This window comes from Mesorhizobium sp. B2-5-3 (genome assembly GCF_006441005.1).
Taxonomy (GTDB): domain Bacteria; phylum Pseudomonadota; class Alphaproteobacteria; order Rhizobiales; family Rhizobiaceae; genus Mesorhizobium.
In genome coordinates this window covers 1-55,566 of record NZ_VFUS01000011.1, presented here as the reverse complement: position 1 = coordinate 55,566, position 55,566 = coordinate 1, and the positions used below count along the sequence as shown (strand labels likewise).

Genomic DNA, 55,566 nt, shown 5'->3' with positions numbered 1-55,566 from the left:
GCAATGACGACGATGCGGTTTCAGCGGTGTCGATCCCGGTCATGGGTCGCATCGCAGCGGGTGTGCCGATCGACGCCATCCAGCATCAGACGCATTCCATTTCAGTGCCGCCTGACATGATCATGGGCGGCGAACACTATGCGCTGGAGGTCAAGGGCGATTCGATGATCGAGGCCGGCATTTTCGACGGCGACACGGTCATCATCCGCAATGCCGACACCGCAAGTCCCGGCGAGATCATCGTGGCCCTGGTGGACGAGGAGGAAGCAACGCTGAAGCGCTTCCGCCGAAAGGGTGCTTCGATTGCGCTCGAGGCTGCCAATCCGGCCTATGAAACACGTATTTTCGGACCGGACAGGGTCAAGGTGCAAGGCAAGCTGGTCGGCCTGATCAGGCGCTACTGAGCGGGGTCGGCGGTGGGCTTTTCGGGTTTACGGTAAGGCGGCAGTCCCCTTGCCTCGCGTGAGAATTTCCGCTGTTCGTGCCAAGGCCGATATGGCCTGTCGACGGCAAAGCTGACCCGTGCCGGTGCCGTCGCCGATTGCTGGTCGAAGAAGACGGCGGCACTTCCCTTACGAGCGAGCTGCCGCTTGGTGATGACGAGAACCAGCGGATTGTGGCAGGGATCGTAGCCTGCGGGGTCGTTGATGACGATCAGATCCGCATAGGAGCAGGCCCTCCAGGCGTCCTTGCGATCCTCCACCTGCGCGATGATCGCCCCCGAGGTATGCCGGGCCATGCACAGGCCCGTGAAGCAATAGAAAGGCGCTCCCGCCGGAAGTTGCGCGGGATCGAAGATGTCGAACTGTCGGTCTCCGCTGTCGAACAGTTCCGGCGCAACGATGGTTTCGGACTTCAGCGCGCGTTTCCAATTATCGACGGTGAATTCGTTCGGGCGCGCCCGGTTGATCGCGAGCTCGCCGCCGCCGATCGGCAACGCCACCAGGCGGGCATCCTCCGAAATCAGCACGTCCGGCGTGCGCGTGTCCGAGACGGTCAACAGGCCGGCGAGCGCGAAGGGAAGTGCCGCCAGCCGCAGCCATGTCGTGGCCATCGTCGCGATGACCAGGGCGATCGCCACCAGAAGGACGGATTGCTGCGAAATCAACCCGACCGCGTCGACCGGCGAGCGTTGCGAGATCCATCCTGATATGGCGATCATCGCGGTCAGTCCCTTCCCCATCAGATAAAGGGATGGTCCATCGAACCCGAACGGCATCAGCAGCGCGCTGGCAACCGCAAGGAACATCACGACCGAAACGATCGGCATGACGGCAAGATTGGCGAACAGGCTGAGCGGCGACACGCGCTGGAAATGCCAGATGGCGAAAAGCGCCGTGGCGCTTCCCGCGATAATCGAGGTCATCGCGAGCCCACCTGTCGCCAGCAGCAATTTTCGCGTCAGGAGGCCGGGCAAGGTCCGTTGCGGCGGCGGGGTCCGCGCTTTGTCGGCTTTGCGATCCGACCAGCCGGCATAGGCGCCCACCAGGGCCGCGGTGGCGGCGAACGACATCTGGAAGCTCGGCCCTACCACCTCGTGCGGCGACACCACGATGACGGCGATCGCCGAAATAGCCAGATTGCGCATGGTGAGTGCCGCCCGATCGAACAGAACGGCGATCAGCATCACCGCCAGCATGATGAAGCTGCGTTCGGCGGCGACAACGACGCCCGAAATGACGAGATAGGCGGCGATCGAGAAAAGTGCCGCCGCGGCCGCGTATTTCTTGACCGGCCGGCGGGAGGAAAAATTCGGAAACAGCGCGAAGCCGCCACGCAGCAGACCCATGACGGTGCCGGCGACCAGCGCCATGTGCAGCCCGGAAATTGAGATGATGTGGTAGATGCCGGTGCGTCGCATCGCTTCGTTGATCTCGTCGGGAATCCCGGCGCGCACACCCACGATCAGCGCCGCGGCGATCTCGCCCTCGGCACCGCCGATGCTGCCCCTGATATGGTCGGCAATGCTTTCGCGAGCACTCTCGATGGCGGCTGAAAGGGCGGCCCACAGCGGCCTGTCATCGGCTGAGACGATTTTGGGGTTGCCGAGAAAGAAGCCGCTGGCGCCTATGCCGGCGAAGTAGCTGTCGAAGGAAAAGTCGTAGCTGTCCGGCCGCACCGGTCCGGTCGGCGGCAACAGCCTGGCATAGCCGGTCACGAGCGAACCGGCCGTCACTTCAGCCGGCACCTTGCGTGCCGAAAGGCGAACGCGCTCGGGCGCGTAGCGTAGTTTCGGCCGCGCGGTCGATGTCACATCGATGGTCAGCCGGATGCGGCCGGTCTCCATCTGGTCGACCGAAACGACGCGGCCGGTGATTTGCGTGGAGATCTCCGAGCCCAGCATCCGCGTTCCCGCCCGCCACGTCTCGACTTTGCCGGCGAGCATGCCGAGCGCGCACAACAGCGCCGCCATGAAGCACAGATGCGTTTTCGGCCATGAGCGTGAAACGAGCGCGCACAGCGACATCAGGATCGCGACCGCGACAGGCTTGGCAAAGCCCGGCTCCGCCGCCAACGAAAAATACGCAATCGATCCGCATGCCAGGAACACCGGGACGAGCAGGAAGCCTATGCCCCGATCGAGTTCGAGCTCGGACGCTCTGGCCACGCCGTTGCGCAGACGAGGCCATGAAGCACGGCCGAACTCACGGCGCAGACGCACGGCCGCGCCGGCTGCGGGAATGCCGGGCGGCGTGGAAACATCCGCCGGCGGCGACTTGCCCGGCTGCTGTAGGGGCGGCAACGCCAGCGGCAATGAGGCGGGCGCGGGCATGGCAAAAAGAGAGCGTTCGCTGACGCCGGCAACGACGTCCTCGCCTTCCTCCGCGCCCCGGCCCGCTCCAGCCATCGGGTCTGCCCCTTGCGCCCTCGACACCCTATGCTACATGAACGCGCGACGCGCGAAAGTGCGTGTGATCCGCACCCCGCTCCAGACGTTTCCCGAGAGTTGTATGTCCGACAAGGTTGTCACCCGTTTTGCCCCCTCGCCCACCGGCTACCTGCACATCGGCGGCGCGCGTACGGCGCTCTTCAACTGGCTCTACGCCAAGCACACCGGCGGTACGATGCTGCTGCGCATCGAGGACACCGACCGCGAGCGCTCCACCGATGCGGCGACAGCAGCCATTCTCGAAGGACTGACTTGGCTCGGCCTCACCTGGGACGGCGACGCCGTCTCGCAGTTCGAGCGCGCGCCGCGCCATCGCGAGGTGGCCGAGGAGCTGGTGCGCATGGGCAAGGCTTACTACAGCTACGAGACCCCTGCCGAGCTTGAGGCAATGCGCGACGCGGCGCGGGTCAAGGGCCTGCCGCCGCGCTATGACGGAAGCTGGCGTGACCGCGACCCTTCGCAGGCGCCTCCTGGCGTCAAGGGCGCGATCCGCATCAAGGCGCCGACCAAAGGCGAGACGGTGGTGCATGACCGTGTCCAGGGCGACGTGCGCTTTCCCAACAAGGATCTGGACGACTTCATCATCCTGCGCTCGGACGGCAATCCGACCTACATGCATGCCGTCGTCGTTGACGACCACGACATGGGCGTCACCCACATCATCCGTGGCGACGACCACCTGACCAATGCCGCCCGCCAGACCGTGATCTACAACGCCATGGGCTGGGATGTGCCTTCAATGTCGCACATACCGCTGATCCACGGCGCCGACGGCGCCAAGCTGTCGAAGCGGCACGGCGCGCTGGGCGTGGAGGCCTACCGCGCCATGGGCTACCTGCCCGAAGCGCTGTTGAACTATCTGGCTCGGCTCGGCTGGAGCCACGGCGACGACGAGATCATGTCGATCCAGGACATGATCGCCTGGTTCGATATCGGCGATGTGAACAAGGGCGCCGCCCGCTTCGATTTCGCCAAGCTGGAGGCGCTAAACGGCGTCCACATGCGCCGCATGGGCGATGCCGAGCTGTTCGACATCTTCATCGCCACCTTGCCCTATCTCGAGGGCGGCCCGGCAATGGCCGCACGCCTCGACGACCGGAACAGGGCACAGTTGCTGGCAGCGTTGCCGGGGCTGAAGGAGCGCGCCAAGACGCTGGTCGAGCTTGTCGATGGCGCCGCCTTCCTGTTTGCCGCGCGGCCACTGCCGATCGACGAGAAGGCAGCCCTGCTGCTCAATGACGATGCGCGCAAGGTCCTGCGTGGCGCTCACGACGCCCTCGAGGCGGTTTCAGGCGACTGGACGGCGGCCTCGACTGAAGCCGCGATCCGCGACTATGCGACGGCCGGCGGCTACAAGCTCGGCGCCGTCGCCCAGCCCTTGCGCGCCGCCTTGACCGGCAAGAGCACCTCGCCCGGCGTCTTCGACGTTCTAGCCGTGCTTGGTCGCGAGGAGAGCCTGGCGCGCATCGCGGATCAAATCGATTAGGAGCAATCTGGCCCAAGAAGATTGGCATTGAAAGGCGCGTTTCGCAGTGCAACATTGAGCCTTGGCCCAATCTGGCACGCACTTCCTAAAATGCGGTCGCGAATACGCGCATTCGGTGACTTCGACGTGTCGCTTTGCAGAATTTGCCTTTGCCGGCATGAGGAAACAAGAAGGAGTTTGCAATGACCGAAGCTGCGACAAGACGGGAACTGGGCGGCAAGACCCAGGAAGCCACGGCAAAGCTGGAATTCGCCGGCAAGACGCACGAATTCAAGGTGCGAAGTGGTTCGGTCGGGCCTGACGTCATCGACATCGCCACGCTGTACAGCACCACCGGCGCCTTTACCTACGATCCCGGCTTCACTTCGACGGCAAGCTGCGAGTCCGAGATCACGTTCATCGATGGCGACGCCGGCATTCTCCTGCATCGCGGATATCCGATCGATCAGTTGGCCGAACATGGCGACTTCCTCGAAGTCTGCTATCTCCTGCTCTACGGCGAACTGCCGACCAAGGCGCAGAAGGACGATTTCGACTACCGCGTGACGCGCCACACCATGGTGCATGAGCAGATGTCGCGCTTCTTCACCGGCTTCCGCCGCGACGCGCATCCGATGGCGGTGATGTGCGGCGTGGTCGGCGCGCTGTCGGCCTTCTATCACGACTCCACCGACATCTCGGATCCTTACCAGCGCATGGTGGCGTCGATGCGGTTGATCGCCAAGATGCCGACGATCGCGGCCATGGCCTACAAATACCATATCGGCCAGCCCTTCATTTACCCGAAGAACGAACTGAATTTCGCCGCCAACTTCCTACACATGTGCTTTGCCGTGCCGTGCGAGGAATACAAAATCAATCCGGTCCTGGCGCGCGCCATGGAGCGCATCTTCATCCTGCACGCCGACCACGAGCAGAACGCTTCGACCTCTACCGTGCGGCTCGCCGGCTCGTCTGGCGCCAATCCGTTCGCCTGCATCGCCGCCGGCATCGCCTGCCTGTGGGGCCCGGCGCATGGCGGCGCCAACGAAGCGGCGCTGAACATGCTGGGCGAGATCGGCCATGTCGATCACATTCCGGAATTCATCGCCCGCGCCAAGGACAAGGACGATCCGTTCCGGCTGATGGGCTTTGGCCACCGCGTCTACAAGAACTACGATCCGCGCGCCAAGATCATGCAGAAGACCGCGCATGAGGTGCTGGGCGAACTCGGCATCAAGGACGATCCGCTGCTCGACATCGCCATGGAACTGGAGAAGATCGCACTCACCGATCCCTATTTCATCGAGAAGAAGCTCTACCCCAATGTCGACTTCTATTCCGGCATCACGCTGAAGGCGCTGGGCTTCCCCACCACCATGTTCACCGTGCTGTTCGCCGTCGCCCGCACCGTCGGCTGGATCGCGCAGTGGAAGGAGATGATTGAGGATCCGCGCCAGAAGATCGGCCGCCCCCGCCAGCTCTACACCGGCGCGCCGGAGCGAGACTATGTGCCGATCGCGAAGCGGTAAAAAGGAAGAAGTGAATAAGTGAGTAGTCAGTAGTCAGTAGGGAAAGAGCGGTAATCCTACTCACTACTCACTACTCACTACTCACTACTCACTCTCTTGATATACCCCATCACCACCTGCGCGGCGATGTCGCCTGACGGCTTGGCGGTTGTCATGCGCCGCGCGATCTCGGCGAACCCGTCCTTCTGCCATCTGCGCATGCCTGTGTCGGCGAACAGCGCTTCGAGTTGGCGGGCCAGATTGTTCGGCTTGACATACTCGTTGTAGAATTCCGGGATCAGCGCCCGATCCGATATCAGATTGGGTAGCAGCGCCGACCAGACCGAAACGAGATATGGCGCCACGATGCGCGCAACAGGGTCAAGCCGGTAGCAGGAGATCATCGGCACATCGGACAGCGCCAGTTCAAGCGAAACCGTGCCGGACGCGATCAGCGCCGCGTCAGCCTTGCCGAAGGCCTGCCACTTTCGCTCAGGGTCGAGGATGATCTCGGGCTTCTCGTCCCAGCGAGCGACCGCCGAGCGCACGACATCGGCGACATGCGGCACGGTCGGCAACATCAGCCGCAGGCGATGCCCGCGTGCCCGCAGCATCGACACGGTCTCCCCAAACGGCTCGAGCAGCCGCCGCACTTCGCTGCGTCGCGAGCCGGGCAGGACGAGCAGCGTCTTCAGGCGATCCGGCGAAAGATCCCGCGGTTGGGCCTGCGTCCTGGCTGCCGAGAGCACGCCCGCGTCATGGGTGAGGCGATGTCCGACATAGGTCCCTGGCGGTCCGCCGAGCCTGCCGAGCTCCTTCACCTCGAACGGCAGGATGCAGAGGATGTGGTCGACATAGGGCTTCATCGCCACCGCCCTGCCCGGCCGCCATGCCCAGACGCTGGGACAGACATAGTGGATGATCGGGATGGTGGGGTTGGCCGCGCGCACTTTCCTGGCCACGCGCAGCGAAAAGTCGGGGCTGTCGATGGTGATGAGGCAGTCGGGTTTCTCATCCGCGACCATCCTGGCCAGTTGGCCGATCCGCCGCATCAGCCGCGGCAGGTCTCGCAGAATGGCGCTGAAGCCCATGAGCGCGATCTCGCCGGCGTCGAACGGCGAGACCAGCCCGAGCGCCTGCAGATGGCGGCCGCCGAGACCGACGAGCTGCACCTCGCGGCCCGTCGACTGCTTGATCGAACGCACGATGTCGGCGCCAAGCAGGTCGCCGGATTCCTCGCCGGCCACGATTGCGATCTTCAGCGCCTTGTCAGCCATGCGCCGGCTCCCCTGCTGGCAGGCCGACGATGAACAGGCCGAGCGCATTCGCCCGCGACAGCGTCGCCGGCCCCTCCAGGATGAGAGAGCGCCCCGCCTCGACGGCAATTCCGGCAAGCCCCGCCGCATGCGCTGCTTCCACCGTCTGCGGCCCTATCGACGGCAGGTCGGCCCGCAGCTCCTGGCCGGGTTTGGCGCATTTGACCAGCACTCCGCGGGTCTTTCCGGCAAGCCTGCCATGGCCGCGCAGCGCGCGCGCTCTTTCGAGCAGGCCGCTCGTGCCTTCGATGCCTTCCAGCGCGATGGCCCGGCCTCCGATCGCAATCGCCGCCTGCCCGATATCAAGCGCGCCGATGGCCTTGGCGGCCAGCCTGGCCGCCTCGATGTCGCGCCAGTCCGATTGCTTTGGTTTCGCCGCGGTCAGCGTGCCTTCGCCGGCGGCCAGTTCGGGAACGACCTCATGCGCGCCGACCACTTTGATGCCCCGCTTCTCCAGGCCGCGTGTCACCACCTTCAAAAGTCCATCATCGCCGCGCGCCAGCGCCATGATCACCGATGGCACGATCGCCAGCAAGCCAAGGCTCAGGCGGATGTCGGTCAGCCGGGGCCGGCGTCTGATTTCGCCGGCAAGGATCACATGAGTGATGCCGTGGCGCTTCAGCGTCGCCACCAGTGAACCGATCTGCTCGAGGGCAAGGCTGCCGTGCTCGTATCGCAGCAACTCCTGCCGGCGATCGGCCTCGCCTTCCATCAAGAGGATAAAGGGCGGGTAGCCATGCGCGGCCAGGCCTTGAGCGACTTCCACCGGCAGGCTGCCGCCACCGGCGACGATGCCGACCCTGGCCCCCGGCGAGAGAACGAAATCCGCTGCCGCCGCCTCAGTCTTCGTCATCGCCGTCATCGCCATCGCTCCCCTTGAGCGATGGCACAGCATAGTGCCGCTTGCCGCGACTGGAGATGAAATCGATGATCTTCATGGCGGTCGGTGACGTGGCGAATTCCGCCTTGGCGAATTCGATGTTCTCGCCAACGGTGCGCGAGCGGTCGAATATTGTCTTATAGACCCTGCGCAGCAGATAGATCTCGGATCTTGGCAGACCGGAGCGCTTGAGCCCGATGATGTTGAGGCCGCGCAGGCTGGCCCGATTTCCCGCCGCCATGGCATAGGGAATGACATCACCCACAAAAGCCGAGCACCCGCCAAGAAAAGCGTTGTCGCCTACCCGCACGAATTGATGAACGGCGCTGAGACCGCCGATATAGACGTTGTCGCCGATTTCGCAGTGTCCGCCCAGCGTCGCGCCGTTGGCGAAGGTGGCGTTCTTGCCGACGACGCAGTCATGGGCGATGTGGGCGTAGGCGAGAAAATTCCCATTGTCGCCGACCGTCGTTTCGCCGCGGCTGGTATCGGTGCCGACATGCATGGTGACGCCTTCGCGGATCGTGCAGTTCTCGCCGATGACGAGCGTGGTGCGGCCGCCCTTGTGCTTGGTGTTCTGCGGCGGCCCGCCCAGTATCGCCATCGGATAGACCTTGGTCGACGCGCCGATCGTCGTCGCGCCTATCACCGAGACATGGCTGACCAGTTCAACGCCGTCGCCAATCACGGCATCTGCGCCGACATAACAGAGCGGTCCTATGCGGACGCCTTGGCCGATTTGAGCGCCTTCCTCCACGACGGAGGAAGGATGGATGGATGTCTTGATTTTCATAAGCATTCGATTGTCAGTCGCCGGTGACCATCATGGCTGAGATCTCAGCCTCGGCGGCCTTGTTGCCGTCGACCAGGGCTTCACAGGCGAATTTGAGCAGGTTGCCGCGTTTCTTGATTTTCTTGACATGGATCTTCAACTGATCGCCGGGAACGACCGGTTTGCGGAACTTGGCGTTGTCGATGGTCAGGAAATAGACCAGCGACGGCTTTTCAGTGCGAAGACTGCGGATGCAGATGGCCCCGGCAGTCTGTGCCATCGCCTCGACGATGAGCACGCCCGGCATGACCGGCTGCTCGGGGAAGTGACCCTGAAAATGCGGCTCGTTTATGGTCACGTTCTTGATGCCGGTGGCGGATTCGTCGCCATCAATGTCGACGATGCGGTCGATCATCAGGAACGGATAGCGATGCGGCAGGAGCTTCATCAGCCCCAATATGTCGACTGCTTCCAGCGTCGTCCCGGTGATGTCAGCCATTGCTCCCCTCGCCCTGTTTGCGGGTCCTGGCGAGCTTGCGCAGCATGGCTATCTCGCGCATGGCTTCCGCCATCGGCTGTGCCGGATAGCCGCCCCAGATCTCGCCCGCGGGCACATTGCTCATGAATCCGCTTCTCGCGGCAAGCTTCGCGCCCGACCCTATGGTCAGGTGATCCGCAAGCCCGACGCCGCCGCCCATGGTGACATTGTCGCCCACGACGACGGAACCGGAGATACCCGAAAGTCCGGCCACGATGCAGTTGCGGCCGATGCGGACGTTATGCGCGATCTGCACGAGATTGTCGATCTTGGTGCCCTGGCCGATGATCGTATCGGACATGGCGCCGCGGTCGACCGTGGAATTGGAACCGATCTCGACGTCGTCCTGGATGATGACGCGGCCGATCTGCGGAACACGTTCCGGCCCCTTGGCGCCGGCAACGAAGCCAAAGCCGTCCTGGCCGATCCGGGCGCCGCCATGGATGATGACGCGGTTGCCGATCAAGGCATATTGGACGCTGGCGCCCGGGCCGATATAGCCGTCACGCCCGATCTGGCAGGAACGGCCGACGACGGCGTGAGGCGCGATGACGGTGCCGGCGCCTATGGACACCGCAGGACCGATCACCGCGCCGGCTTCGACGACGGCACCTTCCTCGACATGTGCGCTCGGATCGATATGGGCATGCGGCGAGATACCGGTTTCACCGGTCATTGGCCCCGGGGTCGCCGCCGTCGGAAACAGCAGTCGTCCGACCAGCGCGAATGCCTGTTGCGGACGGGGATGTACAAGGACGGCGATGGCGGCAGGCGCCTTGCCGGCGAACTCCGCCGGGCACAGCACAGCGGCAGCCCGCAGCGACGGCATCAGCACGGAATTGCGTTTGCCATCGACGAAAACGAGCGCATTCTCGCCGCCTTCGTTGGCAGGCGCCAGCGCGTCGATGAAAACGCCGGACTGGCCGGAATCGACAAGCACCGAGCCGGTCAGATTCGCGACTTCGCCCGCCGTATACCGGCGTGATGGCGCGAAGAACACCGGATCGGTCATTCCAGAAGCTATATCCAGCTAGATCGGAACATTTTCTCCCGGACCTCAACGACCCGGGAGCATCGTCATCCGCCGGTCAGAAGCGGGTCGATATGCCGAAGTTGAATTCCTGCACGTCGTCCCTCGCTTCCTTCTTGACCGGGATCGCATAGTCGATACGGATCGGACCGAACGGCGAAGCCCACATCAGGCCGACACCGACCGAGGCGCGCCATTTCATGCCCACGGATGATTGGTCAACCAAATCATTGGCAACCTTGCTGCCATAGAGTGTTGCCGCGTCTGCAAAGACCGCGCCGCGCAGACCGAAGCTTTCTGGAACGACCGGCAGCGGGAATTGAGCCTCTGCCGACGCGTTGAAATAAGTGGTGCCGCCAAGGTGGTCACCCGCACCGTCGCTGTCGACTGGGCCGATGCCGCCATAAGCGAAACCGCGGATCATGCGATCGGTGCTCTGGAAGTGATCGAAGATGCGCAGATCGCCGTCGCCGCCGTAGCCTTCGACATGGCCGGCGCCGCCCGAAATGAGGCCGACAAGATCGAACTGCTCGGACAGCGTCTGATAGACGCTGCCGCGTCCGGTGACCTTCACGAACTTGGCGTCGCCACCGAGGCCGGCCACTTCAACCGTGGAGGTGGCATAGATACCCTCATGCGGGTTCTTCATGTCGTCGATGGTGTTATAAACCAGTCCCAGACTGACCGACGACTTGATCCAAGGGCTTTGCTCGATGCCATCCAACACGGCTCTGGAAATGTCGCAGGTGCCGCTGGGATCTACATCGGTGGCATCGCAACCGTCGTCTACCTCATACTTCTCCCGGGAGATATTGTAGGCCAGCTGGGTCGAGATGCTGTCTGTGATCGGCAGGCCGAAGCGCACCGTCGCGCCCACAGTATCGCTGTCGTAGTCGTCGTATTCCCTGGTCCGCTTGTAGATGTCGAAGCCGGCGGCGATACGGCGCCCGAGGAAATAGGGCTCGGTGAACGAAAGGCTGTAATCGCGCGAGTTCTTGCCGCCACCCGCCGACACCTTGATGAACTGGCCGCGGCCGAGGAAGTTGCGCTCGGTGATCGATCCTTCGACGGACGGACCGGCGGTATCGCCACCGGTCGAATAGCCGGCGCCGACCGAGAACTCACCGGTCGACTTTTCGACCACGTCGACCACCAGCACGACCTGGTCCGGCGCCGACCCGGGGACCGTCGAAACCTCGACTTTGTCAAAGTAATTGAGATCTTCCAGCCGCTTCTTCGCGCGTTGGATCAGCACCTGGTTGAACGCGTCGCCTTCGCTGACGTCGAACTCGCGGCGGATGACATAGTCGCGCGTGCGGTCATTGCCGCGGATCTCGATGCGCTCGACATAGGCCTTGGTGCCCTGGTCGATGGTGTAGACCACCGAAATCGTATGATTCTCGAAATTGCGGTCGCCACGCGGCGTGACCTGCGCGAAGGCGTAGCCGGAGCCGGCCACCTTCTCGGTCAGGGCAATGATGGTGTCCTCGACGTTCTTGGCGTTGTAGACGTCGCCCTTGTGGGTCTCGACCACCGATTCCAGCGCCTTCGAGTCGACTTCCGGAATCGTGCTTTCGACGCTGATGTCGCCGAACGTATAACGCTCGCCTTCCTGGACGGTTATGGTGACCGTGTACTTGTTGGTCGCGTTGTCGAGTTCGCCGACAGCGGACACGACCTGGAAGTCGGCATAGCCGTGATTGTAGTAGAAGCGCCGCAGCAGCTCCTGGTCGGCGCGCAGCTTGTCGTCGTCATAGACGTCGTCGCGCAGGATGAACGAAACCCAGGACGAGCGCTTGGTCGTGATCACATCTGACAGGCGGCGGCTCGAATAAGCGCTGTTGCCGACGAAATTGATCGCCGCGATCTGCGTGCGATCACCTTCATTGACATGGAAGACCACGTTCACGCGGTTGTCGCCGAGCTGCATGACCTCGGTGGTCACGGCGGCATCGTCACGGCCGATACGTCTGTAGGCGGCCTTGACCGACTCTACATCGGCGTCGAGCGCCGCCTGCGAGAACGTGCCGCGCGGCTTCAACTGCACGGCAGCCGCAAGCGCGTTGTCCTTGAGCTTCTTGTTGCCCTGGAACAGCACCTGGTTGACGACCTGGTACTCGGAAACCTTGACCACCAACGTCGAACCGACCTGATTGATCTGCACATCCGAGAACAACCCGGTTCCGAACAGCGCCTTGACCGCGCTGTCGATGTCGGAGCTTGAGAAGGATTTGCCCGGCTTGATGGTGATGTAGTTGCGGATGGTATCGGCGTCGACACGTTGGTTGCCGCTCACCTCCACCCTGCTGACGACAGCGGCTTCGGCCGCCGATGTGGCAACGAACTGCACTGCGAGCGCACCTGGCACGACTAAAGCCGCGGACAGGGCTGCCGCGGAAGCGGCGCTCAAAAACTTGGATGCTGCCTTCATCGGGCTTAATAACCTTTTCTCGTAGTCCCCACGGCGAGAAAACCGGACGTGCGGTAATTTCTCGTACCGTATTAACCGGATTTTCCCTACACGCAAGGCTTCTGGTTAATTTGTATTTACTTAACCCTGGTGCGTGGCTTTCGCGTCACTCATATCCCCGTGCATGGTAAACGGCGTCTCAACATCGACCATGCCGAAGCCAAATTTCTTCATGATTTCAGCATCCAAACAGATCGTTCCAGAATACGAAACCCATGAAGCCCAAAACCAGAAGCAGACCGGCCCGATAGGCCATTTCCATCATCCGTTCCGACACCGGCCGGCGGATGACGGCCTCCACGCCGTAGAACAGGAGATGGCCGCCGTCGAGGGGGGGAATCGGCAAAAGATTGAGGATGCCGATGCCCACGGACAGCAGCGCAACGAGCTGCACGAGCCATTCGAAGCCGAGCTTCGCCGCCTTGCCGGCCATGTCCGCGATCTTCACCGGGCCGCCGAGCTGGCACTTGTCCTCGCGCCCGACGACGAAACGCTGCAGGAACTGGCCGGTGCGCTGGATGACGTGCCCGGTTTCCTCCACCGCCGCGGTCAACGCGCCGGCGGGGCTGTAGGTGATCAGCCTGGGCTGGCCGAGTTCCTGGTTGTTGACGACGCCGATCACGGCCACCTTGACCTTGTTGCCAAGCGCGTCCTGCTGCTCCATCAGCTGCGGCGTGGCGGTCACGGTCACTTCCTTGCCGTCGCGCAGCATGACGAAGGTGATGCTGTCGCCGGCCCGGCCCGAAACCAGGCGTTGGACGTCACCGAAGGTTTCGATCTTGCTGCCGTCGACGCTGACGAATCGGTCGCCGGGCAGGATGCCGGCTTTCGCCGCCGGGCTGCCGGCGGTCACCTCGGCCACCATGGGTTCCGCGACATAGCGGCCATAGGCTGAAAACAGCACCGAAAAGACGACGATCGTCAGCAGGAAATTGAACAGCGGCCCGGCCACGACCGTCGCCGCCCGCTTCCAGATCGGCTGGGTGTGAAAGGCGACCTTGCGTTCCTCGTCGGTCAGCGTTTCGATCTCTTCCGTCGACGGCTGGCTGGAGGTGGCGTTCATGTCGCCGACGAATTTGACATAGCCGCCAAGCGGTATGGCGCAGAGCTTCCAGCGCGTGCCGTGCCTGTCGTTGAAGCCGAAGAGTTCCGGGCCGAAACCGATCGAAAAGGCCCTGACGCCGATGCCGCACCAGCGGCCAACGAGATAGTGGCCCATCTCGTGGACGAACACGACCACGGTCAGCACGAACAGGAAGGGCACGAGCGTGCCGAGAAGGAAGCCTTCCATGCCGAAGATCGCGTGAAGAATCTCGTTCAACTCAAATCCTCAGTTCTTCCGCGACACCGTTGCGCCGCGACTGTGACATCAATCCAGGCGAATCCAAGGCGCGCCCGCATCGATCGTGGAACGATGCCGTTCAAATGGGAAACAGCCCCTGTGCCGGCTGATCGGCGCCCGCCGAAATCCAGCCGATGACGTATAGGGCGAAAGCCGCCGCGACAAGCCCGTCGACACGGTCCATGACGCCGCCATGGCCCGGAATGAGCGTGCCCGAATCCTTGCGGCCGTGGCGGCGCTTGACCCAGGATTCCAGGAGGTCGCCAGCCTGGGAGACGATTGAAAGCGCGAGCGCGACGAGACCGAGCATTGGCAGGTTGCCCGCACCGGCGGCGACGGCCAGGATGAGCCCCGCAACGACCCCGCCCACGGCGCCGCCGAGCGCGCCACTTCGCGTCTTGCCGGGAGAGATGGACGGCGCCAGCCTCGGGCCACCGACGGCCCGGCCGACGAAATAGGCAAAGATGTCGGTCGCCCAGACCACCGCGAACAGGAACAGGATGGCGACGAGGCCGGAATGGTCGCCGTCACGCAGAAGCGCAAGGGAAAGACCCGAGACGGCTGCATAGGCAAGGCCGGAGGCATCCCACTGCCCGGCCCCGCGCAGTTGGGCGGCGATGGCCGTGACGGCGACCAGTGCAGCCACCAGAAGCAGCAGCCACAAGGCAGGCAGGCCGGCGATCAGGGCGCCGAGAAACACCAGCAGCAGCGCTTCCGGCAAAAAACCGAGCCCGGTCGTCCCGGAAGGGCGAGACATGCGCGTCCATTCGTAGAAGATCACCGCCGAAATCGCGGCTGAAAGCAGCCGGAACGGCAGGCCGCCGAACCAGGTCAGGCCAAGCGTCGCGATGGCAAGCACGACCGCCGAAAGAACGCGAAGCTGGAGATTGCTCATCCCGCGGCCGGCCGCGAAGCGACATCTTGCGGATCCAGCCCGCCAAAACGGCGTTCGCGCCCGGCGAACTCGCGCAAGGCCTCGGCTAGATGCTCTCGGCTGAAATCGGGCCAATAGCAGGGCAGGAACACAAGCTCGCTATAGGCAGCCTGCCACAGAAGAAAATTGGAAAGGCGAAGCTCACCGCTGGTGCGTATGACCAGTTCGGGATCGGGAACGCCTTGCGTGTCGAGGCAGCCGGCAAAGGATTCGGCGGTGATCGCCTCGCTGTCGAGCTCGCCGCGCGCGACGGCCGAGGCAAGCTTGCGCGCCGTGCGCACGATCTCGTCGCGTCCGCCGTAGTTGAAGGCGATGATCAGCGTCAGCGCCTCGTTGGCCGAGGTCAGCGCTTCGGCTTCTTCCAGTAGGAGCCTGATATCCGGCTGCAGCCCAGCCCTGTCACCGATGATCCTCACGCGCACGCCGCTGCGGTGCAGTTCGGCGAGATCGCGGCGGATGAACAGCTTCAACAGACCCATCAGGTCGCTGACTTCGGATTTCGGCCGCGACCAATTTTCCGAAGAGAAGGCATAGACAGTCAGGTAGGAAATGCCGAGATCGGGCGCGGCGCGCACCGTCTTGCGCAGTGCTTCTACGCCCGCGCGATGGCCGGCGAGCCGCGGCATGCCGCGCGCCTTGGCCCAGCGTCCGTTTCCATCCATGATGATCGCGACATGCGCGGGCGTTGCCATGATCTCGCTTTCGGGCCAGCCGCCGGCCAGACCCTAAACCTGCATGATTTCAGCTTCCTTGTCGGAAAGCAGGTGGTCGATGGTGCTGATCGTTTCGTCGGTAAGCTTCTGGACCTGGTCGGAGCGCTTGCGCTGATCGTCCTCGCTGATGACGCCGTCCTTCTCCGCCTTCTTCAGGAAGTCCATGCCGTCGCGGCGCACATGGCGCGCTGCGACACGGGCGTTCTCGGCGTAGCCATGCGAGATCTTGACGAGTTCCTTACGGCGCTGCTCGTTGAGTTCCGGAAGCGGAATCCTGAGATTGGTGCCGTCCACGATAGGATTGAAGCCCAGATTGGATTCGCGAATGGCGCGATCGACCGCGCCCACCATCGACTTGTCCCAGACCGACACCGAAATCATGCGCGGCTCAGGCACCGTGACATTGGCCACCTGGTTGATCGGCATGCTGGTGCCATAGGCCTGCACCTGGATAGCGTCGAGCAGGTTGCTGGAAGCGCGACCGGTCCGCAGCGAAGCCAGGTCATGCTTGAACGCGGCGATTGCCCCATCCATGCGCCGCTTGAGATCGTCGTACTCACCACTCATCTTAGTCTCCTCGACCCGTCTGACGCGGGTTCACTGCTTTCGGGGCAAGGCCCCGTGTTCGAGCCTGATTTCGAAACCGGTTTTCGCCTTTTCCGCGATCAGGCCCCGGATCAATCGTCCGCGACGACCGTGCAGCGGCCGCCGCCCCTTAGAATATCGCCGAAACCACCTTTTTCGTGGATCGAATAGACGATTATCGGAATGTTGTTTTCGCGCGCAAGTGCAATCGCTGCCGTATCCATGATGGAAAGGCCGCGATTTATCACTTCGGCATGGCTGATGCGCTCGAAACGCGTCGCGTTCGGGTCCTTCTTCGGGTCGGCAGAATAGACGCCGTCGACCTGTGTGCCCTTGAACAGCGCGTCGGCGCCGATTTCAGCGGCGCGAAGTGCCGCGGCCGAATCAGTGGTGAAGAACGGATTGCCGGTGCCGCCGGCAAAGATCACCACCTTGCCCTGGTTCATGTAGGCGGTTGCCTGGCGCTGCGAAAAGCTCTCGCAAAGCTCAGGCATGGCGATCGCGGAAAGAACCACCGCATCGACGCCGATCTTGTTCAGCGAGGTGCGCAGCGCTAGCGAATTGATGACGGTGGCGAGCATACCCATATGGTCGCCGGTGACGCGGTCGCCACCCTTGGAGGCAACCGCCACACCGCGAAAGATATTGCCGCCGCCGATGACGACGCCAACCTCGATGCCGAGCGCGCGGGCTTCGGCGATGTCGCCGGCGATGCGGTCGACGACCGAGACGTCGATGCCGAAATGCTGTTCGCCCATCAACGCTTCACCAGACGCTTTCAGCAAGACACGTCGGTAGAGGGGCTTCACCGTCATCTGGTCCTCGAAAATCTCGGCGCGGCAAATCAGGAGGCGAAACTGCCCCGCTTCGCCTGGCGGCGCTGGCATGATGGTTCGACCCGATACACGAAGGGCGCGGCGATGTCACGCCGCGCCCTTGCGCAAAATCCCAGGCTTTTTCGATCAGTTGCTGCTGATGCTGACCGCCTCGCCTTCCACCAGAACCTGCGGCGAATAGCCGGAGGGCTTGTCGCCGGTCACGACACCGCCGGCCACCCTGACCTGGATCTCGGGCCCGAAATAGGAATGCGGGAACGGCGCCGGCATGCTGCTCACCGAATCCAGCCGCTTGCGGAGTTCGGGGGCAATCGAAAAATCCAGCGCCGCGAGGTTGTCCTGCAGTTGCGCGAGCTTGGTCGCGCCCAGGATGACGGTTGCGACGCCGGGCTGCGTCGCCACCCAGTTGAGTGCCACCTGGGCCATGCTGCGGCCGAGTTCGGCGGCCACCTTTTCGAGCTCGGCCACGATCGCCCAATTGCGGTCGCTGAATTTCCGGAAGCTCGGATGCGTGGTGTTGCGGAAACCGTCGAGCCGGCCGGCATTGCCGGCTTGCGTCGGGCGATATTTGCCGCTGAGCAAGCCGCTGGCCAGCGGGCTCCAAACCATGACGCCGGCGCCATGATGCGTGGCGAAAGGCACGAACTCATGCTCGATCGAGCGTTCGGCCAGCGAATATTCGAGCTGCAGGGCCGAGATCGGCTCATAGCAGCGCAATTCTGCGATCGCCTGCGCCCGCCCCACATACCAGGCCGGCACATCGGAAAGGCCGACGTGGCGCACCTTGCCCGCGCGCACCAGGTCGTCCAGCGTGCGCAGCACCTCCTCGGCCGGCGTCAGCCTGTCCCACACATGCATGAGATAGAGGTCGATATAGTCGGTTCCGAGCCGCTTCAGAGAGGCGTCCACGGCGCGCATGATGTTCTTGCGGCCATTGCCGCCGGCGTTCGGATTGCCGGGTTCTGAATTGAAGGTGAATTTAGTGGCGATCACCGCCTTGTCGCGCAATCCGCGCTCGGCGACGAATTCGCCGAGCCAGGTCTCGGCGGTGCCGCCGGTATAGAGATCGGCCGTGTCGAAGAAATTGCCGCCCGCCTCGACATATTCGTCGAAGATTGCGCGGGCTGTATCCCTGTCAGTGCCCCAGCCCAATTCGGTGCCGAAGGTCATGGTGCCCAGCGCCAACCGGCTGACGCGCAAGCCGCTGTTGCCAAGCGTGTAGTAGTTCATGGTCATGATATTCTCCGATCGAGTTTGATGTTGGGTTATTGGCCGGGTGTCGTCTTGACCCAGGGATTGCCGCGCTCATGGGTCACGCGGAAGGTGAAGCCGTCGACCTTCCAACCCGCGCCGGAGCGGGTCAGGTGGTGCTCATATGTGCCCCAGACTTCCCAAAGCGGCTCGCCATTGCCTTCCATCCGGTTCCAGGCATAGCCGTTCGACAGGACGGTCGCCGTGTCCGCTTCGAGAACGACTTGGTGATTGGTGCGCAGATGCAGGCTGGTCTTGCCGCCCTTGAGGTTGCCGGCCCAGGCGCCGATCAGGTCGTCGGAGGCAATATTGGCCGCCGGCTGTCCGGACAGGCTGCTGAAGTCCGCGGTAACCCGATCCGCGAAATAGCTGCGGGCAAGTTTCCAGTCCTGTGCATCGACGGCGCGGTCGATGGCATCGGCGATGCGGATGACCGCGCGCTCGTCGGCAAGCGCCTGCCACTCCGCCGGTTCGGCTCCGCCGGCATCGATCGGCGCCAGCGCCAATCCTGCAGCGAATGTCACGTGTTTCAAAGCATTCATGTCTCGTCTCCTGGAAAATCAGCCCGCCGACGATGTATCGAGGACAATGTGGAGCAACGCGCCGCCATCGATAAGATTGCATTGTTCGCAAAGACTATGCGATATCATTCATGAATGGACCGGGACCTGCTTACCCACCTGCCCGTCATCGTTGCCGTGGCGCGACGGGGCGGCTTCGCGCTTGCCGCGGCCGAGCTCGGCATGAGCCCGTCGGCGGTCAGCCATGCGGTGCGGCTGGTGGAAGAACGCATCGGCCAGCCGCTGTTTGCGCGCACGACACGTAGCGTCTCGCTGACAGAAGCCGGCAAGGCATTGGTGGAGACAGCGGGCCCTGCCCTTCAGGACATCGCGGAGCGGATGGACCGCATCCGCGGCGTCAAGGGACGGCCTTCCGGTCTGCTCAGGATCAATGCCTCCAACATCGCGATCCCTTTGGCGGTGACGCCTGTGATCGCAGCCATGGCCGATCGCTATCCGGATGTGACGGTCGAGGTTTTCGCCGATCAAGCCCTGGTCGATATTGTCGGGGAAGGTTTTGACGCCGGCATTAGGCTGGGCGAGATGATCGCGCAGGACATGACCGCCATACGGCTGACGCAGCCCTTCAAGGCCGTGCTCGTCGCCTCGCCGGACTATATCGGAAGGCACGGCCGTCCCTGCGACGTGGCCGACCTCGCGAACCATAATTGCATAGGCTACAGGCTTCTCCGCTCCGGCGCGTTCTATCGCTGGGATCTGAACGACAATGGCAAGGAAGTCGTCGTCGAGACGCGTGGCACGGCCGTCGTGACCGATTCGCTGGCGGCGATCGATCTTGCGCTTGCAGGGGTCGGGCTCGCCTATGTGTTCGAGCCGCTTGTACGCGCCGATCTTGCCGCAGGACGCCTCGTCCAGGTCCTGCCAAAGACGGCAATCGAGGAGCCCGGCCTTTTCCTTTACTTTCCGCGCCGGGCTTCGATGGCGCCGAAGCTGAGGGCCTTCATCGACGCCGCACAAGAAATCGGCCGGGCATCCATGCGGACACCCGGCCGAGTTGCCTGAGCCGTTTAGCCTTACTTGTTCTTCGAGCTATTTCTTGACCGCCGCCGCGACTTCCGCCGCGAAATCGGTCGCTTCCTTCTCGATGCCTTCGCCGAGCGCGAAACGCAGATAGGCCGAGATCTTGGCCGGAGCGCCGATCTCCTTCTCGGCATCCTTCAGCGCCTTCTCGACGGTAATGTCGGGATTGAGCACGAAGGCCTGCTTCAGAAGCACGACTTCCTCGTAGAACTTGCGCAGCCGACCCTCGACCATCTTCTCGATGATCGCCTCCGGCTTGCCGGACTGGCGCGCCTGGTCGGCGAAGATCGCCTTCTCGCGCTCGACTGCCGCGGGATCGAGTTCCTCGGTGGTCAGCGCCATCGGGTTGGTGGCGGCGACATGCATGGCGACCTGGCGGGCGAATGCATTGGCCGCGTGCTCGTTGCCCGTGGTCTCGATAGCGACCAGGACGCCCAGCTTGCCAAGGCCGTCGGCAACCGCGTTGTGAACATAGGTCGCGACGGCGCCGTGCGGAACGGTGAGCTTGGCCGAACGGCGGAAGCCCATGTTCTCGCCGATGGTACCGACGGCGTCCTTGATGGTGTCGGTGACCGACTTGTCCGAACCCGGGTACTTCGCGGCAGCCACGGCCTCGCTCGTGCCATAGGCCAGCGCCACCTTGGCGACGTTGGCGACGATCTCCTGGAAGGCGGCGTTGCGGGCTACGAAGTCGGTCTCGGAATTGACCTCGACGACCGCGGCCTCGCGCACGCCGGAATCGACGCCGATCAGGCCCTCGGCCGCGGTGCGGCCTGCCTTCTTGTCGGCCTTGGAGATACCCTTCTTGCGCAGCCAGTCGACGGCTTCTTCCATGTTGCCGTTGGTCTCGTTCAACGCCGCCTTGCAGTCCATCATGCCCGCGCCGGTCAAGTCGCGGAGTTCTTTGACCTGTGCAGCCGAAATGCTCATTGTCGCCTCTTTGTTCAAATGCGCCGACGCACCATCGAATCTCGACGGTGCGTCCGTTTAACGCGTCAAAATATTAGAAAGATGAAGGCCGTGACCGGCCCTCGCTATCACGCTTCCGGAGTTTCCGCCGCCGGAGTTTCGCCGAGCACCGGCTCGACCGGAGCTTCCACCGAAGCGCCGATGTCGACACCCAGCGCGCCCTGCTGGCGGGCGATGCCGTCGATGGCAGCCTTCGCGATGAGGTCGCAATAGAGCTGGATGGCGCGCGCGGCGTCGTCATTGCCGGGGATCGGGAAGTCGATCTTGTCCGGATCGCAGTTCGAATCGATGATGGCGACGACCGGAATGCCAAGGCGCTTGGCCTCGAGGATGGCGATCGCTTCCTTGTTGGTGTCGATCACGAACATCAGGTCGGGCGTCGAGCCCATGTCCTTGATGCCGCCGAGAGCCTTGTCGAGCTTCTCGCGCTCGCGGTCGAGATTGAGACGCTCCTTCTTGGTCAACCCTTGCGCCTCGCCGGCCAGCATCTCGTCGAGCTTGCGCAGGCGCTGGATCGAGTTCGAGATCGTCTTCCAGTTGGTCAGCATGCCGCCCAGCCAACGCGAGTTGACATAGTACTGGGCCGAACGCTGCGCGGCATCGGCCACGATGTCGGACGCCTGGCGCTTGGTGCCCACGAACAGCACGCGGCCGCCCTTGGCGACGGTGTCGGAAACCTGCTTCAGCGCCTGGTGCAGCAACGGCACCGTTTGGCTGAGGTCGATGATGTGGATGTTGTTGCGGGCGCCGTAGATATAGGGCGCCATCTTCGGGTTCCAGCGGTGGGTCTGGTGGCCGAAGTGAATGCCAGCTTCCAAAAGCTGGCGCATGCTGAAATCAGGCAGAGCCATTCTCATTTTCCTTTCCGGTTAGCCTCCACGGACACAGGCATTTTCGGACGAAGTCCTCGATGCCACCGGAGGTTTCAGCCGGATTTCTCCCGGGCAGACACCAAAGTCCGTGTGTGGAATGAGCGCGCATATAGAGGGGAAGTGCTCCAAACGCAAGCGCAACGACGCATTGCGGCGCGCCTGCGGCGATCCGCGCGTGCCCTCAACGCTTTATCTTACCCTTTGGCACCCTCACCCGCCGGAAGATCGCGACGATCTCTTCACGATTGCACTCGATGGCACCGAGCCGCACCGCGCGGTCGCGCTCGAAACCGGTTATGTCATAATGCGGCGCCGATGTCTTCGGCGGCCCCTGGTAGGATGAGCGCTTGATGCCGAGTTGCGCGGCGAAACGATGCAGTTCATCGGTGTCGTCGGCCATCAGATGGCACCAGCGATGGCCAACCCATTTCCAGATCGCCGCGTCGACATAGATCGCCATGAGGCTCGCCGCATTCCTTCTTCCGCCGACCGGTACCGGCGACGAGCGATGATAGAAGGGATTCGCACAGAAGATGAAGCGGCCGGCGGCCTCGAGAAGATGAGAAGCCGCCGCGACGCTTTCAAGCCGTGGACCGCGACGGCGCTGCGTCGAGGCAAATCGAAGTTTATTTCGTCGGGCAGGCCTTCGTCTGGTCGAAAAGCGACAGATTGACCAGCTTGCCGGTCATGGAGAAATCGCCATAGTCCATGGTTAGATCGCGGGTGATGCCGTTCTCGTGCAGCTTGAAGCTGATCCGGTATTCCGGCGTCTCTTCTCCGTTCTTGGCACTGTCGTCGAAATAGGCGATGTCGACCGGCCAGTATTTGTCGGTGGCAAGCTTGGCCAGCGCCGGCGCTTCCGGATCGGCCTTGTCGGCATCGGTCCTCCTGCCGACGACGACGGTGGTGGACATCACCTTGTTGGCGTCCTCGGAACCGTCGAACAGATTGGTTTGATAGAAATTTTCACCCTTCTCGGCCTTGTCTATCAATTCGACCAGATGCTGGGTCGGAAACTGGGTGGCGGCAAGTTCCAGGCTGCTCTTCTCGGGCTTGTCGATGTCGACCTTCAGCCCTTTCGTTTCCTTCGTGGCGACGCCTTTGACCTCCTTGTCGAGGTTCTGGTCGACGAAGGATTTGGTCACGAACGAGAAGGTCTTGCCTTCGGCGTCTTCGAACGTCGTCGTCTGCTGGTCGGTCAGCTTGGTGTTGTCGCTGGTGGCGATCTGGGTGACGAAGCGGAATTTCACCGTATAGCCTTCGCAGGCCGAGCCGTTGAATTCGTAGACCATGCGGCCGGTAATGCCGGTGATCCCGGAGCGGTCGTCCGCCTTCTTGAGCGTAAGGTCGTAAACGGCGCGATGCGCCTGCAGCGCCGGCACGGCGAAAGCGGGACCTATCGAAAAGACCGCCGGCAACAGGACGGCATGGAATGCAAGGCGCGTTGCGCGCATGAGAGGCTCCGATCGTCGCGGCTGATGGCAGGCCGCAGGGAAAGATGGTCCAGCTTAAAAAAAGTCGTGGCGGAAGCGAGGCAAAAATAGCAATTTCGGCCCGGCTGACGCGGCACCTTCCAGCAATAGGGAAAAGCAATGAGTGAAACAATCGAAAAGCGGCTAAGCGAACTCAGGGTCACCATTCCCGCGGCTGCGGCGCCTGCCGCCAACTACGTGCCGCATTGCAGGACCGGAAACCTGCTTTTCACCGCCGGACAATTGCCGCTCAAGGACGGTAAGCTGCAGGCGAGCGGACTGCTTGGCCGCGACGTCGACACAGCAACCGGCAAGGAAGCGGCAAAATACTGCGCGATCAACATCCTGGCGCAAGCCAAGGCGGCACTTGGCGATCTCGAGAAGATACGCCGGCTGGTCAAAATCACCGTCTTCGTCGCCTCGGCGCCGGATTTCGTCGAGCAGCATCTGGTCGCCAACGGCGCCTCCGATTTCCTGGTGGCGGCGCTCGGCGACCGCGGCAAGCACGCCCGTTCCGCCGTCGGCACGGCTTCGCTGCCGCTTAATGCCGCGGTGGAAATCGAAGCGATCTTCGAAGTCGAGTGAGCGAGCCTGACATGACCGACCTTTCCTGGCTGATTGCCCGGCCTGTCGCCCATCGCGGCTTTCACGACATGAACAAGACGCGCTGGGAAAACACCCTCTCCGCCTTTGCCGCCGCGGCCGAACGCGGCTATGCCATCGAATGCGACGTGCACCTGTCGTCGGACGGAGTTCCCGTCATTATCCATGATGGCGACTTGCAGCGGCTGACTGGGCACGACGGTTTCGTCTGGCAGCGCACGGCGGCCGAACTGGCAGCGCTCAAGGTCGGCGGCACGTCTGATCATGTGCCGACGCTGCGCGAGGCGCTCGATCTGATCGACGGGCGGGTGCCGCTGGTGGTCGAACTAAAAGGCGTGGCTGGATACGACAATGGCCTTGTGGCGAGCGTCGGTAGGCTGCTCAAGCGCTACAAAGGCAAGGTGGCGATCATGTCGTTCGACCACTGGCTGATCCGCGATTTCGCCAGGGATGCGCCGGGCATCCCGGCTGGATTGACCGCCTATGGCAAGGACGACAGGCTGATCGAAGCGCATTTCGCCATGCTGGCGCATCAGATCGCCTTCACCTCCTACGCAGCGGGCGACCTGCCGAATCCATTCGTCAGCTTTGTCCGTGAACGGCTCAAAATGCCGGTCATCACCTGGACGGTGCATGACCAGCCGGCGGTCGATCTTACATTCAAATATGCGGACCAGATGACGTTCGAAGGGTTCGAGCCCGATCTGGTCAAGGTCGCTTGATATGGGTGCCTAGAACGTGACTTGTAGCGGTCCGGATGGAGCTTAAATAAGCCTCATGGATCAGGGCGACGACGGCGACGGGCAAATGGTTGATGCGGAGTATGCGATCCGCATTGCGGCGGGCATCGGCGCCTTCACCTGCGAAGAGTGGGACGGTTTCGCCGGGACCACGCGCAGTGATGCCGAAAACGGTTATAACCCCCTCGTTTCATATGCTTTCCTGAGCGCACTCGAGGATTCCGGCTGCGCCGTGCGGCGCACTGGCTGGCAAGGTCATCATCTCAGGCTGGAGAATGGTCAAGGCACGCTGCTCGGCGCGGTCCCTTGCTATCTCAAGTCACACAGCCAGGGCGAATATGTGTTCGATCACGGCTGGTCGGATGCCTTCGAGCGCGCCGGCGGCCGTTATTATCCCAAGCTGCAATGCTCGGTACCGTTCACGCCGGTCACCGGCCCTCGCCTGCTGGTGAGCAGGGGCCAGCATTCCGGCACCGTCAAGGCCGGGCTCGCCGAGGGATTGAAGGCGGTGACGGAAAGGCTCGGCGTCTCTTCCGCGCATGTCACCTTCGCGCAGGAGAGCGACGTGGACGTGCTGGAGGCGGCGGGCTTCCTGCATCGCACCGACCAGCAGTTCCACTTCGTCAACGAGGGCTTCTCGACCTATGACGATTTCCTCGCCACGCTCGCCTCCCGCAAGCGCAAGGCCATGAAGAAGGAGCGCCGCGAGGCGCTTGCCGACGGCATCTCCATCGACTGGCTTACCGGCAAGGACCTTACAGAACGGGCCTGGGACGATTTCTTCGCCTTCTACATGGACACCGGCAGCCGCAAATGGGGCCGGCCCTATCTGAACCGCGAATTCTTCTCGCTGATCGGCGAGCGCATGGCCGAGGACATCCTGCTGGTGATGGCCAGGCGCAACGGCCGCTACATTGCCGGCGCTATCAACTTCATCGGCTCGGATGCGCTCTACGGCCGCAACTGGGGCTGCATCGAGGATCATCCGTTCCTGCATTTCGAGGTCTGCTATCACCAGGCCATCGACTTCGCCATCGAACGCAAGCTGAAGGTGGTCGAGGCGGGCGCACAGGGCGAACATAAGCTGGCGCGAGGCTACCGGCCGGTGATCATGCATTCCGCGCATTACATCGCCCATCCCGGCCTGCGCAACGCCATCGCCGACTATCTCAGGCGCGAACGGCGCGAGGTGGAACGCATGAGCGAATATCTCGAAGAACACACGCCATTCCGCAAGGATCTGGAGGAGTAGGCCATCCCGCGGGGCAGGAGCATATGTCAGGTTCGGCATCCCTTGGGTTGGCAGTGCACGCCTGTCGAGATCGGCTTCATCGATCTCGCCTGATCGTCTTGCCGCTCACGAGAGGCTTCGCTACACCAATCAGCGAGGCACAATCCGGAGCGTTCGCCATGGCCGAAACCGCCTATGACACCGACAACATCTTTGCCAAGATCCTGCGCGGTGAAATTCCCTCGCACCGCGTCTACGAGGACGAAGCGGTCGTTGCCTTCATGGATGTGATGCCACAGGGGCCAGGCCATACGCTGGTGGTGCCGAAGACGCCTTCGCGCAATCTGCTCGACGCCGATCCGGCAACGTTCGGCCCGCTTTTCACAGTCGTGCAGAAGGTGGCGCTCGCCGTCCGCGAGGCATTCAAGGCCGATGGCGTCACCGTGATGCAGTTCAACGAGCCGGCTTCCGGGCAGACCGTCTATCACCTTCACGTCCACGTCATTCCGCGCTTCGAAGGCATCGCGCTGAAGCCGCATACGGGCCAGATGGAGAAACCCGAGGTGCTGGCCGAGAATGCCGGCCGGATAAAGGCGGCCATGCCGCTATCCTGACGCCTGGCTTTCAGCTGCCCCCATTGCGGCCGTCTGGGGAAGTTGCGCATCGAAAACGATGAACCCGAGCCGCCAGCATATCAGCGTGATCGCCATTCCGCTGAACATCTACCAAATTGTGCCCGCCGTGGACGACGATCGCGCCGCGCGGCCGAGATTCCCCCATCGCCGGCTGAGAGCACGCGATCAGGATAGCTTGTCCCTGGAGAATGCCGACAGCCTCTCAAACGCCGTCGGAGGCTCTACATTTTGCCTGAGGCGCCCGCGGATCGCATCCGCACATTGTGCTGGCGTCAGCAGCGATGTGTCGACTTCCAGATCATACACGCCAGGCCGGTGTACCTCCTCCTGCCACAGGCGCACCGCCAACGGCACGGAGTCGTCGGGCGATCCCGTCACATATCCCCTCCCCGCCGGACTGTCGGCGCGCCTCTGCATGATGATTTCGATCGGGCAGCGGACACCGACAAACAGAACCGGCAGGCCTGCGAGGCGCTGGGCGCAATCGACAAGGCAATCAAGGGGTCGCGAATAGCTGTCGTGATGACCGAGATCGGCCACGACATTCAACCCCACTCGGCTGTGGGCGGCGATCGATTCGTAGAGCGCGGCGTAGAACCTCGGCACGAGCCCCTCGATATCCGGGCGCTCGCCGCCGGGCCGCAAACCTATCCCCGGGCGACAGCGCAGCGGCGTGACCTGCTCATAGGTGTCGACCCCCAGGTTCATCCATGGGCCCTCGAAGCTCTCCTGAACTGCCTGGACGATGCTCGATTTCCCCGATCGCGGTGCGCCGTTGAGGATGATGATCTGGCCTGGTTCAGACATAAAATTCCCCGTCTCATGGAGGCACTTGACCGGAACGGCATCCAACGCGCCGCCATGGTCTGGTCCCGCGGAGCGAACTCCTTCACCAACGAGGCCATGGTCTCCGAGATCGGCGATGCGTACAGTCTGGGCGCTACTTTCGGAAACGACTTTTCGCGCATGCTCGTTACCGGCAAGGCGCCGTCGGGATTGCATATCTCGATACCGTTGGGCCAACATATAAAATCGTTCCTCGGCGGTAAGCCGAAATACGCGGCCTGCGAGGCCTTCGGCCGGGCACCCGGCCTGTCCGGCATGGTCGGCGCCAAGGTGGGAGCACCGCCGTCCTGGACGGACAAATCAGCCAAAATCCGCCCGACGCCGCTTGCTGTCCAGGGGCCGCCGGCAACGCTTCAGTGATCGTCCCTTTGTGCCAACAAAAAAGCCCCGTTTCCGGGGCTTTTTCGAGGGAGTGACTATCAGCTCTTGCGCGGCAGTTGCGGCACCAGGCTGCGCTTGCCGCCGTCCTTGCCCTTGGGCTCGGGCTTCTGCGCGACGGCCTTCTTGACCGCCGGCTTCTTGGCCACTGCCTTGCGCTGCTTGGGGGTGTCTTCCGGTTCTTCCTTCTTGGGCTTCACCGGTGCCTCGTCGGCGAGCGATTCGAGCTTCAGGCCGGTCTCGCCGGTTTCCTTCTTCTCGACGCTGACGCGCACCGTGCCGCCCTTCTTGAGCTTGCCGAACAGCACTTCGTCTGCCAGCGGCTTCTTGATGTGCTCCTGGATGACGCGGCCGAGCGGACGCGCACCCATGCGCTCGTCATAGCCCTTGTCGGCGAGCCAGGCGATCGCATCCGGCGACAGGTCGAAGGTGACGCCACGCTCGGAGAGCTGGGCCTCCAGCTGCATGACGAACTTCTGCACCACCTGATGGATAACCGGCACCGGCAGCGAGCCGAACGGGATGATCGCATCGAGACGGTTGCGGAACTCCGGCGTGAACAGCCGGTTGATCGCCTCGACGTCGTCGCCTTCGCGCTTGGTCGAACCGAAACCGATCGCCGCGCGCTGCGCATCCGACGCGCCCGCATTGGTGGTCATGATCAGGATGACATTGCGGAAGTCGATCTGCTTGCCGTTGTGGTCGGTCAGCTTGCCATGGTCCATCACCTGCAACAGGATGTTGAACAGGTCCGGATGCGCCTTCTCGACCTCGTCCAGCAGCAGCACGCAATGCGGATGCTGGTCGACGCCGTCGGTCAAAAGGCCGCCCTGATCGAAACCGACATAGCCGGGAGGCGCGCCGATCAACCGAGAGACCGTGTGGCGTTCCATATATTCCGACATGTCGAAACGGATCAGCTCGACGCCGAGCGAAGCGGCCAATTGCTTGGCGACTTCGGTCTTGCCGACGCCGGTCGGACCCGAGAACAGATAGGAGCCGATCGGCTTCTCCGGTTCCCGCAGGCCGGCACGCGCCAGCTTGATCGCCGAGGTCAGCGCGGTGATCGCGGTGTCCTGGCCGTAGACGACGCGCTTCAGCTCGATATCGAGCCCCTGCAGCACCTTCTCGTCATCGGCCGAAACAGTCTTCGGCGGGATGCGCGCCATGGTGGCGATCGTCGCTTCGATCTCCTTGATGCCGATGGTCTTCTTGCGCTTGGCCTCCGGCACCAGCATCTGCGAGGCGCCGGTCTCGTCGATCACGTCGATCGCCTTGTCCGGCAGCTTGCGGTCGTTGATGTAGCGCGCCGACAGCTCAACCGAAGCCTTGATGGCTTCCGTCGTGTAGCGGACCTTGTGGAACTCCTCGAAATAGGGCTTCAGGCCCTTCATGATCTCGATGGCGTCCTCGATGGTCGGCTCGTTGACGTCGATCTTCTGGAAGCGACGTACGAGCGCGCGGTCCTTCTCAAAGAACTGGCGAAACTCCTTGTAGGTTGTCGAACCGATGCAGCGGATCGCACCCGAAGACAGTGCCGGCTTCAACAGGTTGGACGCATCCATGGCGCCGCCGGACGTCGCGCCGGCGCCAATGACGGTGTGGATCTCGTCGATGAACAGCACAGCGCCCGGATAATCCTCGAGCTCCTTGACGACCTGCTTCAGCCGCTCTTCGAAATCGCCGCGATAGCGCGTGCCGGCCAAAAGCGTGCCCATGTCGAGCGCGAAGATGGTGGCGTTGTGCAACACCTCCGGAACATCACCCTCGACGATGCGCTTGGCGAGGCCCTCGGCGATCGCCGTCTTGCCGACGCCGGGATCGCCGACATAGAGCGGATTGTTCTTGGAACGGCGGCACAGTACCTGGATGGTGCGGTTGATCTCGGACTCGCGCCCGATCAACGGATCGATCTTGCCGGCCTTGGCCTTGTTGTTGAGATTGACGCAATAAGCGGTCAGCGCGTCCTGCTGCTGCTTCTTCTTGCCGCCTTCCTCTTGCGGCTCGGCGCCGTTCGCGCCGCCCTGCTCGTCATCGGCGCCGCGCGGCGAACGTGTCTCCGACGCGCCCGGACGCTTGGCGATGCCGTGCGAGATGTAGTTGACCGCGTCGTAACGGGTCATCTGCTGTTCCTGCAGGAAATAGGCGGCATGGCTCTCGCGCTCGGCGAAGATGGCGACGAGCACGTTGGCGCCGGAGACCTCTTCGCGGCCGGACGACTGCACATGGATCACCGCGCGCTGAATGACGCGCTGGAAGCCGGCGGTCGGCTTGGAATCCTCGTCATAGCCGGTGACCAGATTGTCGAGCTCGGTATCGATATAGGTGAGAACAGTGTGCTTCAACTCGTCGAGATCGACATTGCAGGCGCGCATGACGGCGGCCGCCTCGGTGTCGTCGATCAGGGCGAGCAGCAGATGTTCAAGGGTTGCATATTCATGGTGCCGCTCGTTGGCGAGCGTCAGCGCTTGGTGAAGCGCCTTTTCCAGGCCTTGGGAGAAAGCCGGCATGTTACCTCACTTCTTCTCCATCACGCATTGCAGCGGATGCTGATTCTGTCGGGCGAAATCCATGACCTGGGACACTTTGGTCTCGGCCACCTCGAATGTATAGACCCCGCACTCGCCCACTCCATGATTGTGAACATGAAGCATGATGCGTGTGGCGGCTTCGCGGTCCTTCTGGAAAAAACGCTCCAGCACGTGAACCACGAACTCCATCGGTGTGTAGTCGTCGTTCAGGATGAGGACCCGATAGAGGCTGGGTTTCTTGGTCTTGGTCTTTGTGCGCGTGATGACCGCCGTGCCGCGGCCGGCCTCATTGCCGTCGCCGCTGCCGTTCTGCATCCGTGCCTTGGTGGCAGTCAAACCGATCGTCACGTAATCCTGCCTCTTTCGAATCCTCATGCGAGTTCGACATGTAGGTGTTCGATGGACGATTTTAAGCCCTTCTGGTTAGCTGACAATATGGCTAGGTGCCCAACTTGGCCGATTTTCGCAATCGTGAAGGGGTGCCAGGCCGCTGAACGGAAATAGACATGAAAAAACCCGGCCACGCTGGCGCGGCCGGGCTCTGTCTTGGCCCAATGGGCCCAGATCTCGGTACTGCCGGACGGAATTACTTCGCCTTGGCAACGATCGATTCGAACGGCTTGTAGGCTTCCTTGGCGAGTTCGGCATAGAGGTCGCCGATCTTGGTGGCCTCGGCGACGAACGCCTCATAGGACTGCTTGGCATAGTCGGACTGGACCTCGATCGCCTTGTCGAGCGACTTGGCCGAGACAATCTTCTCGAAAGCGGCGCTGCCGGCTTCGAAGCTCTTCTTGGTGTATTCGCCGGCCTCGGCCGCAATTGCCTGCGCGCCCTTGGACAAAGAGGCGAAGCTCTTCAAGCCGGTGTCGGCGAACTCTTTGCCGTATTTGCTGAAGTCCTCATAGGTCTGCGTCATTTCAATTCTCCCTGGACGGTTGATGCGCCCTGCCCCGAGCGCCTTGTGCAATGCACTCGAATATATTGTGCGGCGCACAAAAGTCAAGAAATCGCCAGCTTCCGTCCTAGCCGGTGTGGGCAATGGCTAAAATTCGAATAAACAGAGGCTCAAACCACCAGAAAATGGTGAACGCGGCGGTTACCATAAACGGATTGGTAACGCTGCCCCGATAGCTTGCCCGGAAGTGAGGCAGGATCCCTTTGCCGCCTCCAGCGCAACAAGAAATTCAAAGGAACTATCAGTGCGTCAGGCGTTGTCGGGCATCGTTTCCAAATCCGCGTCCCCTTTCAAAATGGTCATGATCATCGCCGTGGCGATGACCATCGTTGTTGCAAGTGCGGCCTCGTCGCTCGCCGCGAAGTCCGCGGCCATCGTGGTCGACGCCAAGACCGGCAAGGTGCTCTACTCCTCGGATGCCAACGCCCGGCGTTATCCCGCCTCGCTCACCAAGATGATGACGCTTTATTTGACTTTCGAGGCTCTGGCCAAGGGCAAGATCAGCCGGAACTCGCCGGTCGTCTTCTCGGCTCATGCCGCGGCAGAGCCGCCGACGAAGCTCGGCGTGAAGCCGGGCGGATCGGTGGCGGTCGAGACCGCCATCCTGTCGATGGTGACCAAATCGGCCAATGATTCGGCCACCGCGCTCGGCGAAATGCTCGGCGGCAACGAGACCAACTTCGCCCGCATGATGACTGCCAAGGCGCGGCAGCTCGGTATGAACGGCACCGTCTTCCGCAACGCCAACGGCCTGCCCGATCCCGGCCAGTTCACCACTGCGCGCGACATGGCAACGCTCGGCATCGCGCTGCGCGAACATTTCCCGCAATATTACGGCTATTTCTCGCAGCGCTCCTTCCTCTATGGCCGCCAGCGCATCAACGGCCACAACCGCCTGCTTGGACGCATCAAGGGCGTCGACGGCATCAAGACCGGCTACACCCGCGCTTCGGGCTTCAACCTGGTTTCATCGGTTTCCGACGGCAACCGTCGCATTGTCGGCGTGGTCATGGGCGGCACCTCGGGCAGCAGCCGCGACAATCAGATGGCGGCCTTGATCAACACCTATCTGCCGCGGGCATCGACCCGGGGCGGCGGCGATCTGGTCGCCAAGGCCGATAGCGGCAACCCGGTGACGGCATTGGCCAAGGTGCTGTTGCCCAAGCACGACGCACCAACTCCGGACGAGAAGCCGGTGGCGGTGGCAAGCGCCGATGACGCGGCCGAAGCCGTTGCCGACGACGCGACGGTTGCCCAGGGCGACAGCGATGACGCCGACGATACCGCAGCCGCAGAACCCAAACTGGTTGTTCCGGCAAAGAAAGTGAAGACGGTTATCGTCTCCGCTCCCAAGGTCGCCACGGCACAGGTGGTCTCCGCTTATGCCGAGCCCACGCCGGCGGTCGACCCGGTCAACACCGCGTCGGTGCCGTCGGGTTGGGCCATTCAGGTCGCCTCGTCGCCGAAACAGTCCGAAGCCCAGGCCTTCCTCGACAAGACCACCAAGCAGGCGCCCAAGGTGCTGGCTGATGCCTCCGGCTTCACCGTCGCCTTCGACAAGGACGGCGTCACCTACTACCGCGCCCGCTTCGGCGGCTTCGGCTCCAAGACCGCTGCCTGGAAGGCCTGCACCGCCCTGAAGAAGAAGAAAATCGAGTGCTACGCCGTCCAGCAGTAGGGACGGCGTGGAAGATATCTCCCGGAAAATTTCTGCGTCGAAGGAGACTAATCGTGATTGGAGAGCAAGACGTCCTTGGCTTCGTTGATCCGCGCCGCCAGGAAAGACGTGCCGCCGATATCGGGGTGCAGGCGCTGCATCAGGCGGCGGTGCGCCTTGCGGACATCCGCCGCGGCGGCCCCCGCTTCAAGACCAAGGACCTTGTAGGCCTCCTCCTTAGTCATGGCGCCCGGACCTGGCGCAATACCCAGCCCTTCGCCACCGTGCGCCTCAGCGTTTTTGCGCCAGACGGGAAATCTGCCGTCAAGATACGTCTCTAGCAGTTGCCGGCTCTCCGGGTCACCGGAGAGTTCGCGAAACAGCTGCAGCAATTCGGCTTTGCCCATCGCACCAAGCATCTTGCCTTCATGGCGGCCTGCCAGGACAAGGCCTTCAAGGCCTCCTGTATCGTGATCGAGGTCCATTTCCAGCGCCGCCGTGCGTACGGTCGAGCGTCTCCGCGCCGGCATCACGGCTCGCCGGTTCAGCCGCATCGAGCCGTACCAGGCGATCGCTGCGAGCAGGATGATGCCGCCGAGACCGCCGCGCCCGACCAGCAGCACGGCGCCGCCGACCAATGCCAGCAAAACCGGCCCAACCTTCCTCATGTCGCCTGCCAGCCTGCTCGGGTCGGCCCGCACGAAAGCCGTTGCCAGGCCCATCAGCACCAGCAGCAATGCGACGACAGCGATGATCGCGCCTATCATATTCCACTGCCCCGTGAATGCCCGGCGATCGGCCGGTTTTCCAGACTATTCCTGAACACGAGCATGCCGCCACCGGGTGTTATTTCTGCGCCGCAATCATGACCTTGCGCGACACATGGTCCGCATCCCACCACGCCGCGGCGCGATGTGGTCGGTGCGAGTGCGTCAGATATCGAAACCGGATGGTTCCTATCGCTCATGATTTTCAAGATGTGGCGTTGTCGCGACGCTTGCAAGTCCAACGGACAGCAACATTGAGGGCCAGCAACCGCAGTCCGCCTATACGGGCCGACCATGCCGCCAGATTGCCCCGGAGCAAGCCAATGGGCTGCTCGGAACAAGCCGATAGTGATTTAGAGCAGGCCGAGATCGGCGAGCTCGCGCCGGAGTTTCGGCGGCATTTCGACCTGCCCCGGCTTGCCCTTGCCGAGATCGGCGGGTGCATCCGATGGCTTTAGATAGCGCCAGCCCTGAAAGGCGCGGCGCGGCTGCCAGTCGGTGCGCACCACTTGCGGATCCAGCATCAGATGGCAGCGGCCGATGCCCTCGTCATCGGTGAATGGCCGGATCTCGGTGATCAACTGCCGGCATTGCACACTTCCCTTGATCACCCAATAGAGCGAGCCACCGTCGGTAACCTCATCGGCGCGCGTCGGCACCATGCGGGTGGTGTGCCAATGCTCGGCCGGTTCGCCGGCACGGCGCCGCTCGTCGAGGCGGAACGCGATCCATTCTTCGAGATCCTCGACGCTGTCGCAGCCGACGCAGAGCTTTAGGAGGTTGAGAGCCATTGCCCAAGATTTAATCCGTCGCACGGATGCGTCAACGGCCTGAGCAAGTTCTCCACAGTGCCAGCGGGCTCAACACTCCACCACATTGACCGCCAGCCCGCCGAGGCTGGTCTCCTTGTACTTCTCGTTCATGTCGAGGCCGGTCTGGCGCATCGTCTCGATCGCCGCATCCAGCGGCACGAAATGGGTGCCGTCGCCTTTGATGGCAAGCGAGGCGGCCGTCACCGCCTTGACCGCGCCCAGCGCGTTGCGCTCGATGCAAGGCACCTGCACCAGCCCGCCGACCGGATCGCAGGTCATGCCCAGATGGTGCTCCAGCGCGATCTCGGCGGCATTCTCGACCTGTTCGGGCGTGCCGCCCATGACGGCGCACAGGCCGGCCGCCGCCATGGCCGAAGCGGAGCCGACCTCGCCCTGGCAGCCGACCTCGGCGCCGGAGATGGACGCATTGGACTTGATGATGCCGCCAACGGCGGCTGCCGTGAGCAGGAAATCGCGAATGCTGGGCTGGTCGGCCTCGGGATGGAAATGCAGCCAGTAGCGCAGTACTGCCGGCAGCGTGCCGGCCGCGCCGTTGGTCGGCGCGGTGACCACGCGCCCGCCGGCCGCATTCTCCTCGTTGACGGCCATGGCATAGATCGACAGCCAGTCATTGGCGAGCAGCGGATTGGGCCGGTTCTGCTGCCACTGCTCCTGCAGCTTGTCGTGCAATTGCCTGGCCCGGCGGCGCACCTTCAGCCCGCCCGGCATGATGCCGTCCTGCGACAGGCCGCGCTCGATGCAACTCTTCATGGCACCCCAGATGGCGTCGAGGCCGGCGTCGAGCTCATCGCGCGACATTTGTGTTTCCTCGTTGACCCGCTTCATCTCGGCAATGGAAAGGCCGCTCTTGCCAGCCATCTTCAGCATCTCGAGGGCGTTCTTGAAGGGATAAGGGACTTTTTTGCCTTCGGTCGTCACCGAACCCTTGGCTTTCATGCGCTGCAGCTCTTCTTCCGAAACCACGAAGCCGCCGCCGATCGAATAATAGATGCGCTTGAGCAGCAGGCGGTCGCCGGCATCATACGCATAAAACGCCATGCCGTTGGCGTGGCCGGTGAGCGGCGTCTTGCGGTCGAGCACCAGTTCGCCGGCCGGATCGAAACGGTAGGAGGGGTGGCCGGGCGGTGAAATCAGCTTGTCGGCGGTGATGCGAGCGACAATGCCGTCCGCCTGGTCAGGGTCGACCGTCTGCGGCGTCTGCCCGGCAAGGCCGAGAATGACGGCACGGTCACTGCCATGGCCGATGCCGGTATAGGCGAGCGAGCCGTGCAGGCTGGCGCCGATGCGAGCAACCTTGGCGCCGGCCGGACGCGGCCAGTCGTCTCCGGCGACCTCGTCGAGGAAACGGCGGGCGGCCGTCATCGGTCCCATCGTGTGCGAACTCGATGGTCCGATGCCGATCTTGAACAGGTCGAAAACCGAAAGGAACACGCGCCACAATCTCCCGAAGCCGCTCTGGGACTACATATAGGAACTCCTGCGATGTTTCCGCTGTTTTGAACGGCGCGGCGCAGCGCCTGCCGACCTTGTTTGCTCCGGCAGCGACATATCCGTCGGTGCCGCGGACGATCGAAGCAATCGCACTGGATGTGATAGGATTCGCCAATGGGCGATTCCCTCGATCTTTCGACAGCCGATCTCGCGGCGTTGGCGTTCTTCCTCATTGCGTGGGTTTTGCATACGCTCGCCTCGGACGGTGTGCTGGTCAGCCGCATGTCCCTGACAACGGCGATGAATGCGCAGCGGCAAGCCTGGATGCACCGGATGGCCGAGCGTGAGATCCGCATCGTCGACACAGCCATCATGGGTGGCCTGCAGCAAGGCACCGCCTTCTTCGCCTCCAGCTCCCTGATCGCGCTTGGCGGCTGCTTTGCCTTGCTCGGTGCCTCCGACCGCGTCCTCGAGGTGTTGAGCACCCTGCCTCTGGGCGGCGCCCCGTCGCGCCCGGCTTTTCAGATCAAGGTGCTGGGACTGGTGCTGATCCTGGCGTTTTCGTTCTTCAAGTTCGGCTGGGCCTACCGTCTGTTCAACTATTGCTCGATCCTGATCGGTGCTGTGCCGATCCCACATGGCGAAGCCTCGCGCAACCCGGTCACCGAAACGGCGGTGTGGAGGGCGGCGCAGATGAACATGCTGGCAGGCAAGCATTTCAACTCCGGCCTGCGCGGCGTGTTCTTTTCGATCGGCTATCTCGGCTGGTTCGTCGATCCGGTGGTGTTCGTGCTGTCGACGCTTCTGCTCCTGGCCGTTCTGGTGCGGCGCCAGTTCTTCTCGGCGGCGCGCCGCGCCGTGATCGGTCAGCCGCCAGGTGCGGGAAAAGGCCGATCGATGCGGCCGGACAGCCAATAGGCGAACAGCCCTATCCATTCGCGGATCGCCATGGTGGCCGCCTGCAGCGCATCGGCCGGATTGTCGCAGAACAGGCCGATGCCTTCGTCTCCCGACGTTCGATAGTCGACCGGCCAGGGGACGGTCGCGAAGCCGGCCTTGTCGAACAGCGCCTTGGCGCGCGGCATATGGTAGGCCGAGGTGACCAGCAGCCAGGTTTCGCCCGGCTTCGGCGCTATCAAGGCCTTGGTGAAGACGGCATTCTCATAGGTGTTGCGCGATTTGCCCTCGAGGATCAGGCGCTCCGGCGTCACGCCAAGCGCGCCAAGCAGGCGCGGCGCGGTGGCGGCATCGCCCTCGCCGTCGAGGAACAATTCGCCATTGCCGCCGGAGACGACCACCTTGGCGTCGGGAAAGCGCCGCGCCAGCACGGCCGTCTCGACCATCCGGTCGCCGCCGCTGTTCAGCTCATAACCGCCGCGCACCAGATTGATGCCGCCCTCGAAGCCGCCGCCGAGCACGACGATGCCATCGACTTTTTGCGGCAGCGGCGGGCGCGGAAAGCGTTCCTCCAGCGGGTTGAGCAGCAATGCGCCGAGCGAGGTCCAGGCCGAAAGCGCCAGAACCAAAAACGCCAGCACGCCGCCGGTGGCTGCCAGCCGCGGGCGGCCGAAAAATGCCGAGACCAGCCCCGCCAGCAGCAGGAAGATCGTCAGGTTAAGCGGCTGGATAAAGAACCAGAAGATTTTCGAAAGATAAAAGAACATCCCTCACCCCTTAGATGAGAAACGATCCTACCACCACTTCTCCGGCTGGAACGTTCCGGCCGCCTGCTCGATGACGGCAGCGGTCTGGAACAGCGTCTCTTCTTCGAACGGCCTGCCGATCAGTTGCAGGCCGAGCGGCAAGCCCTTGGGGTCTAGGCCGGCGGGCACCGCAATGCCCGGCAGGCCCGCCATGTTCACGGTGACGGTGAAGATGTCGTTCAGGTACATCTTCACCGGATCGGAAGCCATGTCCTCGTCTGCAATGCCGAAGGCGGCAGATGGCGTCGCCGGTGTCAGGATGACATCAACGCCGGCGGCAAAGACGTTCTCGAAGTCCCGCTTGATCAGATTGCGCACCTTCTGCGCCTGCAGATAGTAGGCGTCGTAATAGCCCGCCGACAGCACATAGGTGCCGATCATGATCCGGCGCTTGACCTCGCGGCCAAAGCCGGCGGCGCGGGTCTTCTCATACATCTCGACGATGTCCTTGCCCGGCACGCGAAGGCCGTAGCGGACGCCGTCATAGCGCGCAAGGTTGGACGAGGCTTCGGCGGGCGCCACGATGTAATAGGCCGGTAGCGCGTATTTGGTGTGCGGCAAGGAGATGTCGACGATCTCGGCGCCAGCATCCCTGAGCCAGGCAATGCCCTTCTGCCAAAGGGCCTCGATCTCCTCCGGCATGCCGTCGACGCGGTATTCCCGGGGAATCCCAACCTTCATGCCCTTGATCGGCTTGCCGATCGCCGCCTCGTAGTCCGGCACCGGCCGGTCCACCGAGGTCGTATCCTTCGGATCGACGGAGGCCATCGATCTGAGCAGGATCGCGGCATCGCGCACGTCGCGCGCGATCGGCCCGGCCTGGTCGAGCGACGAGGCGAAGGCGACGATACCCCAGCGCGAGCAGCGGCCATAGGTCGGCTTGATGCCGACCGTGCCGGTGAACGCGGCCGGCTGGCGGATCGAGCCGCCAGTGTCGGTGGCCGTGGCGCCCGCGCACAGGAAAGCCGAGACGGCGGAGGCCGAGCCGCCCGACGAGCCACCCGGCACCAGTTGCGCATTGTCCAGGGTGCGCGCGGTCCTGGTGCCGCCGGCCGAAACGAAGCCGCCATCGCCCTGATGCGTGGTCGGCATCACCATCGTATCGACGCGCGAACGCCGCCACGGGTTGACCACCGGCCCGTAATAGGACGTCTCGTTGGACGAGCCCATGGCGAACTCGTCCATGTTGAGCTTGCCCAGCATGACCGCCCCGTCAGCCCACAGATTGGAGGTGACGGTCGATTCGTAATGCGGCTTGAAACCGTCGAGCACACGGCTGCAGGCTTGGGTGTGCACGCCCTCGGTGCCGAACAGGTCCTTAATGCCGAGCGGAATGCCTTCCAGCGCACCGCCCTCGCCTTTGACCAGCCTGGCGTCGGAGGCCTTGGCCATGTCGCGCGCCTTGTCGCCGGTCACCACGACGTAGGCGTTGAGCGCCGGATTGGCGCGCTCGATCGCAGCAAGATAGGCGTCGGCGATCTCGGTCGCGGTGATTTCCTTGGCGCGCAGCTTGGCGCGGGCCTGCGAAATCGTCAGTCGGGTCAGGTCGCTCATCAGGCAAGGCTCTTTTCGTAAAACACCGACCACTCGGAATCGGGATAATCCAGCACCGGACCGCAACGCGAGAAGCCGGAACGTTCATAGACAGCCCAGGCGGCAGGATGGCGATCGCCCGTCTCCAGCACCAGACGCTTCAATCCTTCCTCGCGCGCCAGCGCTTCGACACGCTCCACAATCCTGGCGCCGATTTTCTGGCCGCGATGCGTGGGCCGCGTGTACATGCGCTTGACCTCGCCGACGGCGCCGTCATGGCGCTTCAGCGCCCCGCAACCGATTGCAAAACCGTCGTCGCGGGCGACGAAGACCGTGGTGTCCGGGCCGGCCATCTGCTCGACGGTCAGGTGATAACAGTGTTCCGGCGGCGTCAGTTCGAGCAGCGTCTCGTTGAGCTCCGCGACCAAGCCGCGCACATCGTCCTGCAGCGGCGTCTCGATTGCGATTTCGATGGCCATCGGCCTGTTACTCCACGACCTTCGGCACGAGGAAGAAGTTCTCTTCCGTGGCAGGCGCGTTGGCGACGATGTCGGCAGCCTTGTTGCCGTCGGTGACGACGTCCTGGCGCTTCTTCATCCCCATCGGAGTTACCGAAGTCATCGGCTCGACCCCGGAAACATCGACCTCGTTCAGCTGTTCGACGAAGCCCAGTATGGCATTCAGCTCGCCGGTCATGCGTTCGGCATCTTCCTCGCTCACCGCAATGCGGGCGAGACGCGCGACGCGCTTCACTGTCTTGACGTCAACGGACATGTTTGTGCCTCGGGAAAACCAGCCCCGGCCTATAGCGGCGCCGCGCGCGGCGCGCAACATGTGCATGCCCACAATCGGGCAAATGGCCTCACGGCGGGGCCATGCCCTCGCACAGATAGTAGCTGCCGCTGTTGCCGCTCGCCTCGCTCTCGTCTTCGATGGGCCGGACGGAGACGAGATCGATCCGAGTCGGGCTCATCTGCGTCACCGAGAGCACGTCGGGAAAAACGTAGCCCGGCTCCTGGCAAATGGCCGTCACCGCCCAGCTCGGCGAGCGTGTCGCCTTGCTGATCTGCAAGAACTCGCAATTGTATTCGACCCCTTGCAGGCCATGGGCCGACAGCACGATGTTGCCGGCATCGATCAGCGTCTGCAGGGTATCTTTCCTGGCCTGTGCGCAGAGCTCCTCGGACTTGAGGTATACTCCTTCAATGAAATCGTCCGCGGCAAGCGCCGGCGACGCCGCAAACAGCATCGAAACGCAAAGAGAGTTCCTCAAGCCCATGGTTTAATTCCGTTTTCAATTTATAGTGTGACCGCCTCGCCGATCCCAGGCACGACGACATTCACGCCCGAACCCTCCATTCCGGCGACGAATTTGTCGGGCGTCTGGTCGAGCAGGCCGAAAGTCGCATAGTGGCATGGCACGGCGACATCGAACTTGAAATAGCGGCGGCAGGCGAGAGCCGCGACAGCACCTCCCATGGTAAAGCGGTCGCCGACCGGCACCAGGCCGATCTTCGGCTCATGCAGCTCGTTGACCAGCGCCATGTCCGAGAAGATGTCGGTATCGCCCATGTGATAGAGCGTCTTGTCGTCCTGGAAATGCAGGACCAGCCCGCAGGGATTGCCCATATAGATGCCGTCCCCATAGGACGAGGAATGCAATGCCTGGACAAAAGTCGTCGTGAACGGGCCGCAGTCCACCGTGCCACCGGTGTTGCCCTGGTTGACATTGTTCTGGTCGACGCCCTGGCCGCCGAGATAGCCGCAGACCTCGGGGTTGGCGACCAGCATCGCTCCGGTCTTCTTGAGGATCTCGAGCGCATCGCCGACATGGTCTCCGTGACCATGCGTCAAAAGCACGTGGGTGACACCTTCGGCCGGGCCCTCCCAACTTTTCTTCCAAAGCGGGTTGCCGCTCAGGAACGGGTCCATCAGGATGCTTGCGCCCGCCACCTCGATCTTGAAGGCGGATTGTCCGTACCAAGTGAGTTTCATCAGCGAGTTCCTCGATTTTTGCTCCGTCGGAGGATAGAACGGCGTCAGCTCAAGAGCAAAGTGTTACGGCGTCCTCGCGTGTTCAAAACGCCGCGACGGCGCTGTCGGGTCAAAGGAAAACCGTTGGCTATCATTACCATCGAGGAATTGCCGGCGCGGCTGGCCGGCGGCAGGACGCTTGCCGGGCTCGATCTCGGCGACAAGACCATCGGCGTCGCCGTTTCGGACCGTGGCTTTTCCTTCGCGCATCCGCGCCCGGTCATCATGCGACGAAAATTCTCGCTCGACGCGGCCGTGCTGCTGGATCTGCTGCAAAAGGAGAATGCCGGCGCGGTGGTGATTGGACTGCCGGTCAACATGGACGGCTCGGAAGGTCCGCGCGCGCAGAAATCGCGCGCCTTCGTACGCAACATGGCCGCCTTGAGCGACCTTCCCTTCCTGCCATGGGACGAGAGGCTGTCGACGGTAGCCGCCGAACGGACGCTGATCGAGATGGATTTTTCGCGCGCCAAGCGCGCCGGCAAGATCGATTCGGCCGCCGCCGCCTTTATTCTGCAGGGAGTTTTGGACCGGCTTCGCTCGCTCGGTGCAGCCGCTCGAACTGCACCGGAACCGCCGCCCGCCCCCTGATCCAGCCGATGATTTCACGACGGCGGCGAAACGCCCAGATCGCCAGCAGCAGCAGGCCGTCGAATATGCAGGCTCTTCCCACCATGCCGGGAATGATTGTCGGGTCGATGCCGAGCATCTGGCCGTAGAGTTGGAAGACGAAATCATGCAACTGCCGGCTCAGCATGACGTAGCCGAAATTCATGTCGTTGAGCGACAGGTAGAACCAGCCCCAGAAAAGCGCCATCGGAGCCGCCCACAATGCGAAGATGTAACGCATCAGCGGCCTCCCTTCCGGGTCGGCTGGGTTCGGCCCGATATCAGCGAAAGCAGCGAATTGTGGGCTGCGGCCCTGGCCATGCTGTGCGCCGTGGCGTGGATTTCAACCTCATCCGATGTGGCCAGGGTGCGGCGCTCGGCAAGCATGGCGACATAGGAGGCCAGAAGTGCGGCCAATTGCACGGCGACGACCAGGAACAGCCCGTTGATGCCTTGCGCCGCGCCTCCGACCAAGATCAGCGACAGCACGCCGGAAGCGCTGATGAAGGCGATGCGGGCAACGCTGTCGGCGCCCGGATTGCTGGCATTGTTGATCAGCGCCTCGACAAAAGCCCAGAAGAACAGCACCGCCACGACAAGCAGGGCCGTTGCCAGAGGCGCAACCACGACGACATTTTCGAGATCGACGAAGCGGGCGCTCTCGATCGTCACGCCCAGCACCCCAAGCGCCCCGGCCACGCCGCGGTTTCCATCGATGCAGATGATCGCCAGCAGGGCGAAAACGATCGTCCAGTGCAAGGCGAGAAAAGAGGTCAATACCTGTCGCATCGTGATTCCTGCTTCGACAGGAATGACAGTGGGCTTTGCCGCCAGCCCTCGCAACGGAAACCATTTGTTAAGGTTAACGGCGCAATGGAATGACCAAGGCGTGGTCCATGGCTGCTGCTCAGGTGGTTGGCGGATAGAGCGTGTCGATGATCATGCGCGCATCATGGCGCGAATCGAGCATGCCGTAGGTGTTGCGCCACTGGCCCGCCAGCCGCGTCTCGACGAAGGCATCGGCGATCCGCCCTGCCCCCAACCGGCGCAATTCCGCCGCCGCCGCCGACAGCGCCAGTTGCTCCGTCAGCAGGCGGGCCGAGCCTTCGTCGGTCGCGGCGACTTGCATCGCCGCCTTCAGCACACCGATGGTGCCGCGTCCGCCCGCGCCCAGGTCGCGATCAATGCCGGCAAGCACCTCCTCGAACAGGCCCGGCGCGCGGCCAAGCACGCGCAGCACATCCAGCGCCATGACATTGCCCGATCCTTCCCAGATAGCGTTGACCGGAGCTTCGCGATAGTAGCGGGCGAGCGGCGCCTCCTCGACATAGCCGTTGCCGCCGAGGCATTCCATCGCCTCGTAGAGCAGCGGCGGCGCGATCTTGCAGACCCAATATTTGACGACCGGCGTCATGGCACGGGCAAAGGCCGCCTCGCCGCGATCGCTCGCCGCCTCGTCGAAGGAACGCGCCAGCCGGAACGACAGCGCCGTGGCAGCGGCGACGTCGAGCGCCATGTCCGCCAGCACGCGCTGCATCAGCGGCTGCTCGATCAGGTTGGTGCCGAACACCTGGCGATGGCGGGCGTGATGAACGGCTTCGGCCAGACCCGCCCGCATGATCGCCGAAGACGCCACGGCGCAGTCGAGCCGGGTCAAGGTCACCATGTCCATGATCGTCTTCACGCCGGCGCCCGGCTCGCCGACCATCTCACCGATCGCGTTGACGAACTCCACCTCGGAAGACGCATTCGACCGGTTGCCGAGCTTGTCCTTCAGGCGCTGGAAACGGAAGCCGTTGCCCGAGCCGTCGCCAAGGACGCGCGGCACGAGGAAGCACGACAATCCCTCCGGCGCCTGCGCCAGCACCAGGAATGCATCCGACATCGGCGCCGACATGAACCATTTATGGCCGGTCAGGCGATAGAAGCCGCTGCCGACGCGCTCGGCCTTCGTCACATTGGCGCGCACATCCGTGCCGCCCTGTTTCTCGGTCATGCCCATGCCAAGCGTAAGCCCGGTCTTCTCGACCGGCGGCTTTTGGCTCTGATCGTATTTGCGCGTCGTCACGCGCGGCGCCCACTCGCGGAACAGTTTCGGGCTCGCCATCAGCGCTGCCAGCGAAGCGCTGGTCATGGTGATGGGACACAGATGTCCGGTCTCGAGTTCGGCCGTCAGGTAGAACCGGGCCGCGCGCACCTGATGGCGGCGGCCGATCTCGGCATCGCCGTTCTCCCAGACCGAGGAGTGCAGCCCGTTGGCTACGGAACGGCGCATCAAAGCGTGATAGGCGGGGTGAAACTCGACCAGATCGATGCGCCGGCCCTGGCGATCATGCGTCCTGAGCCTCGGCGTTTCGACATTGGCGAGGCGGGCCAGTTCCTGGGCCTCCTGCGTCAGCACGAAGCGGCCGAGCCCGTCGAGATCCTTGCGCACCGGATCGGAAAAGCGCTCGGCAAGCTGGATCAGCAACGGATCGCCCCGCCAGGCGTTGCCGCCTGTCAGCGGCGGCGGCTGGTTCGTCACGTCGTCGGTCACGCTTCATCCTTACTGCCAGGCGGCTACGAATCCGGAGCCATCGGCTAGATATAGCCCAAGGCTCGCGACGAAAATACCGGGGAGAACGGCCGCAATCCAAAGCTGGCGCTTGCAGCCATGGAACGTCCACCCTATAGCAGCCCCTTGAGATGACCGACGCTTCGTCCCTGCCACTCTATCCCCACCGCCATCTTCTGGGCATCCGCGATCTTTCCCCCGCCGACATCGAGCTTCTGCTCGACAGGGCGGACCGGGCTGTCGCGATCTCGCGGCAATCCGAGAAGAAAACCTCGACACTGCGCGGCCGCACCCAGATCAACCTTTTCTACGAAGCCTCAACGCGGACGCAGTCGTCGTTCGAACTGGCCGGAAAGCGTCTCGGCGCCGACGTCATGAACATGTCGGTGGCGAGTTCCTCGGTGAAGAAGGGCGAGACGCTCATCGACACGGCCATGACGCTGAACGCCATGCGGCCCGACATATTGATCATCCGCCACCAGTCGGCCGGTGCGGCCGCCCTCCTGGCGCAGAAGGTCGGCTGCTCCGTGGTCAATGCGGGGGACGGCGCGCACGAGCACCCCACACAGGCGCTGCTTGACGCGCTGACCATCCGTCGCGCCAAGGGTCCGCTGTCGAAACTGATCGTGGCGATCTGCGGCGACATCCTGCATTCGCGCGTCGCCCGCTCCAACATCATGCTGCTCAATGCGCTCGGCGCGCAGGTGCGCGTCGTCGCACCCTCGACGCTGCTGCCTGCGGGCATCGACAGGATGGGTGTGATCGTCACCGGCTCAATGGCCGAGGGCCTGAAAGATGCCGACGTGGTGATGATGCTGCGCCTGCAGCGCGAGCGAATGGAAGGCGCCTTCGTGCCTTCGGTGCGCGAATATTTCCGCTATTTCGGCCTCGACGCCGAGAAGCTGAAGGCCGCGAAAGACGATGCGCTGGTGATGCATCCGGGCCCGATGAACCGTGGCGTCGAGATCGCTTCGGAAATCGCCGACGGCCCGCAGAGCGTCATCCAGGAACAGGTCGAGATGGGCGTCGCCGTGCGCATGGCGGTGATGGAAGCGCTGCTCGATCCGCGCCGCAACCATGAGGGCCGCGGCGCATGACCATTACGGTGTTCGAGCGCGCCCGCATCATCGACCCCTCGCGCGGCGTAGACGAGACCGGGACGGTCATCGTCGACGGGAAGAAGATAGCCGCCGCCGGCAAGGCTGCGCTGAACCAGGGGGCGCCCGAGGGCGCCACCATCGTCGACTGCGCCGGCAAGGCGGTGATTCCAGGCCTGATCGACGGCCGCGTCTTCATCGGCGAACCGGGCGGCGAACATCGCGAAACGATCGCGTCGGCAAGTGTCGCCGCGGCTGCCGGCGGCGTCACCTCGATCGTCATGATGCCCGATACCGATCCGGTCATCGACAATGTGGCCCTGGTCGAATTCGTGCTGCGCACCGCCAAGGACACGGCAATCGTGAATATTTTCCCGGCCGCCGCCATCACCAAGGGCCTCGATGGCCGCGAGATGACCGAATTCGGCCTGCTGCGAGAGGCCGGCGCCGCCGCCTTCACCGACGGCCGCCACACCATATCAAGCGCGCTGGTGATGCGCCGGGCGCTGACCTATGCCCGCGATTTCGGCGCAACCATCGTGCACGAGACCCAGGATGCCGACCTCGCGTCGTCGGGCGTGATGAACGAGGGACTCTACGCCAGCTGGCTAGGACTTTCCGGCATTCCGCGTGAGGCCGAAACCATCCCGCTGGAGCGCGACCTTGCCCTGGCGCGCCTGACGCGCGGTTCCTACCACGCGGCAAAGATATCGACGGCGATGGCGGCGGCATCGGTGGCGCGCGCGAAGGCCGACGGCGCGACCGTCACATCGGGCGTATCGATCCACAATCTGTCACTCAACGAAAACGATGTCGGGGAATACCGGACCTTCTTCCGCCTGACGCCGCCGCTGCGCGCCGAGGAAGACCGTCTGGCGATGATCGAAGCGATCAGGGATGGCACGGTCGACATCATCGTCTCCTCGCACGATCCGCAGGACGTCGACACCAAGCGCCTGCCCTTCGCCGACGCGGCAGCCGGCGCCATCGGGCTGGAAACGTTGCTGGGCGCGGCCTTGCGGCTCTACCACAATGGCGACGTGCCGTTGTTGCGGCTGATCGAGACCTTGTCCACGGCGCCGGCACGGCTGTTCGGCCTGCCCGGCGGCACGCTCAAGCCCGGCGCTCTCGCGGACCTTGCGCTTGTCGATCTGGATGAACCCTGGATCGTCAGCGAAAGCGGCATCCGCTCGCGCTCGAAGAACACCTGTTTCGAAGGCGCGCGCCTGCAAGGCAAGGTCTTGCAAACGCTGGTGGCGGGCCGCACAGTGTTCTCGGTCTGAGCGGGCGGCGGCGCATCGCGCCGGATTCAGCCCGTCAGGGGGAAATGCGGGGGGAACAATGACTTACAACCTGATCCCGGCGCTGGTGCTCGGCTATTTCTTGGGCTCGATTCCGTTCGGGCTTCTGCTGACCCGTGCGGCAGGGCTTGGCGACGTGCGCCAGATCGGCTCCGGCAACATCGGCGCGACAAATGTGCTACGCACCGGCAACAAGGGCCTTGCCGCGGCCACGCTGCTGCTCGACGCGCTGAAGGGCACGGCCGCGGTGCTGATCGCGGGCCATTTCGCGCCCGAACTCGGCGCTTGGGCCGGCCTTGGCGCCTTCCTCGGCCATCTCTTCCCGATCTGGCTCGGATTCAAGGGAGGCAAGGGCGTGGCCACCTATCTCGGCGTGCTGATCGGCCTTGCCTGGCAGGTGGCGCTGATCTTCGCCATCGTCTGGCTGGCCATGGCATTCCTGTTCCGCTACTCCTCGCTTGCAGCGCTGACGGCCGCGGTCGCCGTGCCGATCGCCCTCTATTTCCTGAGCACACCGCAGATTGCCGCATTGTTCGTCGTGATGAGCCTGATCGTCTTCATCAAGCACCGGGCCAACATTTCACGCCTGCTTGCCGGCACCGAGGGCAAAATCGGGGCGAAGGAGTGAGCAAGCCGCTCGCCGGACCGCGCCTCAGCGACCGGCAGCGGTTGAGCTGGCTGCGGCTGATCCGCACCCAGAATGTAGGTCCTGCCTCCTTTCGCGACCTGATCAACCGCTTCGGTTCGGCCGAAGTCGCGCTGGAAATGCTGCCGGAACTGATGATTTCGGGCGGCGCCATCAGGGTCGCCCGCATTCCCTCGATCGCCGAGGCCGAAGCGGAACTGGAGGCCGCAAGGCGGGCAGACGCCCGCTTTGTCGGCATCGGCGAGCCGGACTATCCCGCCCTGTTGAAAAACATGGACCATCCGCCGCCGCTGCTGGCGGTGAAAGGCGAAGGCGCGGTGTTCCGGCTGCCCGCGGTGGCTATCGTCGGCGCCCGCAACGCCTCGCTCGCCGGCATCAAGATGGCGCGCATGCTGGCGACCGACCTTGGCCGCGACGGTTACGCCATCATCTCCGGCCTCGCGCGCGGCATCGACACTTCAGCACATCAGGGCAGCCTCTCGACCGGCACGATCGGCGTGCTGGCCGGAGGCCTCGATCTGCCCTACCCGCCTGAGAATGCCGGCCTGTGCGACGAGATCGTCGAGCGCGGCGGCGCCATCATTTCGGAGATGCCGTTCGGCTGGCAGCCGCGTGCGCAGGATTTTCCGCGCCGCAACCGCCTCGTCGCGGGCGCGGCAGTCGGTCTGGTGGTGGTCGAGGCGGCGCAGCGTTCCGGATCCCTGATCAGCGCCAGGCTCGCAGGCGAAATGGGCCGGCTGGTCTTCGCCGTACCCGGCTCGCCGCTTGATCCACGCGCCGCCGGCACCAATGGCCTGCTCAAGGACGGTGCCACCTTGGTCACCGAAGCCGCCGACATTCACAGGGCAATCGCGCCGCTGACCGGTTTGCGGGCCCCCGAACTGCCGCCCTTTGAAGATCCCCCCGATTTCTCGGCCACGCCGCCACCCGGCGAAAACGACCGCGCCAGGGTGACCGAAGCGCTCGGCCCGACGCCGGTGGCGATCGACGAGATCATCCGCCACACCGGCCTGCATCCGGCGCAGGTGTTCATGGTGCTCCTGGAGCTCGACCTCGCCGGCCGGCTCGAACGGCATGCCGGCGGCAATGTCTCGCTGGTCTTCGCGGAAGGCTGACAGCCTCCGTCAGTGGTGATCGCGTTTCTTCTGTTCGGTCTCGGTATAGTCGGGCGTGTTTGCGCCGAACAGGTCCCTCTCGACAGCCTTTCGCCAGACGGCATCGGCGTCTTCAGGACGCGAGGGATCGAAAGTTGTCTCGGTGTCCTGCATGCGCCGGCGCGAACGCCGCCGGAGCCACGCAGGCATGATCTCGTGGATGAGGCTGGTGAACTGGATCATTGATCAACTCCTGAAACCCGTTCTTCAAAGGCGCAAAATGCGTTTTGCGGCCTCAACTCTGCCGGACAGTGGGCTGGACCGCCTCCTCAAACCGGCCAGTGCCCGATTGGTCGTGACATAGGGATTCAAGCCAGGCCAGGGTCTCGCCGACATCGGCCAGCGCGTGGCGCGCCACGGTTTTCCCTTGCGGTTTGATGCGGACCGAAATGCCATCCATTTCATTGACGGCTTCGAAGCCGTTCTCATCCGACGTGTCGTCTCCGAGGAATACGGGAATCCGCCCCCGGAAAGCCGGCAACTCGCAGAAACGCCTGATTGCCGCTCCCTTGGCCGCCTCGAGCGGCATCAGTTCCACCCCGGCATTGCCGGCAAGAACCCGATATCCTCGCGGAAGCCGCTCCAGGGCCTGTTCGACCAGTTGCGTCGCCCGTTGCAGCAACTGCGGCGCCGCACGCGTATGAATGGCCAGGATCGGGCCCTTGCGCTCGATATAGACGTCCACATTGTCCAGTTCCGCCTCGATTTCCTCGGCAAGCGCGGCAATGTCGGCGGGCTCGTCGGCCGCCTCGACGGGCCCGTCACGGACAAGCCGGTGCTCCAGGCCGTATAGACCCGCAGCCGGCAGGCGCAACGGCTGGAAGAGCCGGTCGACGGCGGAAACGGATCTTCCTGTAATGAAAGCCAGAGCGCCAGCCAGACGCCCGTCCAGCCTTGTCAGCATGCTTCGCAACGCATCACCGACGACCACCGCGTCGGGATGCGCGGCATGTTCCAGAAGCGTACCGTCAATGTCCAGGAAGAGTGCCCATCGGCCTTGCGGGACGGTCGGCACGGACAGATTTGCCGATCCCGACATCACAGCGCCGCGACCCGTTTGCGATCAAGCAGCGATATCACATTGGCCGCGGCAACGGAGCCCGGCCCGGCGGGGTCGATCGCGATTCGCTTGCGCAAGCGGGCGGCGTCGAGAAGCATGCTGCCCGCCCAGCGATAGACATTGTTGTCGCGGACGATCTCGCGCATGCGCTGCATGCGCTGGCGCTGCTCGGCGGGCACCATGGTCAATGCCTGCAGCAACGCCTCGGCCATCATCGTCGCGTCGTAAGGATTGACGATCAGTGCCTCGAGAAGCTCCTTGGAAGCGCCGGCAAACATGCTGAGCATCAGCACGCCCTGCTCGTCGTCGCGTGCGGCGACAAATTCCTTGGCGACCAGGTTCATTCCGTCGTGCAGGCTGGTCACCATGCAGACATCGGCGGCTCGGTAGATTTCGTAGACCTGCTCCTGGGAATGGTGTTCAGCCACCATCAAGACAGGCGTGTAGCCGTCCCGGCCATAACGCTCGTTGAGCTCCGCCGCGCAACGCAGGCATTCCTCGTGCAGTTGCTGGTAGGCCGGCAAGGTTCCACGGCTTGGCGCCGCGATCTGCAGGAAGGCCACCTGGCCGATCCACTCCGGGTGTTGCTTGAACAGTTCGTCCAATGCATGAAACCGGTCGAGAATGCCTTTCGTATAATCGAGGCGCTCGACGCCGACACAGAGGCTGACATTGTCCGCCAGCCCGAATTTTTCGCGAATTCGCGCGCGGCACTGCGCGATGGCGGGCAATTTCCCGAGTTGAGCCGGCGGCCACTCTATCGAGATCGGATAGGCGTGGACCAGGCTGGTCTGGCCGCCATAGGAGATCGCCGAATCCTCGCGCTCGATCCTGCTTTCCAGGAAGCGGTCGACGCTCTCGATGAAGTTGTTGCAGTGGAACTGCGTATGAAAGCCGATGATAGAGCTCCCCAGCAGGCCGTCCAGGATCTTTTCCCGCCAGGGGCAGATGCTGAAGACTTCCGAATTTGGCCACGGAATGTGCCAGAAGGTGATGATGATCGCATCGGGCAGGCGTTCCCGGATCATTCGCGGCAGCAGCGCGAAATGATAGTCCTGGACGAGGACGATCGGGCGTTCGTTCCGCGCTTCGGCAACGACGGTATCGGCGAATTTGCGATTGACGGCTTCGTACGTTTCCCAGTCGGACGTGCGGAAGACGGGCCGCGTAAAGGCTATGTGGCACAGGGGCCAGAGACCCTCATTGGCAAAGCCCAGATAATAGCCTTGCTGTTCCTCGTCGGTCAGCCAGACACGGCGCAACGTGTAGGATGGGTTCTCAGGTGGGACCTCGATGCGGTCGTTCTGGTCGACGACGAGATGATCCGCCGAGCCGCCGCCATAGGCTATCCAGGTTCCCGCGCAGGCACGGGTGATCGGCTCCAGCGCCGAGACAAGTCCACTGGCCGGCACAACCAGGTCGACATTGTCATCCCTGAGATTGTGAATGTAGGGCTCGCGGTTGGAGACGACGATCACTTGCGCATCCGGCAGTTCCTTCGCCAGGATTTCGCGCAGCGTCGAGGGCGACCAGTTGACGAGCGCCGCGTCGGCGGAATGGCCATTCTTTTCGAACTCCCGCAATACGACACGAGCCGGTGGAGGCTCGACATTCGCCGGTTCCGGCGGGGTCCGGCGGGATCGCAGCGCGGAAATCACCAAGGCAACAAGGGAAACGCAGAGGCTGGCAAGAATGACGAACCATAGAGCGGAGGCAGAGTGGAGGAAGTCAAAATTGTTGTCTGGCATCGATGTGAATTGCTCCGGCCTAGGTCGCGCCTCTCCGCGGGGGAGATGGTGCAACGCACGTCGCCGGTGATGGTTCCGGTTTTTAGCTGCGCACGATCAAAGGCGCCAACCCTTCATGGCGGTCGGCCAGGAACGCGCCCACACGGTCTCCTACCCGCTGGAACGTCAGGTCGACTGCCGTGCCCGCCACCGCGAGATGGCGGATCACCAGGCTGTCGATGCCGATTGGCAGGCGTGGCCTTGTGACATGGATTTCGCCGGCCCAGCCGTCGATATGGAGGCCCAGACAGGCCTGCATCAGCATGAAGGCGGAACCTGCCGACCAGGCCTGCGGCAGGCAAGCGACCGGATACGCGATCGGCGCCTCGCCCGGTGCGCGGGTGAAGCCGCAGAAGAGTTCGGGCAGGCGCATGTTGAAATGGACGGCGGATTCGAACGTCCCGCTCATCAGCCGCACCACATTGTCGCGAATGCCGTACCGCGCAAGGCCTGCCGCGCATATCGCCGTGTCGTGCGGCCAGATGGAGCCATTGTGATACGACATGGGATTGAAGAATATTGCGTCGTCGGCGAGCGTCCTCAATCCCCAGCCGGAGTGAAAAGAAGCCGACAGCAACTGATCGGCGACGATCCGCGCCCGATCCGGATCCGGAAGCCCCACATAGAGCAGATGTCCGGCATTGGATGTGCGCACCTCGCATGGCCGGCCGTCGCCATCGAGCGCCAGCGCGTAATAACCCAGCTCTTCGATCCAGAAATGGCTTTCAACCCGCTGGCGGATCTCTTCGGCCCGCCTTTCCCAGGCTTCCGCCTTTTCTGTCTCGCCTCGCCGGCGAGCCAGTTTCGCCAGCCCCTGGAACGCCGCGAAGACGTAGCCCTGCACCTCGACCAGCGCGATGGGGCCCTTCGGGATACGACCGTCCGCATGAAAGACCGAATCAAAGCTGTCCTTCCATCCCTGGTTGGCGAGGCCTGACTCCGCCGCACGCCGGTAGGTGACGAATCCGGTCGAAGCGCTTGCCGCCTCGATCCATTCGGCGGCTGCACATAGCGACTGCCACAGGCCGTCGATAAAGACCATGTCGCCGGTGCGGTCCGCGTAAGCGCAGGCGAGATGAACGTAGAGCGGGGTGGTGTCGACACCGCCATAGTAGCGGCCGAACGGCAACTCGCTTAGGGCCGTCATTTCACCCTTGCGCGTTTCATGCATGATCTTGCCGGGCTGAGAGTCGCTGAAGGGCGAGGTTTCGGTTGCCTGATGTTGCGCAAGAAAGGCAAGCACGCCGCGCGCCAGGCCGGGATTGAGCCAGAGCATCTGCAACGCCGAGATCACGCCGTCTCTGCCGAAGGCCGTCGAGAACCACGGAATGCCGGCATAGGGATAAGGGCCGGTCGCAAGTTCGGTGGTGAGCAGCGCCACATCGGCACGGGCGCGCTCCATCCAGTCGTTGAACACCCTGCCCGAACTGTGCAGCGTCGCGCCATGGCGGCGCTTGGCGCGCATGCCGAAACGCGCGCGCGCCGCCGCGGCGCGAAACCGGTCGCGGTCGGGCACATCGGCCATTTCGCTGCCGACCTCGACATACAGTGTCTTGCGGCTGCGTTTGGTGACTGCAATGAAGAAATCCGCACGGTCGGAGGTCAATTCGTCCGGTTTCTGCGAAAACGATATCGTCGACGTACGCACCACCTTGTCCAGGCCTTCATAGCGAAGCAGAACCGAGTTCTGGTCCATCTCGGCGGTATGGGCGGTGCCTCGTTTGGCGCGTGTCGAGCCACGAACTTCGAACATGTCGCGGAAATCGGCGGCGAAGCGCAGCGAAAGCAGGACGGTCGAATGTTCCTGGCTGTAGTTGGAAAGGGTCAGGCGCTCATACAGCCGGTCCTCCCACAGCAGCCTGACACGCTCGATGTGGATCGCTCCTTGCGGGATGGGACGGCCGCCGGCACTCTCTATAGGCAGATTGGTCAGGTTGGAGGTGAACAGGACATTGTCCTGGCTCAGCGATGCGCCCAGCAACGACGTCGAACGACCGCCCACCGCGAGGCGGAATTCGGAAAGCACGCGCGTGTCGTCGCGGAAGAAGCCGTCGCCCACACCGCGTATGTCGCCATAGGAATCGGCGACGGCGAAGCAGTCGCCATGCTTGAGTGCGAAGAGCCGGTGCGGTTCCCTCGGCGCGGTTTCGTCCAGGGAGGCCAGGGCTATTGCGGGATCAAGCTTGCGCTCGTCAAGTTGGGTGATGGTCAAGAAGACTGTCCCGTGCTTGTTTCTGAACGGGGCACTGTACTAGGAAGCCCTGATTTGTTGAGTGTCGATCGCCTGTGAATAGGTGGCGACATAGTCGCGCGCCATGCGGTCGGCCGAGAACCGTCCTTCGAAAACGGCCCTTATCCGGCGCCTGTCGAGCTGAAGCAGGGCCGGCATGGTGGCGACGGCATCCTCGAGGGTTTCGACGACGAAGCCGGTCACACCGTGATCGATGATCTCGGGCATGGCGCCGCAGCTCCAAGCCATGACAGGGGTTCCGCAGGCCATCGCCTCGATTACCGCCAGACCAAAAGGCTCGGGCCAGTCGATGGGGAACAGCAAGGCAGCGGCATTGCCGAGAAACCTGCTCTTCTGGTCCTCGCTGATCTCGCCGACATATTCGACGCGATCGCCATCGATCAGCGGCTGGACGACCTCCTCGAAATAGGCCCGGTCGCCGTCGCCCACCTTGGCCGCGAGCTTGAGCCTCAGGCCCGTGCGCCTGGCAATCTCGATCGCCCGGTCCGGCCGCTTGTCGCGCGACATCCTGCCGAGGAACGCCAGATATGTGCCGTCGGAGCCGGCTTCAAAATCCGGCCTATAGAGATCGAGCGGCAGCCCATGATGGATGGTCGCCAACCAGTTGGCGGACGCGAGCCTCGTCCTCTGGCTGCGTGAAATGGAAATCATCGGAAAACCCGGGAACCGCTCATAGGCCTGTGCCAGATCCACATAGTCCAGCCTGCCATGCGGCGTCGTCACCGTGCGCTCCGGCATATGGCGGAAAAACGGGAAATGCAGGAAGTGGCTGAGATGGAAGTGAAGAATGTCGAAATCGTCGGCCTGTCTCCTGACTTCCTCGAGCATCGAAAGATGCGCCGCGATCTCCGACTTCAACGGCCGGGGATCGAGGCGCAGCGCCCGTTCCCGGCACGCGACCAGCCGGGCGGAGGTCCTGGTATCGCCGCTGGCAAACAACGTTACATCGTGGCCGAGCCCGACCAGAGCTTCGGTGAGATAGGAGATGATGCGTTCGGTGCCTCCATAGAGCCTTGGCGGCACGGATTCATACAGCGGCGCGATATGGGCGATCTTCATTGGCCTGCGTTCCCTCAATAAGCTGGTCAAAGGCAAAAATGCATCAGCGGCGCGATCGTTCCTCCGCCATCGGCAGATGCGTCATTTCTCATGTTTGATGTTCTTCCGGGCGGCCCTATCTCTTTAGGTGCTGCTCCTGCGCGCCATGACGACCCGAGGAGGTTCCGATGCAGCAATCAAAGGACATTGCAGCCCGCCGGCTTGACATGATCATCGAACAATATGTCGAAGCTAGAAAACAGCGCTTCGGCTATGTTTCGACGGACCAGGCCGCCAGGGTGATTCACAGAATCCTGAAACCCACGCCTTCCGACCGCAGCTTTTCGGACCACGAACTCGACGACATGGTCGCGGCCCTCGCCGTCAAGAACGGGTTGGCCGTCGTCTTTGACCGCGGCATCAGAGGATCGGTCGGCGGCACCGAGGCGGAGCTGGACAGAAAGGATCCGACCATGAGAGCACCAGCGGAAGGCCCCGACGTTGCCGGCGCGGTGGACGCGATCCTGATTCAGCAAAAAACCGCCCCGCTTTCGATGAGCGCGATGATCTCCCTGCTGCGCCAACGCACCGGCACCACCCGATCGGACGCGGATCTGGAAGGACTGATCGCCAAAAAAGCCGCTGTCCTGAACGTGCATTTGTCACGGTGAGCGACCCGAGACATAGGTGACGTTTTGTACCGGACACATGGGTAACACTTTTGGCTTTTGGCCGGAGGTGTTGA

General features: G+C 63.2%; 55 protein-coding genes and 1 pseudogene (1 of these 56 only partly in view). 17 read left to right on the top strand and 39 right to left on the bottom strand.

Features of this window, described 5'->3' with window-relative positions:
* Positions 1 to 404 carry the 3' portion of a transcriptional repressor LexA gene (gene lexA / locus FJ867_RS22970; RefSeq protein WP_140498674.1) on the top strand. 340 nt of this gene lie to the left of the window's left edge, so the window shows 404 of its 744 coding nt (coding positions 341-744); its start codon lies off the left edge, out of view; the stop codon is at positions 402 to 404.
* On the opposite strand, the gene FJ867_RS22965 is transcribed toward lexA, so the two are convergent.
* Positions 398 to 2,848, bottom strand: coding sequence for a ComEC/Rec2 family competence protein (locus FJ867_RS22965; protein ID WP_140818704.1), 2,451 nt, complete (start codon positions 2,846 to 2,848; stop codon positions 398 to 400). The two genes, lexA and FJ867_RS22965, sit on opposite strands and share 7 nt — an antisense overlap.
* 103 nt (positions 2,849 to 2,951) lie before the next feature.
* On the opposite strand from FJ867_RS22965, the gene gltX reads away from it, so the two are divergent.
* Together gltX and gltA are read left to right on the top strand one after the other, a co-directional pair.
* Positions 2,952 to 4,376 carry a glutamate--tRNA ligase gene (gene gltX, locus FJ867_RS22960; protein ID WP_140557159.1) on the top strand — a complete coding sequence of 475 codons (1,425 nt, stop codon included), beginning with the start codon at positions 2,952 to 2,954 and terminating at the stop codon, positions 4,374 to 4,376.
* Positions 4,377 to 4,558: 182 nt separating this feature from the next.
* Positions 4,559 to 5,887 carry a citrate synthase gene (gene gltA, locus FJ867_RS22955; RefSeq protein WP_140498678.1) on the top strand — a complete coding sequence of 443 codons (1,329 nt, stop codon included), beginning with the start codon at positions 4,559 to 4,561 and terminating at the stop codon, positions 5,885 to 5,887.
* 77 nt (positions 5,888 to 5,964) lie between these two features.
* On the opposite strand, the gene lpxB is transcribed toward gltA, so the two are convergent.
* From lpxB to FJ867_RS22890, 13 genes are all read right to left on the bottom strand, one after another.
* A complete protein-coding gene (gene lpxB / locus FJ867_RS22950; RefSeq protein WP_140557157.1) occupies positions 5,965 to 7,143 on the bottom strand; it encodes a lipid-A-disaccharide synthase in 1,179 nt (392 codons plus the stop codon).
* The gene (locus FJ867_RS22945; RefSeq protein ID WP_140818702.1) at positions 7,136 to 8,050 is read right to left on the bottom strand and encodes an LpxI family protein; all 915 of its coding nucleotides are present in this window, start codon (positions 8,048 to 8,050) and stop codon (positions 7,136 to 7,138) included. Before FJ867_RS22945 ends, lpxB begins: the two co-directional genes overlap by 8 nt.
* Positions 8,022 to 8,855 carry an acyl-ACP--UDP-N-acetylglucosamine O-acyltransferase gene (gene lpxA / locus FJ867_RS22940; protein ID WP_140498684.1) on the bottom strand — a complete coding sequence of 278 codons (834 nt, stop codon included), beginning with the start codon at positions 8,853 to 8,855 and terminating at the stop codon, positions 8,022 to 8,024. Before lpxA ends, FJ867_RS22945 begins: the two co-directional genes overlap by 29 nt.
* 13 nt (positions 8,856 to 8,868) lie before the next feature.
* Positions 8,869 to 9,333: a 3-hydroxyacyl-ACP dehydratase FabZ gene (fabZ, locus tag FJ867_RS22935; protein ID WP_140498686.1), complete on the bottom strand. Its 465-nt coding sequence runs from the start codon at positions 9,331 to 9,333 to the stop codon at positions 8,869 to 8,871.
* Complete coding sequence (gene lpxD / locus FJ867_RS22930; protein ID WP_140498688.1) at positions 9,326 to 10,384, bottom strand: UDP-3-O-(3-hydroxymyristoyl)glucosamine N-acyltransferase; 1,059 nt, start codon at positions 10,382 to 10,384, stop codon at positions 9,326 to 9,328. Before lpxD ends, fabZ begins: the two co-directional genes overlap by 8 nt.
* 76 nt (positions 10,385 to 10,460) lie before the next feature.
* Positions 10,461 to 12,833 (bottom strand): outer membrane protein assembly factor BamA, encoded by a 2,373-nt coding sequence (gene bamA / locus FJ867_RS22925; protein ID WP_140560947.1) that lies wholly within the window; start codon positions 12,831 to 12,833, stop codon positions 10,461 to 10,463.
* Positions 12,834 to 13,050: 217 nt separating this feature from the next.
* Positions 13,051 to 14,193 (bottom strand): RIP metalloprotease RseP, encoded by a 1,143-nt coding sequence (gene rseP, locus FJ867_RS22920; protein ID WP_140525236.1) that lies wholly within the window; start codon positions 14,191 to 14,193, stop codon positions 13,051 to 13,053.
* A 100-nt stretch (positions 14,194 to 14,293) separates the two neighbouring features.
* A complete protein-coding gene (locus FJ867_RS22915; RefSeq protein WP_140762101.1) occupies positions 14,294 to 15,109 on the bottom strand; it encodes a phosphatidate cytidylyltransferase in 816 nt (271 codons plus the stop codon).
* A complete protein-coding gene (locus FJ867_RS22910) occupies positions 15,106 to 15,840 on the bottom strand; it encodes an isoprenyl transferase (RefSeq protein ID WP_140498696.1) in 735 nt (244 codons plus the stop codon). Before FJ867_RS22910 ends, FJ867_RS22915 begins: the two co-directional genes overlap by 4 nt.
* A 33-nt stretch (positions 15,841 to 15,873) precedes the next feature.
* The gene (gene frr, locus FJ867_RS22905; protein WP_140498698.1) at positions 15,874 to 16,428 is read right to left on the bottom strand and encodes a ribosome recycling factor; all 555 of its coding nucleotides are present in this window, start codon (positions 16,426 to 16,428) and stop codon (positions 15,874 to 15,876) included.
* A 110-nt stretch (positions 16,429 to 16,538) separates the two neighbouring features.
* A complete protein-coding gene (pyrH, locus tag FJ867_RS22900; protein ID WP_140498986.1) occupies positions 16,539 to 17,261 on the bottom strand; it encodes a UMP kinase in 723 nt (240 codons plus the stop codon).
* A gap of 147 nt (positions 17,262 to 17,408) precedes the next feature.
* Entirely contained in the window at positions 17,409 to 18,518 is a 1,110-nt protein-coding gene (locus FJ867_RS22895; protein WP_140664398.1) for an aldo/keto reductase, read from the bottom strand.
* Between the two features lie 29 nt (positions 18,519 to 18,547).
* Positions 18,548 to 19,075 (bottom strand): nuclear transport factor 2 family protein, encoded by a 528-nt coding sequence (locus FJ867_RS22890; RefSeq protein ID WP_140818700.1) that lies wholly within the window; start codon positions 19,073 to 19,075, stop codon positions 18,548 to 18,550.
* A gap of 114 nt (positions 19,076 to 19,189) precedes the next feature.
* On the opposite strand from FJ867_RS22890, the gene FJ867_RS22885 reads away from it, so the two are divergent.
* Entirely contained in the window at positions 19,190 to 20,116 is a 927-nt protein-coding gene (locus tag FJ867_RS22885) for a LysR family transcriptional regulator (protein WP_140818698.1), read from the top strand.
* A gap of 27 nt (positions 20,117 to 20,143) precedes the next feature.
* On the opposite strand, the gene tsf is transcribed toward FJ867_RS22885, so the two are convergent.
* From tsf to FJ867_RS22865, 4 genes are all read right to left on the bottom strand, one after another.
* Complete coding sequence (gene tsf, locus FJ867_RS22880) at positions 20,144 to 21,064, bottom strand: translation elongation factor Ts (RefSeq protein WP_140498706.1); 921 nt, start codon at positions 21,062 to 21,064, stop codon at positions 20,144 to 20,146.
* Between the two features lie 107 nt (positions 21,065 to 21,171).
* The gene (gene rpsB / locus FJ867_RS22875; protein WP_140498708.1) at positions 21,172 to 21,954 is read right to left on the bottom strand and encodes a 30S ribosomal protein S2; all 783 of its coding nucleotides are present in this window, start codon (positions 21,952 to 21,954) and stop codon (positions 21,172 to 21,174) included.
* 202 nt (positions 21,955 to 22,156) lie between these two features.
* Complete coding sequence (locus FJ867_RS22870; protein ID WP_140818696.1) at positions 22,157 to 22,435, bottom strand: DUF4031 domain-containing protein; 279 nt, start codon at positions 22,433 to 22,435, stop codon at positions 22,157 to 22,159.
* 166 nt (positions 22,436 to 22,601) lie between these two features.
* Positions 22,602 to 23,429 carry a cell envelope integrity EipB family protein gene (locus FJ867_RS22865; protein WP_140818694.1) on the bottom strand — a complete coding sequence of 276 codons (828 nt, stop codon included), beginning with the start codon at positions 23,427 to 23,429 and terminating at the stop codon, positions 22,602 to 22,604.
* 138 nt (positions 23,430 to 23,567) lie between these two features.
* Here FJ867_RS22865 and FJ867_RS22860 point away from each other — a divergent pair, with 138 nt between their 5' ends.
* The 4 genes from FJ867_RS22860 (at position 23,568) to FJ867_RS22845 (ending at position 26,635) form a co-directional block, all read left to right on the top strand.
* Positions 23,568 to 24,032 (top strand): RidA family protein, encoded by a 465-nt coding sequence (locus tag FJ867_RS22860; RefSeq protein ID WP_140818692.1) that lies wholly within the window; start codon positions 23,568 to 23,570, stop codon positions 24,030 to 24,032.
* Positions 24,033 to 24,043: 11 nt separating this feature from the next.
* The gene (locus FJ867_RS22855; protein ID WP_140515351.1) at positions 24,044 to 24,772 is read left to right on the top strand and encodes a glycerophosphodiester phosphodiesterase; all 729 of its coding nucleotides are present in this window, start codon (positions 24,044 to 24,046) and stop codon (positions 24,770 to 24,772) included.
* Positions 24,773 to 24,827: 55 nt separating this feature from the next.
* Complete coding sequence (locus FJ867_RS22850) at positions 24,828 to 26,042, top strand: GNAT family N-acetyltransferase (protein WP_140818690.1); 1,215 nt, start codon at positions 24,828 to 24,830, stop codon at positions 26,040 to 26,042.
* 158 nt (positions 26,043 to 26,200) lie between these two features.
* Positions 26,201 to 26,635, top strand: coding sequence for an HIT family protein (locus tag FJ867_RS22845; protein ID WP_140560942.1), 435 nt, complete (start codon positions 26,201 to 26,203; stop codon positions 26,633 to 26,635).
* 186 nt (positions 26,636 to 26,821) lie between these two features.
* Here the strand turns inward: FJ867_RS22845 and FJ867_RS22840 are convergent, their stop codons facing one another.
* A complete protein-coding gene (locus tag FJ867_RS22840; protein ID WP_140818688.1) occupies positions 26,822 to 27,463 on the bottom strand; it encodes a chloramphenicol phosphotransferase in 642 nt (213 codons plus the stop codon).
* A gap of 18 nt (positions 27,464 to 27,481) precedes the next feature.
* Here FJ867_RS22840 and FJ867_RS22835 point away from each other — a divergent pair.
* Positions 27,482 to 27,862 (top strand): annotated as a pseudogene (locus tag FJ867_RS22835) (hypothetical protein); the annotation flags it as partial.
* Between the two features lie 59 nt (positions 27,863 to 27,921).
* On the opposite strand, the gene clpA reads toward FJ867_RS22835, so the two are convergent.
* From clpA to FJ867_RS22820, 3 genes are all read right to left on the bottom strand, one after another.
* Positions 27,922 to 30,390, bottom strand: coding sequence for an ATP-dependent Clp protease ATP-binding subunit ClpA (gene clpA / locus FJ867_RS22830; protein ID WP_140515345.1), 2,469 nt, complete (start codon positions 30,388 to 30,390; stop codon positions 27,922 to 27,924).
* Between the two features lie 6 nt (positions 30,391 to 30,396).
* Positions 30,397 to 30,726 carry an ATP-dependent Clp protease adapter ClpS gene (gene clpS / locus FJ867_RS22825; RefSeq protein ID WP_027051901.1) on the bottom strand — a complete coding sequence of 110 codons (330 nt, stop codon included), beginning with the start codon at positions 30,724 to 30,726 and terminating at the stop codon, positions 30,397 to 30,399.
* Between the two features lie 271 nt (positions 30,727 to 30,997).
* Complete coding sequence (locus tag FJ867_RS22820; protein WP_140498728.1) at positions 30,998 to 31,327, bottom strand: phasin family protein; 330 nt, start codon at positions 31,325 to 31,327, stop codon at positions 30,998 to 31,000.
* Between the two features lie 283 nt (positions 31,328 to 31,610).
* Here FJ867_RS22820 and FJ867_RS22815 point away from each other — a divergent pair, with 283 nt between their 5' ends.
* Positions 31,611 to 33,044 (top strand): D-alanyl-D-alanine carboxypeptidase, encoded by a 1,434-nt coding sequence (locus FJ867_RS22815; RefSeq protein ID WP_140818686.1) that lies wholly within the window; start codon positions 31,611 to 31,613, stop codon positions 33,042 to 33,044.
* A gap of 47 nt (positions 33,045 to 33,091) precedes the next feature.
* Here FJ867_RS22815 and FJ867_RS22810 read toward each other — a convergent pair whose 3' ends face one another.
* The 3 genes from FJ867_RS22810 to FJ867_RS22800 form a co-directional block, all read right to left on the bottom strand.
* Positions 33,092 to 33,790 (bottom strand): DnaJ domain-containing protein, encoded by a 699-nt coding sequence (locus FJ867_RS22810; RefSeq protein ID WP_181165338.1) that lies wholly within the window; start codon positions 33,788 to 33,790, stop codon positions 33,092 to 33,094.
* A 353-nt stretch (positions 33,791 to 34,143) separates the two neighbouring features.
* Entirely contained in the window at positions 34,144 to 34,581 is a 438-nt protein-coding gene (locus FJ867_RS22805) for a DUF1489 family protein (protein ID WP_140498734.1), read from the bottom strand.
* A gap of 69 nt (positions 34,582 to 34,650) precedes the next feature.
* Complete coding sequence (locus FJ867_RS22800) at positions 34,651 to 36,054, bottom strand: L-serine ammonia-lyase (RefSeq protein WP_140818684.1); 1,404 nt, start codon at positions 36,052 to 36,054, stop codon at positions 34,651 to 34,653.
* A gap of 174 nt (positions 36,055 to 36,228) precedes the next feature.
* Between FJ867_RS22800 and FJ867_RS22795 the strand changes: the two genes are divergently transcribed.
* Positions 36,229 to 36,972 carry a DUF599 domain-containing protein gene (locus FJ867_RS22795; RefSeq protein ID WP_140498738.1) on the top strand — a complete coding sequence of 248 codons (744 nt, stop codon included), beginning with the start codon at positions 36,229 to 36,231 and terminating at the stop codon, positions 36,970 to 36,972.
* Here FJ867_RS22795 and FJ867_RS22790 read toward each other — a convergent pair.
* The 6 genes from FJ867_RS22790 to FJ867_RS22765 form a co-directional block, all read right to left on the bottom strand.
* Entirely contained in the window at positions 36,921 to 37,718 is a 798-nt protein-coding gene (locus FJ867_RS22790; RefSeq protein ID WP_140818682.1) for a YdcF family protein, read from the bottom strand. The genes FJ867_RS22795 and FJ867_RS22790 overlap by 52 nt on opposite strands.
* 27 nt (positions 37,719 to 37,745) lie before the next feature.
* A complete protein-coding gene (locus tag FJ867_RS22785; protein WP_140818681.1) occupies positions 37,746 to 39,311 on the bottom strand; it encodes an amidase family protein in 1,566 nt (521 codons plus the stop codon).
* Positions 39,311 to 39,769, bottom strand: coding sequence for a GNAT family N-acetyltransferase (locus FJ867_RS22780; RefSeq protein ID WP_140633217.1), 459 nt, complete (start codon positions 39,767 to 39,769; stop codon positions 39,311 to 39,313). The genes FJ867_RS22785 and FJ867_RS22780 overlap by 1 nt, the downstream gene beginning before the upstream one ends.
* A gap of 7 nt (positions 39,770 to 39,776) precedes the next feature.
* Complete coding sequence (gene gatC / locus FJ867_RS22775; protein WP_140498745.1) at positions 39,777 to 40,064, bottom strand: Asp-tRNA(Asn)/Glu-tRNA(Gln) amidotransferase subunit GatC; 288 nt, start codon at positions 40,062 to 40,064, stop codon at positions 39,777 to 39,779.
* 88 nt (positions 40,065 to 40,152) lie between these two features.
* A complete protein-coding gene (locus FJ867_RS22770; RefSeq protein WP_140818679.1) occupies positions 40,153 to 40,569 on the bottom strand; it encodes a hypothetical protein in 417 nt (138 codons plus the stop codon).
* A gap of 20 nt (positions 40,570 to 40,589) precedes the next feature.
* Complete coding sequence (locus FJ867_RS22765; RefSeq protein ID WP_140656318.1) at positions 40,590 to 41,285, bottom strand: metal-dependent hydrolase; 696 nt, start codon at positions 41,283 to 41,285, stop codon at positions 40,590 to 40,592.
* Between the two features lie 123 nt (positions 41,286 to 41,408).
* On the opposite strand from FJ867_RS22765, the gene ruvX reads away from it, so the two are divergent.
* Positions 41,409 to 41,915, top strand: coding sequence for a Holliday junction resolvase RuvX (gene ruvX, locus FJ867_RS22760; protein WP_140656321.1), 507 nt, complete (start codon positions 41,409 to 41,411; stop codon positions 41,913 to 41,915).
* On the opposite strand, the gene FJ867_RS22755 is transcribed toward ruvX, so the two are convergent.
* The 3 genes from FJ867_RS22755 to FJ867_RS22745 all read right to left on the bottom strand — a co-directional run bounded on the left by FJ867_RS22755 (position 41,833) and on the right by FJ867_RS22745 (position 44,469).
* Positions 41,833 to 42,174: a DUF6105 family protein gene (locus FJ867_RS22755; protein WP_140656324.1), complete on the bottom strand. Its 342-nt coding sequence runs from the start codon at positions 42,172 to 42,174 to the stop codon at positions 41,833 to 41,835. The genes ruvX and FJ867_RS22755 overlap by 83 nt on opposite strands.
* On the bottom strand, positions 42,174 to 42,722 hold the full coding sequence (locus FJ867_RS22750) for a hypothetical protein (protein ID WP_140557727.1): 549 nt from the start codon (positions 42,720 to 42,722) through the stop codon (positions 42,174 to 42,176). Before FJ867_RS22750 ends, FJ867_RS22755 begins: the two co-directional genes overlap by 1 nt.
* 118 nt (positions 42,723 to 42,840) lie before the next feature.
* Positions 42,841 to 44,469, bottom strand: coding sequence for a DNA alkylation response protein (locus FJ867_RS22745; protein ID WP_140557729.1), 1,629 nt, complete (start codon positions 44,467 to 44,469; stop codon positions 42,841 to 42,843).
* A 149-nt stretch (positions 44,470 to 44,618) separates the two neighbouring features.
* On the opposite strand from FJ867_RS22745, the gene FJ867_RS22740 reads away from it, so the two are divergent.
* The 4 genes from FJ867_RS22740 to dprA are packed head-to-tail and all read left to right on the top strand — an operon-like array spanning position 44,619 to position 48,646.
* A complete protein-coding gene (locus FJ867_RS22740) occupies positions 44,619 to 45,584 on the top strand; it encodes an aspartate carbamoyltransferase catalytic subunit (RefSeq protein WP_140525335.1) in 966 nt (321 codons plus the stop codon).
* A complete protein-coding gene (locus tag FJ867_RS22735) occupies positions 45,581 to 46,867 on the top strand; it encodes a dihydroorotase (protein WP_140557730.1) in 1,287 nt (428 codons plus the stop codon). Before FJ867_RS22740 ends, FJ867_RS22735 begins: the two co-directional genes overlap by 4 nt.
* A 58-nt stretch (positions 46,868 to 46,925) precedes the next feature.
* A complete protein-coding gene (gene plsY / locus FJ867_RS22730) occupies positions 46,926 to 47,513 on the top strand; it encodes a glycerol-3-phosphate 1-O-acyltransferase PlsY (protein ID WP_140515331.1) in 588 nt (195 codons plus the stop codon).
* Positions 47,510 to 48,646: a DNA-processing protein DprA gene (gene dprA, locus FJ867_RS22725; protein WP_140818677.1), complete on the top strand. Its 1,137-nt coding sequence runs from the start codon at positions 47,510 to 47,512 to the stop codon at positions 48,644 to 48,646. Before plsY ends, dprA begins: the two co-directional genes overlap by 4 nt.
* Positions 48,647 to 48,655: 9 nt before the next feature.
* On the opposite strand, the gene FJ867_RS22720 is transcribed toward dprA, so the two are convergent.
* The 5 genes from FJ867_RS22720 to FJ867_RS22700 form a co-directional block, all read right to left on the bottom strand.
* Entirely contained in the window at positions 48,656 to 48,868 is a 213-nt protein-coding gene (locus FJ867_RS22720; protein WP_140498769.1) for a hypothetical protein, read from the bottom strand.
* A 52-nt stretch (positions 48,869 to 48,920) separates the two neighbouring features.
* Positions 48,921 to 49,724: a trehalose-phosphatase gene (otsB, locus tag FJ867_RS22715; protein ID WP_140557734.1), complete on the bottom strand. Its 804-nt coding sequence runs from the start codon at positions 49,722 to 49,724 to the stop codon at positions 48,921 to 48,923.
* A complete protein-coding gene (locus FJ867_RS22710) occupies positions 49,724 to 51,493 on the bottom strand; it encodes a trehalose-6-phosphate synthase (protein ID WP_140557735.1) in 1,770 nt (589 codons plus the stop codon). The genes otsB and FJ867_RS22710 overlap by 1 nt, the downstream gene beginning before the upstream one ends.
* Before the next feature lie 82 nt (positions 51,494 to 51,575).
* Positions 51,576 to 53,738: an amylo-alpha-1,6-glucosidase gene (locus tag FJ867_RS22705; RefSeq protein ID WP_140498987.1), complete on the bottom strand. Its 2,163-nt coding sequence runs from the start codon at positions 53,736 to 53,738 to the stop codon at positions 51,576 to 51,578.
* A 45-nt stretch (positions 53,739 to 53,783) separates the two neighbouring features.
* On the bottom strand, positions 53,784 to 54,842 hold the full coding sequence (locus FJ867_RS22700) for a glycosyltransferase family 4 protein (protein WP_140818675.1): 1,059 nt from the start codon (positions 54,840 to 54,842) through the stop codon (positions 53,784 to 53,786).
* A 206-nt stretch (positions 54,843 to 55,048) separates the two neighbouring features.
* On the opposite strand from FJ867_RS22700, the gene FJ867_RS22695 reads away from it, so the two are divergent.
* Complete coding sequence (locus tag FJ867_RS22695; protein ID WP_246675102.1) at positions 55,049 to 55,492, top strand: hypothetical protein; 444 nt, start codon at positions 55,049 to 55,051, stop codon at positions 55,490 to 55,492.
* Positions 55,493 to 55,566 lie beyond the last annotated feature (74 nt).

What these genes read in the sequence shown, in the direction of transcription:
- FJ867_RS22965 (WP_140818704.1), bottom strand. Translation starts at nt 2,848, where the DNA reads ATGGCTGGAGCGGGCCGGGGCGCGGAGGAAGGCGAGGACGTCGTTGCC.
- gltX (WP_140557159.1), top strand. Translation starts at nt 2,952, where the DNA reads ATGTCCGACAAGGTTGTCACCCGTTTTGCCCCCTCGCCCACCGGCTAC.
- gltA (WP_140498678.1), top strand. Translation starts at nt 4,559, where the DNA reads ATGACCGAAGCTGCGACAAGACGGGAACTGGGCGGCAAGACCCAGGAA.
- lpxB (WP_140557157.1), bottom strand. Translation starts at nt 7,143, where the DNA reads ATGGCTGACAAGGCGCTGAAGATCGCAATCGTGGCCGGCGAGGAATCC.
- FJ867_RS22945 (WP_140818702.1), bottom strand. Translation starts at nt 8,050, where the DNA reads ATGGCGATGACGGCGATGACGAAGACTGAGGCGGCGGCAGCGGATTTC.
- lpxA (WP_140498684.1), bottom strand. Translation starts at nt 8,855, where the DNA reads ATGAAAATCAAGACATCCATCCATCCTTCCTCCGTCGTGGAGGAAGGC.
- fabZ (WP_140498686.1), bottom strand. Translation starts at nt 9,333, where the DNA reads ATGGCTGACATCACCGGGACGACGCTGGAAGCAGTCGACATATTGGGG.
- lpxD (WP_140498688.1), bottom strand. Translation starts at nt 10,384, where the DNA reads ATGACCGATCCGGTGTTCTTCGCGCCATCACGCCGGTATACGGCGGGC.
- bamA (WP_140560947.1), bottom strand. Translation starts at nt 12,833, where the DNA reads ATGAAGGCAGCATCCAAGTTTTTGAGCGCCGCTTCCGCGGCAGCCCTG.
- FJ867_RS22915 (WP_140762101.1), bottom strand. Translation starts at nt 15,109, where the DNA reads ATGAGCAATCTCCAGCTTCGCGTTCTTTCGGCGGTCGTGCTTGCCATC.
- FJ867_RS22910 (WP_140498696.1), bottom strand. Translation starts at nt 15,840, where the DNA reads ATGGCAACGCCCGCGCATGTCGCGATCATCATGGATGGAAACGGACGC.
- frr (WP_140498698.1), bottom strand. Translation starts at nt 16,428, where the DNA reads ATGAGTGGTGAGTACGACGATCTCAAGCGGCGCATGGATGGGGCAATC.
- pyrH (WP_140498986.1), bottom strand. Translation starts at nt 17,261, where the DNA reads ATGACGGTGAAGCCCCTCTACCGACGTGTCTTGCTGAAAGCGTCTGGT.
- FJ867_RS22895 (WP_140664398.1), bottom strand. Translation starts at nt 18,518, where the DNA reads ATGACCATGAACTACTACACGCTTGGCAACAGCGGCTTGCGCGTCAGC.
- FJ867_RS22890 (WP_140818700.1), bottom strand. Translation starts at nt 19,075, where the DNA reads ATGAATGCTTTGAAACACGTGACATTCGCTGCAGGATTGGCGCTGGCG.
- FJ867_RS22885 (WP_140818698.1), top strand. Translation starts at nt 19,190, where the DNA reads ATGGACCGGGACCTGCTTACCCACCTGCCCGTCATCGTTGCCGTGGCG.
- tsf (WP_140498706.1), bottom strand. Translation starts at nt 21,064, where the DNA reads ATGAGCATTTCGGCTGCACAGGTCAAAGAACTCCGCGACTTGACCGGC.
- rpsB (WP_140498708.1), bottom strand. Translation starts at nt 21,954, where the DNA reads ATGGCTCTGCCTGATTTCAGCATGCGCCAGCTTTTGGAAGCTGGCATT.
- FJ867_RS22870 (WP_140818696.1), bottom strand. Translation starts at nt 22,435, where the DNA reads ATGGCGATCTATGTCGACGCGGCGATCTGGAAATGGGTTGGCCATCGC.
- FJ867_RS22865 (WP_140818694.1), bottom strand. Translation starts at nt 23,429, where the DNA reads ATGCGCGCAACGCGCCTTGCATTCCATGCCGTCCTGTTGCCGGCGGTC.
- FJ867_RS22860 (WP_140818692.1), top strand. Translation starts at nt 23,568, where the DNA reads ATGAGTGAAACAATCGAAAAGCGGCTAAGCGAACTCAGGGTCACCATT.
- FJ867_RS22855 (WP_140515351.1), top strand. Translation starts at nt 24,044, where the DNA reads ATGACCGACCTTTCCTGGCTGATTGCCCGGCCTGTCGCCCATCGCGGC.
- FJ867_RS22850 (WP_140818690.1), top strand. Translation starts at nt 24,828, where the DNA reads ATGGATCAGGGCGACGACGGCGACGGGCAAATGGTTGATGCGGAGTAT.
- FJ867_RS22845 (WP_140560942.1), top strand. Translation starts at nt 26,201, where the DNA reads ATGGCCGAAACCGCCTATGACACCGACAACATCTTTGCCAAGATCCTG.
- FJ867_RS22840 (WP_140818688.1), bottom strand. Translation starts at nt 27,463, where the DNA reads ATGTCTGAACCAGGCCAGATCATCATCCTCAACGGCGCACCGCGATCG.
- clpA (WP_140515345.1), bottom strand. Translation starts at nt 30,390, where the DNA reads ATGCCGGCTTTCTCCCAAGGCCTGGAAAAGGCGCTTCACCAAGCGCTG.
- clpS (WP_027051901.1), bottom strand. Translation starts at nt 30,726, where the DNA reads ATGCAGAACGGCAGCGGCGACGGCAATGAGGCCGGCCGCGGCACGGCG.
- FJ867_RS22820 (WP_140498728.1), bottom strand. Translation starts at nt 31,327, where the DNA reads ATGACGCAGACCTATGAGGACTTCAGCAAATACGGCAAAGAGTTCGCC.
- FJ867_RS22810 (WP_181165338.1), bottom strand. Translation starts at nt 33,790, where the DNA reads ATGATAGGCGCGATCATCGCTGTCGTCGCATTGCTGCTGGTGCTGATG.
- FJ867_RS22805 (WP_140498734.1), bottom strand. Translation starts at nt 34,581, where the DNA reads ATGGCTCTCAACCTCCTAAAGCTCTGCGTCGGCTGCGACAGCGTCGAG.
- FJ867_RS22795 (WP_140498738.1), top strand. Translation starts at nt 36,229, where the DNA reads ATGGGCGATTCCCTCGATCTTTCGACAGCCGATCTCGCGGCGTTGGCG.
- FJ867_RS22790 (WP_140818682.1), bottom strand. Translation starts at nt 37,718, where the DNA reads ATGTTCTTTTATCTTTCGAAAATCTTCTGGTTCTTTATCCAGCCGCTT.
- FJ867_RS22785 (WP_140818681.1), bottom strand. Translation starts at nt 39,311, where the DNA reads ATGAGCGACCTGACCCGACTGACGATTTCGCAGGCCCGCGCCAAGCTG.
- FJ867_RS22780 (WP_140633217.1), bottom strand. Translation starts at nt 39,769, where the DNA reads ATGGCCATCGAAATCGCAATCGAGACGCCGCTGCAGGACGATGTGCGC.
- gatC (WP_140498745.1), bottom strand. Translation starts at nt 40,064, where the DNA reads ATGTCCGTTGACGTCAAGACAGTGAAGCGCGTCGCGCGTCTCGCCCGC.
- FJ867_RS22770 (WP_140818679.1), bottom strand. Translation starts at nt 40,569, where the DNA reads ATGGGCTTGAGGAACTCTCTTTGCGTTTCGATGCTGTTTGCGGCGTCG.
- FJ867_RS22765 (WP_140656318.1), bottom strand. Translation starts at nt 41,285, where the DNA reads ATGAAACTCACTTGGTACGGACAATCCGCCTTCAAGATCGAGGTGGCG.
- FJ867_RS22755 (WP_140656324.1), bottom strand. Translation starts at nt 42,174, where the DNA reads ATGCGTTACATCTTCGCATTGTGGGCGGCTCCGATGGCGCTTTTCTGG.
- FJ867_RS22750 (WP_140557727.1), bottom strand. Translation starts at nt 42,722, where the DNA reads ATGCGACAGGTATTGACCTCTTTTCTCGCCTTGCACTGGACGATCGTT.
- FJ867_RS22740 (WP_140525335.1), top strand. Translation starts at nt 44,619, where the DNA reads ATGACCGACGCTTCGTCCCTGCCACTCTATCCCCACCGCCATCTTCTG.
- FJ867_RS22735 (WP_140557730.1), top strand. Translation starts at nt 45,581, where the DNA reads ATGACCATTACGGTGTTCGAGCGCGCCCGCATCATCGACCCCTCGCGC.
- plsY (WP_140515331.1), top strand. Translation starts at nt 46,926, where the DNA reads ATGACTTACAACCTGATCCCGGCGCTGGTGCTCGGCTATTTCTTGGGC.
- FJ867_RS22720 (WP_140498769.1), bottom strand. Translation starts at nt 48,868, where the DNA reads ATGATCCAGTTCACCAGCCTCATCCACGAGATCATGCCTGCGTGGCTC.
- otsB (WP_140557734.1), bottom strand. Translation starts at nt 49,724, where the DNA reads ATGTCGGGATCGGCAAATCTGTCCGTGCCGACCGTCCCGCAAGGCCGA.
- FJ867_RS22710 (WP_140557735.1), bottom strand. Translation starts at nt 51,493, where the DNA reads ATGCCAGACAACAATTTTGACTTCCTCCACTCTGCCTCCGCTCTATGG.
- FJ867_RS22700 (WP_140818675.1), bottom strand. Translation starts at nt 54,842, where the DNA reads ATGAAGATCGCCCATATCGCGCCGCTGTATGAATCCGTGCCGCCAAGG.
- FJ867_RS22695 (WP_246675102.1), top strand. Translation starts at nt 55,049, where the DNA reads ATGATCATCGAACAATATGTCGAAGCTAGAAAACAGCGCTTCGGCTAT.